51 protein-coding genes and 3 tRNA genes are annotated in these 56809 nt (G+C 36.5%); 23 read left to right on the top strand and 31 right to left on the bottom strand.

What is annotated here, in order from left to right:
- Positions 1-104: 104 nt before the first annotated feature.
- The 9 genes from polA to HMPREF2987_RS00455 form a co-directional block, all read right to left on the bottom strand.
- A complete protein-coding gene (polA, locus tag HMPREF2987_RS00415) occupies positions 105-2738 on the bottom strand; it encodes a DNA polymerase I (protein WP_075228885.1) in 2634 nt (877 codons plus the stop codon).
- Positions 2739-2802: 64 nt separating this feature from the next.
- Entirely contained in the window at positions 2803-3936 is a 1134-nt protein-coding gene (locus HMPREF2987_RS00420) for an SH3 domain-containing protein (protein ID WP_075228886.1), read from the bottom strand.
- Positions 3937-4037: 101 nt separating this feature from the next.
- The gene (locus HMPREF2987_RS00425; RefSeq protein ID WP_000128621.1) at positions 4038-4304 is read right to left on the bottom strand and encodes a Veg family protein; all 267 of its coding nucleotides are present in this window, start codon (positions 4302-4304) and stop codon (positions 4038-4040) included.
- Positions 4301-5659, bottom strand: a complete 1359-nt coding sequence (gene dnaB, locus HMPREF2987_RS00430; protein ID WP_075228887.1) for a replicative DNA helicase — start codon at positions 5657-5659, stop codon at positions 4301-4303. The genes HMPREF2987_RS00425 and dnaB overlap by 4 nt, the downstream gene beginning before the upstream one ends.
- A 42-nt stretch (positions 5660-5701) precedes the next feature.
- Positions 5702-6154: a 50S ribosomal protein L9 gene (gene rplI / locus HMPREF2987_RS00435; protein WP_075228888.1), complete on the bottom strand. Its 453-nt coding sequence runs from the start codon at positions 6152-6154 to the stop codon at positions 5702-5704.
- Positions 6151-8079, bottom strand: coding sequence for a GGDEF domain-containing protein (locus HMPREF2987_RS00440; protein ID WP_373878851.1), 1929 nt, complete (start codon positions 8077-8079; stop codon positions 6151-6153). The genes rplI and HMPREF2987_RS00440 overlap by 4 nt, the downstream gene beginning before the upstream one ends.
- Before the next feature lie 183 nt (positions 8080-8262).
- Positions 8263-8811 carry a ribosome hibernation-promoting factor, HPF/YfiA family gene (hpf, locus tag HMPREF2987_RS00445; RefSeq protein ID WP_075228890.1) on the bottom strand — a complete coding sequence of 183 codons (549 nt, stop codon included), beginning with the start codon at positions 8809-8811 and terminating at the stop codon, positions 8263-8265.
- A 79-nt stretch (positions 8812-8890) separates the two neighbouring features.
- A complete protein-coding gene (locus tag HMPREF2987_RS00450) occupies positions 8891-9553 on the bottom strand; it encodes a ComF family protein (protein WP_075228891.1) in 663 nt (220 codons plus the stop codon).
- The gene (locus HMPREF2987_RS00455; protein ID WP_075228892.1) at positions 9550-10848 is read right to left on the bottom strand and encodes an ATP-dependent helicase ComFA; all 1299 of its coding nucleotides are present in this window, start codon (positions 10846-10848) and stop codon (positions 9550-9552) included. The genes HMPREF2987_RS00450 and HMPREF2987_RS00455 overlap by 4 nt, the downstream gene beginning before the upstream one ends.
- Before the next feature lie 55 nt (positions 10849-10903).
- On the opposite strand from HMPREF2987_RS00455, the gene HMPREF2987_RS00460 reads away from it, so the two are divergent.
- From HMPREF2987_RS00460 to cysK, 3 genes are all read left to right on the top strand, one after another.
- On the top strand, positions 10904-11539 hold the full coding sequence (locus HMPREF2987_RS00460) for a YigZ family protein (RefSeq protein WP_075228893.1): 636 nt from the start codon (positions 10904-10906) through the stop codon (positions 11537-11539).
- Positions 11540-11555: 16 nt separating this feature from the next.
- Positions 11556-11999 (top strand): PH domain-containing protein, encoded by a 444-nt coding sequence (locus tag HMPREF2987_RS00465; RefSeq protein WP_045762425.1) that lies wholly within the window; start codon positions 11556-11558, stop codon positions 11997-11999.
- A gap of 96 nt (positions 12000-12095) precedes the next feature.
- Positions 12096-13022, top strand: coding sequence for a cysteine synthase A (gene cysK, locus HMPREF2987_RS00470; protein WP_075228894.1), 927 nt, complete (start codon positions 12096-12098; stop codon positions 13020-13022).
- A 115-nt stretch (positions 13023-13137) separates the two neighbouring features.
- Here the strand turns inward: cysK and tsf are convergent, their stop codons facing one another.
- The 12 genes from tsf to yfmF form a co-directional block, all read right to left on the bottom strand.
- Entirely contained in the window at positions 13138-14178 is a 1041-nt protein-coding gene (gene tsf, locus HMPREF2987_RS00475; RefSeq protein ID WP_000808093.1) for a translation elongation factor Ts, read from the bottom strand.
- A gap of 78 nt (positions 14179-14256) precedes the next feature.
- Complete coding sequence (gene rpsB, locus HMPREF2987_RS00480) at positions 14257-15039, bottom strand: 30S ribosomal protein S2 (RefSeq protein WP_000268462.1); 783 nt, start codon at positions 15037-15039, stop codon at positions 14257-14259.
- Between the two features lie 234 nt (positions 15040-15273).
- Positions 15274-16479: a peptidoglycan hydrolase PcsB gene (pcsB, locus tag HMPREF2987_RS00485; protein ID WP_075228895.1), complete on the bottom strand. Its 1206-nt coding sequence runs from the start codon at positions 16477-16479 to the stop codon at positions 15274-15276.
- 91 nt (positions 16480-16570) lie between these two features.
- Positions 16571-17065 (bottom strand): rod shape-determining protein MreD, encoded by a 495-nt coding sequence (mreD, locus tag HMPREF2987_RS00490; RefSeq protein WP_075228896.1) that lies wholly within the window; start codon positions 17063-17065, stop codon positions 16571-16573.
- Positions 17062-17883: a rod shape-determining protein MreC gene (gene mreC / locus HMPREF2987_RS00495; RefSeq protein ID WP_075228897.1), complete on the bottom strand. Its 822-nt coding sequence runs from the start codon at positions 17881-17883 to the stop codon at positions 17062-17064. Before mreC ends, mreD begins: the two co-directional genes overlap by 4 nt.
- Before the next feature lie 29 nt (positions 17884-17912).
- Complete coding sequence (locus HMPREF2987_RS00500) at positions 17913-18707, bottom strand: energy-coupling factor transporter transmembrane component T family protein (protein ID WP_075228898.1); 795 nt, start codon at positions 18705-18707, stop codon at positions 17913-17915.
- Entirely contained in the window at positions 18700-19539 is an 840-nt protein-coding gene (locus tag HMPREF2987_RS00505) for an energy-coupling factor transporter ATPase (RefSeq protein ID WP_075228899.1), read from the bottom strand. The genes HMPREF2987_RS00500 and HMPREF2987_RS00505 overlap by 8 nt, the downstream gene beginning before the upstream one ends.
- A complete protein-coding gene (locus HMPREF2987_RS00510) occupies positions 19524-20351 on the bottom strand; it encodes an energy-coupling factor ABC transporter ATP-binding protein (RefSeq protein ID WP_075228900.1) in 828 nt (275 codons plus the stop codon). Before HMPREF2987_RS00510 ends, HMPREF2987_RS00505 begins: the two co-directional genes overlap by 16 nt.
- A gap of 2 nt (positions 20352-20353) precedes the next feature.
- Complete coding sequence (gene pgsA, locus HMPREF2987_RS00515; protein WP_075228901.1) at positions 20354-20893, bottom strand: CDP-diacylglycerol--glycerol-3-phosphate 3-phosphatidyltransferase; 540 nt, start codon at positions 20891-20893, stop codon at positions 20354-20356.
- A gap of 11 nt (positions 20894-20904) precedes the next feature.
- Positions 20905-21729 (bottom strand): cytoskeleton protein RodZ, encoded by an 825-nt coding sequence (gene rodZ, locus HMPREF2987_RS00520; protein ID WP_075228902.1) that lies wholly within the window; start codon positions 21727-21729, stop codon positions 20905-20907.
- 37 nt (positions 21730-21766) lie between these two features.
- Positions 21767-23050, bottom strand: coding sequence for an EF-P 5-aminopentanol modification-associated protein YfmH (gene yfmH / locus HMPREF2987_RS00525; RefSeq protein WP_075228903.1), 1284 nt, complete (start codon positions 23048-23050; stop codon positions 21767-21769).
- On the bottom strand, positions 23047-24297 hold the full coding sequence (gene yfmF / locus HMPREF2987_RS00530) for an EF-P 5-aminopentanol modification-associated protein YfmF (RefSeq protein ID WP_075228904.1): 1251 nt from the start codon (positions 24295-24297) through the stop codon (positions 23047-23049). Before yfmF ends, yfmH begins: the two co-directional genes overlap by 4 nt.
- Before the next feature lie 161 nt (positions 24298-24458).
- Here yfmF and yaaA point away from each other — a divergent pair, with 161 nt between their 5' ends.
- Both yaaA and recF read left to right on the top strand, forming a co-directional pair.
- A complete protein-coding gene (gene yaaA / locus HMPREF2987_RS00535; protein ID WP_075228905.1) occupies positions 24459-24827 on the top strand; it encodes a S4 domain-containing protein YaaA in 369 nt (122 codons plus the stop codon).
- Between the two features lie 2 nt (positions 24828-24829).
- A complete protein-coding gene (gene recF / locus HMPREF2987_RS00540; RefSeq protein ID WP_075228906.1) occupies positions 24830-25921 on the top strand; it encodes a DNA replication/repair protein RecF in 1092 nt (363 codons plus the stop codon).
- 54 nt (positions 25922-25975) lie between these two features.
- Here the strand turns inward: recF and guaB are convergent, their stop codons facing one another.
- Together guaB and trpS are read right to left on the bottom strand one after the other, a co-directional pair.
- Complete coding sequence (gene guaB, locus HMPREF2987_RS00545; RefSeq protein WP_000073399.1) at positions 25976-27454, bottom strand: IMP dehydrogenase; 1479 nt, start codon at positions 27452-27454, stop codon at positions 25976-25978.
- A 162-nt stretch (positions 27455-27616) separates the two neighbouring features.
- Positions 27617-28642 carry a tryptophan--tRNA ligase gene (gene trpS, locus HMPREF2987_RS00550; protein ID WP_075228907.1) on the bottom strand — a complete coding sequence of 342 codons (1026 nt, stop codon included), beginning with the start codon at positions 28640-28642 and terminating at the stop codon, positions 27617-27619.
- Positions 28643-28848: 206 nt separating this feature from the next.
- Here trpS and HMPREF2987_RS00555 point away from each other — a divergent pair, with 206 nt between their 5' ends.
- Together HMPREF2987_RS00555 and HMPREF2987_RS00560 are read left to right on the top strand one after the other, a co-directional pair.
- On the top strand, positions 28849-30471 hold the full coding sequence (locus tag HMPREF2987_RS00555) for an ATP-binding cassette domain-containing protein (protein WP_075228908.1): 1623 nt from the start codon (positions 28849-28851) through the stop codon (positions 30469-30471).
- A gap of 58 nt (positions 30472-30529) precedes the next feature.
- Positions 30530-33079, top strand: coding sequence for a YfhO family protein (locus HMPREF2987_RS00560; protein ID WP_075228909.1), 2550 nt, complete (start codon positions 30530-30532; stop codon positions 33077-33079).
- Positions 33080-33110: 31 nt separating this feature from the next.
- Here the strand turns inward: HMPREF2987_RS00560 and HMPREF2987_RS00565 are convergent, their stop codons facing one another.
- Complete coding sequence (locus tag HMPREF2987_RS00565; RefSeq protein ID WP_075228910.1) at positions 33111-35765, bottom strand: YhgE/Pip domain-containing protein; 2655 nt, start codon at positions 35763-35765, stop codon at positions 33111-33113.
- Between the two features lie 129 nt (positions 35766-35894).
- On the opposite strand from HMPREF2987_RS00565, the gene HMPREF2987_RS00570 reads away from it, so the two are divergent.
- Entirely contained in the window at positions 35895-36437 is a 543-nt protein-coding gene (locus tag HMPREF2987_RS00570) for a TetR/AcrR family transcriptional regulator (RefSeq protein ID WP_075228911.1), read from the top strand.
- 211 nt (positions 36438-36648) lie between these two features.
- On the opposite strand, the gene HMPREF2987_RS00575 is transcribed toward HMPREF2987_RS00570, so the two are convergent.
- The 7 genes from HMPREF2987_RS00575 to rlmH all read right to left on the bottom strand — a co-directional run bounded on the left by HMPREF2987_RS00575 (position 36649) and on the right by rlmH (position 39837).
- Positions 36649-36722 (bottom strand) — tRNA-Asn (locus HMPREF2987_RS00575).
- 5 nt (positions 36723-36727) lie between these two features.
- A tRNA-Glu gene (locus HMPREF2987_RS00580) sits at positions 36728-36799 on the bottom strand.
- Between the two features lie 51 nt (positions 36800-36850).
- Positions 36851-37603 (bottom strand): competence system response regulator transcription factor ComE, encoded by a 753-nt coding sequence (comE, locus tag HMPREF2987_RS00585; RefSeq protein ID WP_075228912.1) that lies wholly within the window; start codon positions 37601-37603, stop codon positions 36851-36853.
- Positions 37600-38919, bottom strand: a complete 1320-nt coding sequence (gene comD, locus HMPREF2987_RS00590) for a competence system sensor histidine kinase ComD (protein WP_075228913.1) — start codon at positions 38917-38919, stop codon at positions 37600-37602. Before comD ends, comE begins: the two co-directional genes overlap by 4 nt.
- A 28-nt stretch (positions 38920-38947) precedes the next feature.
- On the bottom strand, positions 38948-39076 hold the full coding sequence (locus HMPREF2987_RS10170; RefSeq protein ID WP_083312397.1) for a ComC/BlpC family leader-containing pheromone/bacteriocin: 129 nt from the start codon (positions 39074-39076) through the stop codon (positions 38948-38950).
- Positions 39077-39240: 164 nt separating this feature from the next.
- Positions 39241-39314 (bottom strand) — tRNA-Arg (locus tag HMPREF2987_RS00595).
- 43 nt (positions 39315-39357) lie between these two features.
- Positions 39358-39837, bottom strand: a complete 480-nt coding sequence (gene rlmH / locus HMPREF2987_RS00600; RefSeq protein ID WP_075228914.1) for a 23S rRNA (pseudouridine(1915)-N(3))-methyltransferase RlmH — start codon at positions 39835-39837, stop codon at positions 39358-39360.
- 184 nt (positions 39838-40021) lie between these two features.
- On the opposite strand from rlmH, the gene HMPREF2987_RS00605 reads away from it, so the two are divergent.
- The 15 genes from HMPREF2987_RS00605 to ftsH all read left to right on the top strand — a co-directional run bounded on the left by HMPREF2987_RS00605 (position 40022) and on the right by ftsH (position 56368).
- Positions 40022-41206, top strand: a complete 1185-nt coding sequence (locus tag HMPREF2987_RS00605) for a serine protease HtrA (protein ID WP_075228915.1) — start codon at positions 40022-40024, stop codon at positions 41204-41206.
- A 56-nt stretch (positions 41207-41262) separates the two neighbouring features.
- Positions 41263-42021, top strand: coding sequence for a ParB/RepB/Spo0J family partition protein (locus HMPREF2987_RS00610; protein WP_075228916.1), 759 nt, complete (start codon positions 41263-41265; stop codon positions 42019-42021).
- Positions 42022-42242: 221 nt separating this feature from the next.
- Complete coding sequence (dnaA, locus tag HMPREF2987_RS00615; RefSeq protein WP_075228917.1) at positions 42243-43598, top strand: chromosomal replication initiator protein DnaA; 1356 nt, start codon at positions 42243-42245, stop codon at positions 43596-43598.
- Between the two features lie 157 nt (positions 43599-43755).
- Positions 43756-44892, top strand: coding sequence for a DNA polymerase III subunit beta (gene dnaN, locus HMPREF2987_RS00620; protein ID WP_075228918.1), 1137 nt, complete (start codon positions 43756-43758; stop codon positions 44890-44892).
- Positions 44893-44958: 66 nt separating this feature from the next.
- Positions 44959-45153, top strand: a complete 195-nt coding sequence (locus HMPREF2987_RS00625) for a DUF951 domain-containing protein (RefSeq protein ID WP_049503817.1) — start codon at positions 44959-44961, stop codon at positions 45151-45153.
- 84 nt (positions 45154-45237) lie between these two features.
- The gene (gene ychF, locus HMPREF2987_RS00630; protein ID WP_075228919.1) at positions 45238-46353 is read left to right on the top strand and encodes a redox-regulated ATPase YchF; all 1116 of its coding nucleotides are present in this window, start codon (positions 45238-45240) and stop codon (positions 46351-46353) included.
- Positions 46354-46425: 72 nt separating this feature from the next.
- Positions 46426-46995 (top strand): aminoacyl-tRNA hydrolase, encoded by a 570-nt coding sequence (gene pth, locus HMPREF2987_RS00635; RefSeq protein ID WP_045613244.1) that lies wholly within the window; start codon positions 46426-46428, stop codon positions 46993-46995.
- Complete coding sequence (gene mfd / locus HMPREF2987_RS00640) at positions 46988-50491, top strand: transcription-repair coupling factor (protein ID WP_083312398.1); 3504 nt, start codon at positions 46988-46990, stop codon at positions 50489-50491. Before pth ends, mfd begins: the two co-directional genes overlap by 8 nt.
- A gap of 63 nt (positions 50492-50554) precedes the next feature.
- Positions 50555-50821, top strand: coding sequence for an RNA-binding S4 domain-containing protein (locus tag HMPREF2987_RS00645; RefSeq protein ID WP_006146042.1), 267 nt, complete (start codon positions 50555-50557; stop codon positions 50819-50821).
- Positions 50814-51182 (top strand): septum formation initiator family protein, encoded by a 369-nt coding sequence (locus HMPREF2987_RS00650; RefSeq protein ID WP_075228920.1) that lies wholly within the window; start codon positions 50814-50816, stop codon positions 51180-51182. The genes HMPREF2987_RS00645 and HMPREF2987_RS00650 overlap by 8 nt, the downstream gene beginning before the upstream one ends.
- A gap of 6 nt (positions 51183-51188) precedes the next feature.
- Entirely contained in the window at positions 51189-51311 is a 123-nt protein-coding gene (locus HMPREF2987_RS11165) for an SP_0009 family protein (RefSeq protein ID WP_257374787.1), read from the top strand.
- Entirely contained in the window at positions 51304-52572 is a 1269-nt protein-coding gene (locus tag HMPREF2987_RS00655; RefSeq protein WP_075228921.1) for a serine hydrolase, read from the top strand. Before HMPREF2987_RS11165 ends, HMPREF2987_RS00655 begins: the two co-directional genes overlap by 8 nt.
- A complete protein-coding gene (gene tilS, locus HMPREF2987_RS00660) occupies positions 52569-53846 on the top strand; it encodes a tRNA lysidine(34) synthetase TilS (RefSeq protein ID WP_075228922.1) in 1278 nt (425 codons plus the stop codon). The genes HMPREF2987_RS00655 and tilS overlap by 4 nt, the downstream gene beginning before the upstream one ends.
- A gap of 4 nt (positions 53847-53850) precedes the next feature.
- Positions 53851-54393 (top strand): hypoxanthine phosphoribosyltransferase, encoded by a 543-nt coding sequence (gene hpt / locus HMPREF2987_RS00665; RefSeq protein ID WP_075228923.1) that lies wholly within the window; start codon positions 53851-53853, stop codon positions 54391-54393.
- A gap of 16 nt (positions 54394-54409) precedes the next feature.
- Positions 54410-56368, top strand: coding sequence for an ATP-dependent zinc metalloprotease FtsH (ftsH, locus tag HMPREF2987_RS00670; RefSeq protein ID WP_075228924.1), 1959 nt, complete (start codon positions 54410-54412; stop codon positions 56366-56368).
- The last annotated feature ends 441 nt before the right edge of the window (positions 56369-56809 follow it).

Consider the following 56809-nt stretch of genomic DNA (forward strand, 5'->3'; position numbering starts at 1 on the left):
ATTTTTTTCTGTCTAACTTTTGGGGTGCAGTTCAATAACTACCTGACATTATGCGTTTTTATTATTATGAAGATTCTATGCTAGCTTGATAGACTGATCAATTGCTACTTGGCCTCATACCAAGTAACGCCTTCATTTTCATCAGCAATCAGGGGCACACTGAGTTGAATGGCTTCTTCCATGGTTTGTTTGACAAGTTTTTTAATGGCAGCTAATTCTGACTTAGGCACTTCAAGAACAATTTCATCGTGTACTTGTAACAGCATCTTCGTTTGATAACCACCTGCTAGCAAGGCTTTATCTAGCTGAATCATGGCGATTTTGAGAATATCTGCAGCCGATCCTTGGATAGGTGAGTTGATAGCTGTACGCTCTGCAAAGCCACGAATGTTAAAGTTACGCGAATTGATATCTGGTAACTCACGACGACGTTTGAAGAGAGTCTCTACATAACCCTTATCACGCGCCTCACGAACGACTTCATCCATGTAATTTTTGATACCAGGGAAGCGTTCAAAGTAAGTGTCGATGTATGCTTTAGCCTCTTTACGGCTGATACCTAGGTTATTGGATAAACCAAAGTCTGAAATTCCGTAAACCACTCCAAAGTTGACAGCCTTGGCATTGCGACGGTCGTTTGGAGTCACATCCTCAGGACGCTCAATTCCAAAGACCCGCATGGCTGTCGAGGTATGGATATCAGCTCCCTCTTGGAAAGCCTTGATTAAGTGCTCATCTTTAGAGATATGCGCCAAAACTCGCAATTCAATCTGTGAATAGTCCGAGCTGAGGAGGACACTATCCTCCCACTCTGGCACGAAAGCCTTACGAATGAGGCGGCCTTGTTCCAAGCGAACAGGAATATTTTGCAAGTTTGGATCCACACTAGACAGACGACCTGTCTGAGTTAAATCTTGCACATAGCGCGTGTGAATCTTGCCATCAGCTAAAATCCAATCCTGCAAACCAATCACATAAGTCGATTGAATCTTAGCAATCTGACGATAATCTAAAATTTTCTTGACGATTGGGGCAATAGGAGCTAGGCGCTCTAACACATCCACTGCTGTTGAGTAACCTGTCTTGGTTTTCTTGGTGTATTCTATAGGGAGACCTAGCTTTTCAAAAAGTAGTTCGCCCAACTGCTTAGGCGAGTTGATGTTAAATTCCTCACCAGCCAATTCATAAATCTCTTGAGTTAGCTTTTCAATGACAAGCTCATTTTCAGCTTGCATCTCGAGTAGAGTTTCTTTTTTAACCTTAATCCCAGCGATTTCCATCTTAGCAAGAACAAAGGCCAAAGGCTGCTCCATATCATAGAGAAGGTCTAATTGTCCGTTTTCACTTAATTTCTCAAGTAAGACAGGCTCTGTCTCAACCAGCACAGCAACCTTGCGAGCCAAGTGCTCCAAGAAGGTTTCTCTCTCAGGGATAGCTTTCTTGACACCCTTACCATAGAAGGTTTCATCATCGACTAGGTAAGTTTGACCATAGAGACTAGCGATGGTTGAAATTTCATTATTCTCAACAGTAGAGAGAAGGTATTTGGCCAAGCGACTGTCAAAAGCAGGAGCCTGCAAGTCCAAACTAAAGCGATTTAAGAGAACTTTAGCTTTCTTAAAATCATATACTTTCAGAGGTGTTTTTTCTAGAAAATCCTTGAGAATCGGATCCTGCAAGAGTTCCAGCTTATCTGTAGCATAGAGCTTGTCTCCACAAGACCAAGCGAAACCAATCAAGTCATCTGTATGGTAATTCTCACCAAAAAGTTCAAAGTGGAAGATAGAGTCGGCACTCAGCATGTCTTCACTCACTTTGTCCACCATGGTGAAATTCAAAGTTTCAGCTTGATTCGCCTGAGAAGCATTCAAGGCTTGTTTGAGCTGCTTAAAACCCATCTCATCGTAGAATTTTCCGAGGTTTTCAATATCTGGACCGCTATAAACCAAATCATCTAGACCTATCTCAATTGGCGCTTTCGTGTCGATGGTAGCTAGTGTTTTAGACAGAAAGGCTTGTTCCTTGTCATTGACAAGATTTTCCTTCATCTTGGAAGCCTTCATGCCATCGATATTTTCATAAATACCTTCCAGCGATCCGTGTTCTAACAAGAGCTTGATCCCTGTCTTTTCACCAATCTTGGTTACACCAGGGATATTATCTGACTTATCCCCCATGAGTGCCTTAAGATCAATAAACTGAACTGGGGTAATTCCCATCTTTTCCATGAGATATTCTGGTGTAAAGGCCTCAAACTCAGCCACACCTTTCTTGGAAATCTCGACCACTGTATGCTCATCCGTCAACTGAATCAAGTCCTTGTCTCCACTAACGATCGTCACATCAAAGGAATCCTTTTCAGCCAAGCGACCAAGAGTTCCAATGATATCATCCGCCTCATACTGGGCTAATTCATAGTGACGAATCCCAAGATGGTCTAGCAACTCACGAATAAAAGGAAATTGTTCACGAAACTCATCTGGAGTTTTAGCACGACCACCCTTATAATCAGCATACATCTCTGTACGGAAGGTTGTCTTCCCTGCGTCAAAAGCAACCAAAATGTGGCTTGGCTGGACACGTTCCAGTAGGTGATTTAGCATCAGGTGAAAACCGTAGATTGCATTGGTATGTAATCCATTGTCATTTTTAAAACGATCCAGCTGCTGATAAAGAGCGAAAAAAGCTCGAAAAGCAACTGAAGATCCATCAATCAATAATAATTTTTTCTTGTCCATACACCCATTATAAAGGAAAGCAAGGAAAAATACCATCGGGAAGAGTTAGATTATTGGTGAAAGCTTATTGGGGTGATTCTTCCACTCGCGCACCATTGCTGTCAACTTGGAAACCATCGATAGTCGTATCTACTGCCAATTCTCCAGATGCATTCACGTAATAATATTTCCCTGAGACTTGGAACCACTGACTAGTCTTCATAGCTCCCGAGTTTTCAAGATAATACCAAATGCCTTTGTCCTTTAACCAACCTGTCTGCATTTCGCCAGATGATTTCAGGTAATACCACTTGGAGCCATCTTTTAACCAGCCCGTGGTCATTGTACCATCAGCTTGTAAATGATACCAACTTCCATTTAGCTTCTTCCAACCGACTTCTTTCTGACCATTTTCATAATAGTACCAAATTGTTCCTTCTTTTTCCCATCCATTTTTAGAACGAGAGTTTCCTTCCAGCTGGACATATCTTCGACTACCAGTTCGTGATAGATAAGAAAGCCATTTATAGCCATCTTTTTCAAGAGTCTGATCATAATGAACGCTTTCCCCCGCATAATAATAATCGATAATAGTGGCAGTCAGTGAGGGCTGATCCCTAATGGCAGCTTTTTCTGTAAAAATATGTGTCCCGCTAGAGACGGGAGAAGGATGATAATTTCCTGCGCTAGTATTCCCCACATCTTTAAAATGAATAAATCCAGTCATAGAATTGGCCTTTACCGTTCGTCGATTATACCTTTCTCTGACTCCATAATTATATTCTTCAATTTCAATCATATCACCAAACACATTGGATACCCAAGCGACATGACCATACTGTCCGCTTGCATCCCAAGCGATAGAACCAATTGCTGGACGCTGATCTACACGATAACCTTCTCGTTTAGCACGATAACCCCAATCCTTAGCATTCCCGTACGCAGCAGGTAGCTCAAAACCATTGACACTACTTAAACGAAAGGCAGCGAAAGACGTACACTGTCTGGAATACATCCGCCACTTATCAATTTCTTGACTTCCATTTTTATAATAATAGGGATAATCATCTCCTCGTGCCAGTGATCCATTGTTTGCCTGATTGGCATGAACAGCTCCTCCACCAAACAAAAAAGCCCCCGCTAACAATAGAGAAGTTGTCCCAACAACTGTTTTTCTAAGAGCAAATCTCTTTTTACTTCCTGCTTTACTGAATGTCATTCATTCTCCTTCAAATAATTAGATTTTTGAGGTTGACCTCATCTATATCATTCGAAAGAAAAAGAAAAAAGTGAGAAATCTTCTCACTTTCACGATTATCCTTAATCCAAATAATGAATCAAGTTCTTTTCCGTTAAAATATCTGAATATGTGAAAGATTCAACATAGACATTAGCTTGCTTGTCTCCTTCAACATTTCCAAACTCAACGATGAAGAGCGAAGGATAAACCTCAATTAGTTTTCCTAAACGATTTTTTTGGCGTTTACGACCATTTTCTAGGGTCATTTCCACCACTTGTCCCTCATGCGCCTTAATTTCTTCTTTGATTTTTTTCATTTTAGCCACATCTGTAAATGCGTCTGTCATCTTGGTTCCTCCATCTTCGAAATACTTGAAAACTTATTATATTCTTTTTGGAAAATCAATTCTACCGTTCCACGTGCACCGCTACGGTTTTTCTCGATAATCACTTCTACCTTATTATTTGGGATTCCTTCCTCTTCTTCACCACCACGCTCATAATAATCATCACGATAGAGGAAGGCTACAATATCTGCATCCTGCTCGATTGATCCAGATTCACGAATATCAGACAAGACTGGTCTCTTATCTTGACGTTGTTCAACTCCACGGGACAGCTGACTGAGAGCTATAACTGGAACTTTGAGTTCTTTCGCTAAGATTTTCAACTGACGGGAAATCTCAGATACTTCTTGTTGACGATTTTCCCGACCAGTTCCTGTGATAAGTTGGAGATAGTCAATTAAAATCAAACCTAAATTCCCTGTTTCTTGAGCCAGTTTACGGGAACGGGAGCGAATTTCTGTGATCCGAATTCCAGGTGTGTCATCAATATAGATACTTGCATTAGCTAAATTTCCCTGAGCAATCGTATACTTACGCCATTCTTCCTCAGTCAATTGACCCGTACGGATAGAGTGTGACTCTACCAAACCTTCCGCAGCCAGCATACGATCGACCAAGCTTTCAGCACCCATTTCCAGAGAGAAAATAGCAACTGTCTTATCAAGTTTGGTTCCAATATTTTGAGCTATATTCAAAGCAAAGGCTGTCTTACCAACCGCAGGACGAGCTGCCAAAATAATCAATTCTTCCTCATGCAGACCAGTCGTCATATGGTCTAAATCTCGATAACCTGTCGCAATACCCGTGATATCTGAAGTCTGTTGTGAACGAGCTTCTAGATTTCCGAAGTTGATATTCAGAATATCTCGAATATTTTTAAAGCCATTTCGATTGGCATTCTCACTAACGCCAATCAAGCCTTTTTCTGCACGAGCAATAATTTCGTCAGCAGGTTGAGAAGCTTCATAGGCTAGGTTTACAGACTCTGTCAACTTAGCAATTAGGCGTCGAAGCATAGCCTTTTCTGCTACAATTTTAGCATAGTATTCCGCATTGGCAGAGGTCGGCACTGAATTGACAATCTCAACCAGATAAGACAAGCCTCCGATAGTTTGTAAATCACCTTGACTATCTAGTATCGTCCGAACTGTGGTTGCGTCAATAGCATCCCCACGATCAGATAAGTCAACCATAGCCTGAAAAATCAAACGGTGGGCATACTTAAAGAAGTCTCGTGAATCAATATATTCCCGGACAAAAACGAGTTTAGTCTCATCAATAAAAATGGCTCCCAAGACAGATTGCTCTGCTAGGATATCTTGAGGCTGAACACGTAGTTCTTCAACTTCTGCCATCAGACTTTCCTTCCTTTTACAAAATTGTCAACCAATCGTAAATTATGCTTCCTTGACACGGAGATTGATTACACTTGTCACATCTTGATAAATCTTCACTGGAACATCAATCAAACCAACTGCTCGAATTGGTGATTGAACTTGAATATGGCGTTTATCAATTTTAATACCAAATTGTTTTTGCAATTCTTCTGCAATTTTCTTGTTGGTGATAGATCCAAATGTACGACCATCTGGACCAACCTTTTCGACAAACTCAACGATTGTTTCTTCTGCTTCCAGTTTTGCTTTAATTTCCTTAGCTTCTGCAAGCATCTCTACATGTGCTTTTTCTTCTGATTTTTGTTTACCACGCAACTCACCAATAGCTTGAGCTGTCGCTTCCTTAGCAAGGTTTTTCTTAATTAAAAAGTTTTGTGCATATCCAGTTGGCACTTCTTTAATTTCACCTTTTTTTCCTTTACCTTTAACATCTGCTAAAAAGATTACTTTCATTCTTCTGACTCCTTTTCTTTTGTTTCATTAAAAATAACTGTTTTTAGTTTATCTCCTGCTTCTTGCAGGCTCATATCTGTCAACCGCGCTGCAGCTAAGTTAAAGTGACCACCGCCACCTAACATTTCCATAATTCGCTGGACATTAATCTTACTTCTACTTCGCGCAGAAATAGAGATCGCTCCTTGACTATTCTTAGCAAGTACAAAGCTGGCTTCTATACCTGACATGGCAAGCATAGCATCAGCAGCTTTACTAATAACTACGGTATCGTACTCTTTATCCTCTAAAGCTTGAGCAACTAGAATTGATGGTTGTACCATCTGCCCTTGTAAAATTAACTCATTTACTAATCGATATTCTTCAAAATCCGTGGCCGAAATTTCCTGAATGACAATACTATCACTGCCTCTTGTTCTGAGATAGCTTGCTACATCAAAGGTACGACTTGTTACGCGAGAGGTGAAATTCTTTGTATCCAACATCATTCCACCCATAAGAATACTAGCCTGAATACGACTCAAACGTGTTTTCTTAGAATTTTGAAATTGAATCAACTCCGTCACCAGCTCACTGGCACTGCTAGCTCCACTTTCTATATAAGTAATGACTGCATTATCTGGAAAATCTTGGTCCCGACGGTGATGGTCAATGACGATTGTCTGTGTAAACAAGTCATAAAACTCTTTAGATAAGGTCAAAGCCGTCTTGGAATGGTCAACCATCACAAGCAAGGAACGTTTGTTAACCATTGTCATAGCCTGGACTAAAGGAAGAAGTTTTGAAACACCCTCCTCTTCCAAATAGTTGATAGCTCGAGCGATGTCTGGAGACATCTGCGTAGGATCATAAACCACATAACTATCTTCCAGTACATTACTCGAAAACAACTGCATTCCAACCGCTGAGCCAAGAGCATCCATATCCAGATTCTTATGACCAACCACAAAAACTCGATCGACACTTTTAAGTTTGTCTGAGATAGCCGTCATCATGGCACGAGTTCGTGTCCGAGTACGTTTAACTGATGCTGCTGAACCGCCTCCAAAGTAGATTGGATTTTTGGTTTCATCATTCTCTTTTACAACTACTTGGTCACCACCACGAACTTCCGCTAAGTTGAGATTGAGAAGAGCAACCTTCCCAATCTGGTCATGATTCCCATCACCATAAGAGAAGCCCATACTCATTGTCAGAGGTAAATTCCGTTGCTTAGCTTCCTCACGAAAGGTATCAATCACAGAAAATTTATCCTGCATCAAGTGATCAAGTACGGTATAGTCCGTAAATAAATAGAAACGATCCATACTCACTCTACGCGAAAACATAGCATATTTCGTACTAAATTCTGAAACAAAATTTGCAACAAAGCTATTGATATGACTAATGTCTGATTCAGACGTTTCATTTTCCAAATCATCATAGTTATCAACTGAGATAATTCCGATTACCGGTCTACTTGTCACAAGCTCAACAGTTGCTTCATACTCACCAGAAACATCAAAAAAGTATAAGACACCCGAATTTCTATCCAAATGCACCGCATACCTTTTCTCACCAATATTGGCATAAGTACCAGGTGATGAAATCGAACTCTTTAAAATCATTTGAAATTGAGGAAAATCAATTTCTCCATCCTCAGTTGTCAAAATTAATTCAGCATAGGGATTGAACCACTCAATCTCACTACTGTTCATATTTAATTTAACAACCCCAACAGGCATTTGCTCAAGAAGGGCACTCAAACTATCCGTAGCCTGATGATTGATATACTGGATTTGCTCGATATCCGTTTTTTTGTAGTATTTTTTCTGGAAATTAAAAAGCAGAACATAGAATACTAAAAATAAAAATAGGCTCGCTATAGTGACAAAATCATCCTTTACAAACACAATCAAAATAGTCATCATCGTAAAGGTTACCATAGCAATCAGGTATATAAAAAAGGGATTTATTTCATTTTTTTTCATTCCAAACCTCTTGCGCATTATTATACCACAAAAGTAGTCAAAATGCGACTTTTAAAGAGGTATCTCTAGCTGCCAACTTCAGATTTCCAAACTAAAAAGTGGTTTACACTAGTGTAAACCACTTTTACAGACTAATCATTAAGATTCTTTAACTTCCAGAAGACCGATATCTCCATCTTCACGACGATAGATTACATTTGTTGTTTCGTCTTCAACATCTACATAGATGAAGAAGTCATGTCCCAACAAGTCCATTTGAAGAATTGCTTCTTCCAAATCCATAGGTTTCAAATCAATTTGTTTTGAACGAACAACTTTTGGTTGCACTACATCCAACTCTTCAACCAAAACATCTGTAAAGAGTTGACTTGTTGATACTTTATTTCTATTTTTACGCTCAATCTTTGTTTTGTTTTTACGGATCTGACGCTCAATCTTATCTGTCACCAAATCAATAGAACCATACATATCTTGAGAAATGTCTTCTGCACGAAGAGTAATAGATCCAAGCGGAATGGTTACTTCTACTTTAGCAGTCTTTTCACGGTAAACTTTCAAGTTTACACGTGCGTCCAATTCTTGGTCTGCTTGGAAGTATTTTTCGATCTTTTCGAGTTTAGAAACTACATAATCACGAATTGCTTCTGTTACTTCTAGGTTTTCACCACGGATACTATATTTAATCATATAAGTACCTTCTTTCTAAACATATTTGTTTTTCTAATTATATTATAACGCTTTCAAAAAATTATTGCAAACTTTTTCCTCATCTTGCGAGGGAAAAAGTTTTAATATTCTGACAACCAGCTCCTAAAAGCATACTTTTAAGACGATTTAAAGTAGTTCCCGTCGTGTAAATATCATCAAAGAGTAAGATATTTTCTGGGAGCTTTACACCATCTTTCAGGAAAAATGGAAACTCTGTAAGTAAACGATCTGCTCGATTTTTTGAAGAGCTAGCTTCGACTTCGTTTTTAACCAAAATATCCAGATATGTTAGTCCAGTCTCCTTTATCAAACCCTCTACTTGATTAAAGCCTCTACTTTTATAACGCTGCTCACTCAGAGGTACGATCACAATCTGATAACCCTTATACTTTTTTAACTCTGTTTGCAAAATTTTAGAAAATACCTTTCTAAGAAGATAATCACCATCAAATTTATAGCGACTAAAATATTCTTTCATGACCTGATTATAGGAATAAAGAGCCACATGATCAACCTTTACACCTTGTTTACACCAAAATTGACAATCTTGACAATTTATTGACACATCTTTTTTGAAACACCTAGGGCAATGGTTGTCACCGATACTCTCAAAAGACGATAGACAAGATTCACAAACTAGTTCTGCCTCCTTTTTTAAACAGAGTAGACTAGTAAAGGTTAACTCAGTTTGCAAGCCTTTATCACACAATAAACATTTCACACTCCTGCCTCCCGATTCATTTGTTTAATCTCCTTTATGGCTTTCTTAATGGAATAATTGAGTCCATCATGGAAAAATATTAGTTCTCCTGTTGGTCGATCCATACTTCTACCAACTCGCCCACCAATCTGTACTAAGCTTGATTTAGTAAATAGTTGATGATTGGCTTCCACCACAAAAACATCTACACGAGGGAAGGTGACTCCACGCTCTAATATAGTTGTGCTAATTAGTATCGTCAACTCCCCATCTCTGAAAGCTTGTACCTGCTCTAATCGGTCTTCTGTGATCGAGGATACAAAGCCTATGTTCTCGTTTGGAAATTGTTTTTCCAGGATCACCTTTAACTTCTCTCCCTTCTTTATCTCAGAAGCAAAGATTAGTAAGGGATAGGCTGTTTTCCTCTGTTTCTCGATGTATTTCTTTAGTGTGGGTGGTAAACGTTTTTTATCCAAATAACCATCAAAATTTGATAACCAGATTGGCTTGGGAACAATGAGAGGATTTCCATGAAAGCGACGTGGCAAACTGAGAAGCTTTAACTCCCCTTGTTTAACTTTTCTGTCTAACTCATCTGTTGACGTTGCTGTTAAAAATATTCTCAATCCATTTTCCTTTACACAATTATTGACAGCATGGTAAAGCACAGGATTATCAACATAAGGGAATGCGTCTACTTCATCCACAATCAATAAATCAAAAGCTTGATAAAATTTTAATAGCTGGTGAGTAGTTGCTATAACCAAAGGAGTACGAAAATAAGGTTGCGAATTCCCATGTAGTAGCGCAATCTCACATGCAAAATCATTTTGTAGTCGTTTATGCAGCTCTAAACAAACATCTATCCGCGGACTTGCCAAACAAACAGCTCCACCTTGATCAATCACCTTGGCAACAACTTGGTAGATCATCTCTGTCTTACCAGCTCCTGTCACCGCATGTACCAAAGTAGCCTCCCTCTTATCTACTGCCTGAAGGAGTCCTTGTGATACCCGCTCTTGAAATGGAGTCAGTTGACCTGACCATTTGAGTACATCTTGCTCCGGAAACCTTTCTTGCGGAAAATAATAGAGTTCTTGATCACTTCTTATTCGCTTCATAATCAAGCATTCTCGACAATAAAAAGCACCAACAGGCAAATGCCAATCTTCTTGTATCTGACTACCACATCGCTGACAAGATAGTTGCCCCTTCTCTTTTTTCATGGATGAAATTGGTTTTGCTTGCTGTCTCTCATCATAACTTAATTCTTGTTCCGTAAAAAGGCGACCGAGATAATTTGGATTTACTTTCATATTTCTTTATTCGTAAAAGGTAGAACTTTACGCTATTTTTTAGTACAATAAAACTATGGAATATAGAACTATAAAAGAGGACGGTCAAGTCCAAGAAGAAATAAAAAAATCACGCTTTATCTGTCATGCAAAACGTGTCTATAGTGAGGAAGAAGCTCGTGATTTTATCACATCTATCAAGAAAGAACACTATAAAGCTACTCACAACTGCTCTGCCTTTATTGTAGGTGAACGCAGTGAAATCAAGCGAACCAGTGATGACGGAGAGCCTAGTGGAACTGCTGGTGTTCCTATGCTAGGAGTTCTGGAAAACCACAACCTTACTAATGTCTGTGTGGTAGTTACTCGTTATTTTGGTGGTATCAAACTAGGGGCTGGTGGTTTGATTCGCGCTTATGCTGGTAGTGTTGCCCTAGCAGTTAAGGAAATTGGCATTATTGAAATCAAAGAGCAAGCAGGGATACAGATTCACATGACCTATGCCCAGTATCAAGAATATGGGAATTTTCTTAAAGAGCATAATCTCATAGAATTAGAGACAAACTTTACAGATCAAGTTGACACTATGATTTTCATTGATAAAGAAAAGAAAAACGGTATCAAGGCTGATCTCATTGAATTTTTCAATGGAAAAGTTACTCTAACTGACAAAGGTTTACGTGAAGTTGAAATACCTGTAAACCTATCGTAAAGAAAGGAAATATCATATGGCTTTTGGAAGATTAATTCAGGGACTCGCTGGAAACTTCAGTGAGCAAAGTAAAGAAGCTCTTACCAAGGAGTTTGGACAATATTTATTAGAAAATGAAGAAATTCAAAGCGGATATAAACTCATTCGTGACTCAATTATCTTTACAAATATCCGAATCATCTTTACAGATAAACAAGGGGCAACGGGACGGAAGATGTCTATCAAATCAATTTTCCTCATGAACATTGTCAATGTTGAAATGGAAACTGCTGGACTTGGGATTGATGATAGTGAGATTACGATTACTTATTTAGAAAATGCCTTTTTAAAATCTCACAATGAGCATTTTAATTCTCACAAATTTGAATTTCCAAAGAAAACTGATATTGTACCTCTTTACACCTATCTATTTGACTTAGCTTATCATAATCGTTTGAATATGAATGGTTTGAATCACTGATATAAAAAAATCCTATCACTCCGATAGGATTTCTATATTTTACAAAAGTTTAAGATAGCGTTATACTAGAAGCATCTTATATAAAGAGGTGCTAACATGGCTATTTATAACAACATCACAGAACTCATCGGTAGAACACCGATTGTTAAATTAAACAACATTGTACCCGAAGGTGCAGCAGATGTTTATGTAAAACTTGAAGCTTTTAACCCAGGATCATCCGTTAAAGACCGCATCGCCCTAAGTATGATTGAAAAAGCAGAACAAGAAGGTAATCTTAAACCAGGTTCTACCATTGTGGAGGCAACAAGTGGAAACACTGGTATTGGCCTATCATGGGTGGGTGCTGCTAAGGGATACAAAGTTGTGATTGTTATGCCTGAAACAATGAGTGTTGAACGTCGTAAAATTATCCAAGCTTATGGAGCTGAACTAGTCCTCACTCCTGGTAGCGAAGGAATGAAAGGTGCGATTGCAAAAGCGCAGGAAATTGCTGCTGAGCGTGATGGTTTCCTACCATTACAGTTTATTAACCAAGCTAACCCAGAAGTTCACGAAAGAACAACAGGAGCTGAAATTCTAGCTGATTTCGGAGCTGATGGTTTAGATGCCTTTGTTGCTGGTGTTGGTACTGGAGGAACTATTTCTGGTGTTTCTCATGCTCTTAAAACTGCTAACTCAAACATTAAAGTTTTTGCAGTTGAGGCAGACGAGTCAGCAATCTTATCAGGTGAAAAACCAGGACCTCACAAAATTCAAGGTATCTCTGCAGGATTCATCCCAGAAACACTTGATACCGAAGCTTACGATGGTATCGTTCGTGTGACATCAGATAATGCTCTTGCACTCGGCCGTGAAATCGGTGGAAAAGAAGGCTTCTTGGTAGGTATTTCTTCTGCAGCAGCTATCTATGCAGCAATTGAAGTTGCTAAAAAACTTGGAGCAGGAAAAAAAGTCCTTGCTCTCGCACCAGATAACGGTGAGCGTTATCTATCTACAGCGCTCTATGAGTTTGAAGTATAGTCTCCTAAATACACTAAGCCCTGAGTATGGGGCTTTTTGTTTACCTTCAAAGGGATTCCTCTGAGTTCCCCTCCAACAAAAGAAAAGGAAGCTGATTTGCTTCCTTACTTTTTTATTAGTTATTCAAGGCTGCTGCCATTGTAGCTGCAACTTCAGCTTCAAAGTCATTAGCTGCTTTCTCGATACCTTCACCAACTTCAAAGCGAGCGAACTCAACTACTGAAGCGTTAACTGATTCGAGGTAAGCTTCAACTGTCTTGCTGTCATCCATGATGTAAACTTGTGCAAGAAGTGTGTAAGCTTGGTCAACTTTAGTGTTGTCAAGCATGAAGCGATCCATTTTACCTGGGATGATTTTATCCCAGATTTTTTCTGGTTTACCTTCTGCAGCCAATTCAGCTTTGATAGCTTCTTCAGCTTGAGCGATTACTTCATCAGTCAATTGAGCTTTAGATCCGTATGCCAAGTGTGGAAGAGCTGGTTTACCAACCATAGCACGGCTTTCATTATCTTGGTCGATAACGTGGTTCAATTGTGCCAACTCATCTTTAACGAATTGCTCATCCAATTCTTTGTATGAAAGAACTGTTGGTTTCATCGCAGCGATGTGCATTGAAATTTGTTTAGCAAGTGCTTCGTCTCCACCTTCGATTACAGAGATAACACCGATACGTCCACCGTTGTGTTGGTATGCTCCGAAGTGTTGTGCATCTGTTTTTTCAATCAAAGCAAAGCGACGGAATGAGATTTTTTCTCCGATAGTCGCTGTTGCAGACACATAAGCTGCTTCAAGAGTTTCACCTGAAGGCATTGTCAAAGCAAGAGCTTCTTCGTTATTAGCTGGTTTTCCTTCAGCGATTGCTTTAGCTGTTGCGTTTACCAGCTCAACAAATTGAGCGTTTTTCGCAACGAAGTCAGTTTCAGCATTTACTTCAACAACTGCTGCAACGTTACCGTCAACATAAACACCAGTCAAACCTTCTGCAGCAACACGGTCAGCTTTTTTAGCTGCCTTAGCCATACCTTTTTCGCGAAGCAATTCAATCGCTTTTTCGATATCACCTTCAACTTCGACCAATGCTTTCTTAGCGTCCATGACACCAGCACCAGATTTTTCACGCAACTCTTTAACAAGTTTAGCTGTAATTTCTGCCATTTTGATTCTCCTATATTTTTTAAAAATAGGAGAGCCGGGCTAAGCCCCGCCCTCCTAGGTAATGATTACTTATTTGAATTAAGCGTTGTCGCCTTCTACAACTTCAACGATTTCTTCGATTGAGTCTGCTTGAGCTTCTGAAGCTGCAAATTCTGCTTCAACTGCTGCAACAGCATCTTCACCTTGGCGACCTTCAATGATAGCGTCTGCCAATTTAGCTGTAATCAACTTAACTGCGCGGATAGCGTCATCGTTAGCTGGGATGATTACATCGATATCATCTGGATCAGTGTTTGTGTCAACCATCGCTACAACTGGGATTCCCAATTTTTTAGCTTCTTTAACAGCGATTTGCTCTTTATGTGGGTCAACTACGTACATTACATCTGGGATACGAGGCATATCTTCGATACCACCCAAGAATTTTTCAAGACGTGCACGTTGTTTGTTAAGAAGTGCAACTTCTTTCTTAGGAAGAACTTCAAAAGTTCCATCTTCTTCCATACGTTTGATTTCTTTCAAACGAGCGATACGTTTTTGGATTGTTCCCCAGTTAGTAAGAGTTCCACCCAACCAACGGTGGTTGATGAAGTATTGACCTGAACGTACTGCTTCTTCAGCAACTGCGTCAGCTGCTTGTTTCTTAGTACCAACAAACAATACAACTGCATCGTTAGCTGCAGCATCACGCATGAAATCGTATGCTTGGTCAGCGTATTTCACAGTTTGTTGCAAGTCGATAACGTGGATTCCGTTACGCTCAGTGAAGATGTACTTAGCCATCTTAGGGTTCCAGCGACGAGTTTGGTGACCAAAGTGTACACCAGCCTCAAGAAGTTGTTTCATTGAAATTACTGCCATGAGTATTTCTCCTTTTTGTTTTTTTCCTCTTCTTGATTTCAACTTGCAAAACGACCCGAAGGCAACAGTTTCACAATTCATCAAGAATGAGTATTATCGTTCACACGACAAGTTTCATTCTACCATAGTTGAATCTTTTTTTCAAGTAATTTTGTTAGTTTTTCGATGAAAACTTGTCGTTTTAGCTTCTTACAAACAAGAAAAGAGACTCGAATTGAGTCTCGTTTTTTTTCATTAGTTTGGATAGATGTAAGTAACATAACCTTCAGAAGTTGTTGTTGGGTTGAACCAACCACGTTTGTTACTAATGGTACGATCTCCACCATAGTTAGATTCTGATACTTGGATGCTTGATGATGATGAAACAGCTGTAACAACCGCTACGTGTCCATAGCCACCATCATTCCAACATGCAATAGCACCAACTTGTGGTTGAGAACCAGTACGGAATCCTGCTGCTGCTGCACTTGTAGCCCACTGCGCTCCGTTACCCCAGTAATCTCCAGCCCAAGGTGCTAACGTTTTAGCTCCCCAAGTACATTCACCAGTTGGATAACTTGAAGCGTTTGTACTATATGTTGGACGTGATGTTGTACGAGTAGCTACAGGAGTGTAGCTTGGTTCTTCATCGTATGATGATGAAGTAGAAGTTGCTTGTACTTGCGCAGCAAAGCTTGTGTTAGCTGAAGCTGCAACCGATTGACGTTGGCTAGTTTGTTGAGCTCGGTATGCTGCTTCAGCTTCCGCTGCCGCTTTTGCTTCAGCTTCTGCTGCTGCTTTTTGCTCTAACAAACTCGCTTTTTCACCTTCTGCAGTAGCTTTCTCAGCCGCAAGGTTCAATTCTGCTACTTTCAATTCTGCTTGTTTTGTTGTCAAAACTTGAGCATCATCAGCAAGCGTTTGTTGATTTGCAATGACTGTATTGATTGCTTCATTGTTTGCTACTTGTTTTTCAGCAATAGCTTTTTTATCTTCTTTTTGTTGTTCCAACATTTTATTGTTGGCTGATACGATTTCGCTCATAGCTGCTACGCGTGAGATAGCTTCTGTGATTGATTTTGAGTTGATAATCGTATTGATGTAGCTTGTAGCAGCTCCATTAGTTTGTGCGCTACGAGCTTGGTTTTCAAGAGATGCATTACGAGCTACGATATTTTTTGAAAGCTCAGTAATTTCTCCTTCAAGCTTTTTAGATTCTGCTTGAAGTTTTTCATTCTCAGCTTGCAATTTTTCTTGTTCTGTTTGGATTGCTGAAACCTGAGTTTGAATTTCATCTACTTGTTTTTGAGCTTCTTTTTGTTGAGCTGTTAAGCTGCTAATTTTACTATCTTGAGCAGCAATTTTTTCATCTGTTGTATTTGCCTGAACACTTGAAAGAACAGCTCCTTGGGAAACCAATACTGTGCTTAACAAAAGTGATGCTAGGATTTTTTTCTTCATAAGTGTAAATACTCCTTCTTTTAAGACAATACTAGTATATCAAAAAAAGGCCTAATAAATATTACGCCTTTATTACAGTTTTGTTTCTTTCTTATAGATATATTTTTTCAAAAATAAACTGGAAAACTATCATCCATAAACCATTTAAAATCATCGATGGAACTAGACTATAAACGATAAAGACTGGTATACTTGCAGCAGTTAATCCAACAGCCTGAGCTAATATAAAACTACCAAATTCAAATAAGAAAGTCATCATTAAAATTGCTAATAGTCTAGTCCATCTATTTGATAGAATGATAGAATTATTTTTATAAATAATTGCACCAATAATAACAAAAAGAAGACTGGCAATCCCTATCAAATGAAAGAAATAAATATCGTAGATAAGCCCTATGATTAAGCAATAAGACAAAAACAAATATTCAGATACTTCTATCGTCTCAAATAATAAAAAGATGAAGATAGAGTGACTTACAAGTTGAAAATAAGGGAAAAAACTATTGACAAATTGTCCTAAATGACTATCTATTAAGATTATTAAGGGCAAGAGCAAAAACATTCCTATCTGCTTAAAAAGTCTCATGATGGGTTCCCCACTAACTCTACGACTTTGGTATTCATTGAATCAGACTGAAGTTTGACTAACACCTCTCTTGTCAGATAGTCATTGCTATGCGTCACAGATTCGACTTCACCTACTGGAATATCAGTAGCATTAAAATTACCAAGACCACCAGTTACGACCTTATCGCCTTTACTAATGTCGCTACTGCTGTTTAACTGACTAATTTTCAGTAGATCTTTTTCCTTATCGTAGCCAATGATAATTCCATAAACACTGGTAGAACCATGCTGGATTTTAACAGAAATTTTCTCTGTATTTTCAGCGTTGGTTAATAAGTTGACCACACTAGAGTTGCCTTCAACCTTTTCTACGCTTCCGATCAAACCACCACCAGCTACAACAAGCATATTACTAGTCACGCCTTGTGAAGATCCTGCATCGACTGTCAACTCTTGTTTCCAAGTCGATGGTGTTCTCATGATAACGTCAGACGCAATTACCTTGGTCCCGTTTAATTTTGATTTCATCTCCAACAATTGTCGTAATTGCTCGTTTTCTTCTTTTAGGCGGTCTGCTTCATTCGTTTCCTTCTTCATCTGATAGAGTTCTTTTTTTAGACTTTCATTTTCATTATAAGCTCTAGTTAAATGCCCTAAATCAGATTTTGCTGAAGACAACCATTGAAATGGTTTTTGAACAATTCTGTCTACAAGAGAAATTCCATCTCCCGCCTTTGTCACAATTGCACTGGATTGCGTCGTTACCAAAAAGACTGACACTACTAATACAAGGACAAAAAGAACGATAATATACTTAGATTTTTTAAAACGGTTCATATCTTACCTTTTTTATTCTCTGTTTTACTTTAGGATTTTAATAAAAATAGGATTGCGCCCAATAGACATACAAAGAAAAGGGCTAGACTATCTTTATTCATCCAATTCAACTGTCGATACTGACTACGTCCATGACCACCCTGATAACCTCTAGCCTCCATAGCAGTAGCCAAAGAGTCCGCTCTTTTCAAACTCGTAGCAAATAAAGGAATCAAAATAGGAATCATGGCCTTTACCTTCTGGACAATATTCCCTTCTCCAAAATCAACTCCACGCGCCTTTTGGGCATTCATAATTCGAATGGTATCATCCATCAAGGTTGGTACAAAACGTAAACTCATTGAGAGCATAAGCCCAATCTCATGAACTGGAACCTTAAATCTTTTTAACGGCCCTAACAAGGATTCAACTGCCGTCGCTAAACTAAGAGGCATGGTTGTCAAGGTTAGTAAGGTTGAGAAAAAAATAATCAACACAAAGCGACAACAAATAATTCCCGCCTGCTCTAAACCATGACTAGTAACTTTCAGAAAGCCCACTTCATACAAAACATCCCCACCCGAAATGAAGAACAATTGGAAAAGAGTTGTAAAAGCAATCAGAAAAAACATAGACTGCAAGCCTTTTATAAAAAAAGACAAGGGAACTTCTGATAAAAATACAAATATGCCTGTTACAATGAAAAGTATGAGATTAGTTATCGGATTATTGGCCCAAAAAATGATGATAATCAATAAGATCATAGCTATTAGCTTACTACGAGGATCCAGACGATGAATAATCGAATCTCCTGGTATGTAACGACCTAAAATCATGTTATCCATTAATGAACTCCTTAAACTCTTCTATCGTTATCGGCATTTGTTTAAAAGAAACTCCTCGTTCAGCTAGCCTATGAGCAAATCTTGTGATTTTCGGAACACCCAATTGGATATTTTCCATAAACTCCAGATTTTGAAAGATAAGACTAGGCGCTCCACTCTTAACCAATCTTCCTTTTTCCATCACATAAACTTGGTCAGCAAATTCTGCTACATCATCCATAAGGTGAGTCACCAAAACAATCGTGATGCCATCTTGATGAAGCTTTTCAAACAAAGTCATCAACTCTTTCCGACCAATTGGATCTAGTCCTGCTGTAGGCTCGTCTAAAACCAAGATGCTTGGCTCCATTGCTAAAATCCCAGCAATAGCAACCCTTCTCATCTGACCACCTGAAAGTTCAAATGGGCTACGTTCAAAGAGTGACTCATCAATCCCTACTAAATCTAATTTTTCACGCGCAATAGCCTCGGCCTCTTCCACAGAAACTCCAAAATTCTGAGGACCAAAAGCTACATCTTTTAAGACTGTTTCTTCAAATATTTGATTTTCTGCAAACTGAAAGACCAAGCCCACTTGTTTGCGAATTTGACGAATTTGCTTATTGACGGATGTTGGTGTAATTAATGTATCAAAGACACGAACACTTCCCTTTGTGGGAACCAACAAACCATTCAAAAGTTGTAAAATAGTAGATTTTCCACTACCTGTATGCCCAATAATGGCCGTATAGGAACCATCTTCTATGGTCAGACTCACATCTGACAAGGCTGCTGAGGCAAAGGGTGTTCCTTCCTGATACGTATAACTAACATTGTCTAGAATAATTCCCATAAAGCCTCCTCAAGCTCCTCTTCGGTCAGGTAGTGCTCTGGTAATTTAAAGCCACTATCACGCAGTGATTGTTTTAATTGGTTGACAAAGGGTTGATCTAATCCAATTTGATCTAAATCTGACCTAGAAAACAACTCTCTAGGAGTGCTAGTGGACTCAATTTCTCCTTTTTTCATCACCAAAACTCGGTCACTCATAGCCACCTCGTCCAAATCATGTGTTATGGAAATCACAGTTATCTGATGATTTCGACGAATTTCCTGCACAATTTTAATTAACTCTAGCCGTCCCTCAGGATCCAACATGCTTGTAGCCTCATCCAAGATTAAAATATCTGGTCGCAAGGCAACAACACCTGCGATAGCTACTCTCTGTTTTTGACCTCCTGACAAACGAGCAGGTTCTTTTTTAGAAAATCCAGCCATCCCAACTAAGGATAGAGCTTCTGTAACTCTACGCTTCATCTCCTCAAGCGGGATTCCTTGATTTTCCAGTCCAAAAGCAACATCATCTTCCACAGTTGCTCCTACAAATTGGTTGTCAGGATTTTGAAAGACCATGCCAATTTTTCGGCGTTTGTCCCAGACGTTTTCTTCCGTCAAAAGATCTCCGTCTATCCAAATTTCCCCTGATTCGGCCTCAAGTAAACCGTCAATCAAGCGAACAGTCGTTGACTTGCCACTACCATTATGACCAACGATAGACAACCACTCTCCACGTTTCACGTGAAACGTAATATTATGAACATCATAGTGTTCTTGATCTGCCTGATATCGAAAAGACAGATTTTTTATCTCAATAATCGATTCCATATCTAGCGAAAGGTTCCTTTAAACAAATACGCACTTCCCTTGAAATAATCATAACCAGAATAAACTGTGAAAAACAAGGCAATATAAAGAGTTATCTGACCAAGCACATTCCAGTGAAGTAGCAAGAATATTATCGCAAACATCTGACTAAATGTCTTGATTTTTCCAGGCATAGCAGCAGCTAGAACAGTCCCGCCTGTTTCGACTAAGAGCAGGCGCAAACCAGTGACTGCAAGTTCTCGGCAGATAATAACTGCTACCACCCAAGCAGGAGCCATATTTAGACCTACTAGCATGATAAAGGCTGACATAACCAACAATTTATCAGCCATTGGATCTGCAAACTTTCCGAAATTACTAACCACTTGCCATTTTCTAGCTAAATAGCCATCCAAATAGTCAGTGATACTGGCAATGGCAAAAATAATTGCTGCTGTTGTATGTAATACCGGAGACGGTCCAAATGATAGAAGAAGAACAAAAATCGGAATAAATAAAATTCTACCAATCGTTAGTATGTTAGGAATATTCTCTTTTTTCATATTATCCTTCCTTAATTTGAACTCATTGTCAGTTTAATCCAGCCAGTTTCCCCAGCCAATTTTGAAGTATCGATTTCCTGGTTATCGATTTTCACTGTTACTCCTTTAACAACTCCCAATGTAATTGTTACAGGATTGTCTTTCGAAATCGTTGTTTTAGCTGTTTTATTATTAGGTTCGAGAGTCACTCCTCCTGCCAAGTCAGTATTCGAAACACTGATCCAGCTCGTTACATCGCTAACAGAGAATTGAAGCTCAACTGAATCTTTAGAAGTTTTGTATTCTGCTGCTATCGTATCTCCCTGACCAGAAATGATTACAGAAGAGGCTTCACTCGAACTTGATGAACTAGCAGATTGGTTACTACTTGATATCTCACTACTAGAAGTACTTGTTGAACTCACCACACTATAACTCGCTGTAGCTGGCGCAGTTGGTTGTGTTTGAATGTAATTCCACACATAGTAGGTTACAAAAATTAAAATTGATAAAGACAAGAGAACAAAGTAAAATAGCGGGAGAAATGAATTCTTCTTGCGAATAGAACGTCTACGTCCTGAAAGCTGAATCTCATCAACATCTACTTCCTCATAGGTAATCATACTACCTGAATCATAGGCATCTAGAACAATATGTTCATCTAATTCAACTGCCCAAGCATATTTTCTCAAAAAAGATCGAGCATAAAAAGTACTCGGTAGTTTGTCAAAATCATCTGTTTCCAGTGCCTCCAACAAATCCAGTTGAATATCCGTCTTTCTGTGTAATTCCTCCAAGCTCAGTCCTTGGTTAATTCTCGCAAGGCGTAAGACCTCGCCAATTGTTTTTTTTCTCATACTTAACATTCCTTCTTTCTAGTGTATTTTTTAGCGATTATATCGGAAAAATTGTACAATCAACCATGTCGCTATTATCTATCAAATCATGTCCTGCTTCTAGAACATCCTCTAGAGTAATTTCCTGCAAAAGTTTAGGAAGGTCAAACAGGGTCGAACCTGTCTTAGTTGGATGATACTGAGTGGCAATATATTCTAGGGAATCCATGCTATGAAGAAATTCTCCATACATCTCAGTTTTTACAATATCCAAGTGATCCTCAGTTACATCCTCATCTTTCATAAAATTACGAATAGCTTTACGAAATTGATGAGAAAGTGCCACAGGTTCCCTTGTATCCATTGTCAACATCGTAAAGTGGAAACGAGGATCCACTTCTATTTCTAGAGATAAAGAAGCATCCAGTTTACCAGACTCATATAATCTTTGAAATCTTTGTGAAGTCCAACCAAACATCATTGTAAACAACAATTTCAATAAAAGATGATAACGATATTGATCTCGATTTCCGATATCTTCATTTCCTCTAATACCAATCGCTAATTTTGGAGAAGCCACGTCCATCCGTAAACTTTCAGTAGTCTTTACAGGATGTAAAGGTATTTGTTCTCTTTTAAACTCATGCTTTTTCTCTTGAAGATAAGATTTCTTAGTAAAATAATCTTCAAGAAGTTCAAGTTTAAAATTACCGACCAAAAAGATATTACTATTGACAGGTCTGTAAAACTCTTTAAAGTTCTCTTTCAAATCCTCCAGACAAATAGCATCAATGGAGTTTTCACTACCGACAATATCTGAAGCTAAAGGACTTTCTGGATAGAGATTTGCCAGAGTATTGAAAAATAGACAAGAATCTGGATCATCCTGATACATCTCTCTTTCCTGCTGAATGATATCTTTTTCGCGCTCCACTGATTCTTCAGTTATATTGAAGGTAGTGACAAGTTCTTCAAGTAAATCTAAGCACTCTAGAACATTTTCGGAAGTCGAGAAAAGATAGCTAGTATTTGTAAAGCTCGTAAAGGCATTACTTTCAGCCCCTAGCTCTGTAAAAGCTGCCATAACATCTCCAGAATCTTCTCTTTCAAAAAGCTTATGCTCTAAGAAATGAGCAATCCCTTGTGGATATTGTTGCAAGCCCTTATCATCTACTGTAAACCTTGTGTCAACAGAACCGACTTGAACACTCACAACTCCATAAACCTCGTTAAAGTCCTTTTTAGGTAGTAAAGTAACTGTCAAACCATTTTCTAAGCTAGTTTGATACAAAGTTTCTTTTACAGCAGGATAATATTTCTTTTGAAAAGTAGGTCTGGTCATTCTGCTCCTTCCATAAAATAAATAGCCTGCAACTTAAAACTGTTTGCTGCTTCACAAATTGCTTCTCTATCAACTTGTTCGAGTTTATCGATTAAAGTTTTTGTATCAAGATTTGCTTTCCCAAAAAAGGTTGACAGATAATATTTATCGACAATAGAATCTTGATTATCCTGAGCTAGTAGTAAGGATCGACGAATCATTTGTTTAGTCTGATCAATTTCCTTATCTGTAAACTTGCCATTTTTTATGTCAAGCAACTGATGATTCATCAATTTTCTTACTTTATTTCGATTTTGCCGATCAATTCCAGCAAACAATCGTAAAAATCCACTAAAGAGATCCAAGTGACTCGATACCGTATAGGCCAACCCTTCTTTTTCTCGTACTTGGGTAAATAGTTTCGAATGAGGAAAGGCTCCTAAAAGACCATTGACAAGAAGCACTGCCATCTGCTCTTCATCACCATACCCCACTGGACTATGGTACCCCATCTCTAAAACAGACTGTCCCAATCTCTTTCTAACAATACCTTCTTTAAGAATATTAGAATAGGGTTGCTGGTATTGAATATTTACAGATGAATTACGACCTGTTAACGATAATTTTTTCAAATACTCTAAAACTTCAATTTCATTAAAATCTCCTAAGAAGAAAATATCTATTTGATCTTCTTTCATCATTTTTTGAAAACTTGAAAAACAAGTTTTAGAAGTCTCTTCTGAAATTCTAGAAATCAAATCTTTAGGAACTAACTGCATTGATTCTTCTTGGAAAAAAAATTGATCTAATTCTTTATGAGCAAAAAAGAAGGGATCTTCTAGCTCTGACTCTAGTCTTGATAAGACCTGTTTTTTCTCAATTTCAAAGGTTTTCTTTTCAAATCCAACATCATCAATCAACGGAAAGAATAGGACCTGATTTAACAATTCTAAAATTTTAGAAGTTAATACGTTTTTCTTACTTAAAAATTCATCACGCACATAGGAAATACTCAAATCCACAAGATAACTTTGTCCTCTTCGATAGGCGTGCGCTGACAAATCAGTTCCATACAAGGTTGCTAAACGTTTTCGAAACAGTTGAGCAGTTGGATAACTTTGGTTGGCAGTTTCAAGCATACTGGCACTTAACATGCGACTTGAAATTGAATCCAAAGACAATGGAGCTGTGAAACGCACAGTAATTTTATTAGTTTTAAATTTTTTTGATTGGATAAAATGCACTGCAATTCCAGGTACTAACTCCATCGCTTACCTCCTTCTACATAGAGTTCTATTATACCATGAAAAGAGAAATTTTTCTTGTTCTCTTTACCCCTTTTAGAATTAAAATCGCTTTCATTTATAACGAATTTACCTCTGCCATTTCAAGGTAAAATATGGTATAATACCAAAGATTGAGGTGAACTATGGAATACAAATTATTTGAAGAATTTATCACTCTCCAAGCTCTCTTGAAAGAACTTGGTATTATACACAGTGGCGGAGCTATTAAATCCTTTTTGGCTGACCATCTTGTCTACTTTAATGGTGAATTGGAAAATCGTCGTGGGAAAAAAGTAAGAATCGGAGACTCCATCGACATTCCTGATTTGAAAATTCACATCATTTTGACTCAACCTAGTCAAGAAGAACAGGAAGAATATCTTCAAGACAAACTTGAGAGAGAGCGTGTGGCTAAACTTGTCAAAGAAATGAATAAAAAGGTACAAAAAAAGCCAGCGAAAAAGAACCCGTCAACAAAAGCAAAACCTGCACCACGTTTCCCAGGTAGATAAGTATGTGGCTAAAAAATTTATCCATCAAGCAATTTAGAAACTATCAGGATACTGAAATTGAATTTAATCCTAAATTGAATGTATTTGTTGGTCGAAATGCACAAGGCAAAACCAATCTTCTGGAAAGTATTTACTTTTTAGCTTTAACTAGAAGTCATCGGACAAAGACAGATAAGAATTTAATTCAATTTGAAGAAGAACAACTTCAAGTTTCTGGAATTCTTCAAAAACGAACGACTACTGTTCCACTTGAGATTGACTTAACCCCAAAAGGTCGGATTACTAAAGTCAATCACTTAAAGCAAGCTCGGCTATCTGACTATATTGGACACATGAATGTTGTTCTATTTGCACCCGAAGATTTACAACTTGTCAAAGGAGCTCCAGCTATCCGACGTAAGTTTATAGATATGGAGCTAGGGCAAATCAAACCCATATACTTGTCAGACTTGTCAAGCTACAACCATGTGCTCAAACAAAGAAATACCTACTTAAAGTCAGCGAATCAGATTGATGAAACCTTTTTATCTGTTCTGGATGACCAGCTAGTAGACTATGGTTGTCGAGTGATGGTCCACAGAGAAGAATTTATCAAAAAAATGGAGTCTTTTGGTCGTGAAAAGCACTTTGATATTTCAGACCAATTAGAAGAACTGTCAATACTCTATCAACCATCTGTAAACTTCACTGACAAGGAACACCTAGCAGAATCTTTCTATGCAGCTCTTCAAAAAAGTAGAGCAAGAGATTTATTTAAGAAGAACACTGGAGTTGGTCCTCATAGAGATGATATGATTTTCTTAATCAACGGTATAGAAGCAAGTTTTGGCAGTCAAGGACAGCATCGTAGCCTTGTCCTCTCTATCAAACTAGCTGAAATCGAGTTGATGGAAAACATCACCAAGGAAGCGCCTATTCTTTTACTTGACGATGTTATGAGTGAACTTGACAATAATCGTCAACTTAAATTATTAGAGACTATCTCTCATAACATTCAAACCTTTATTACTACCACTAGTTTAGAGCATCTTCAAAACTTGCCTGATAATCTCAGTGTATTTACAGTAAAAGATGGTCAATTATCTGTAAACTAATATTTACAACATTGTAAACAATAAAAAATCTCCTGTTCAACAGGAGATTTTTTATTACATTGAGTAGTTTGGTGCTTCATTTGTGATTTGCACGTCGTGTGGATGGCTTTCTTTTAGACCAGCACCTGACATTTCGATAAATTGAGCATTGTCATGCAATTCTTTAAGGTTAGCAGCACCACAGTAACCCATACCGGAACGGATACCACCAATCATTTGGAAGACAATATCAGCTGCTGCACCTTTATAAGCAACACGACCTTCAATTCCTTCTGGAACAAGTTTGTTTGCTTCATTGACAGAACCTTGGAAGTAACGGTCGCTTGAACCCTTCTTCATAGCAGCGATTGAACCCATACCGCGGTATGTCTTGAACTTACGTCCTTGGAAAATTTCAGTTTCACCTGGAGCTTCATCTGTTCCCGCAAACATTGATCCAAGCATTACTGCATTTCCACCAGCAGCAAGAGCTTTAACAATATCTCCAGAATACTTGATTCCACCGTCGGCAATAATTGTTTTGCCATATTCACGCGCAACTGCTGCTGCATCATAGATAGCTGTAACTTGTGGAACTCCGACACCTGCGATAACACGAGTTGTACAGATTGAACCTGGTCCAATACCAACTTTAACAACGTCAACTCCTGCGTCATAAAGGGCACGCGCACCTTCAGCAGTAGCGATATTTCCAGCAATCAGTGTACGGTCTGGGAAATGCGCACGGATTTCAGCGATTTTACGAAGAACACCCGCTGAGTGACCATGAGCAGTATCGATAACAATGGCATCAGCCCCTGCTTCAAAGAGTGCTTCTGCACGTTCAAATGTATCAGAAGTAACACCTACCGCACCAGCAACAAGAAGGCGACCAAATTCATCTTTTGCAGCATTTGGAAATTCAATTACTTTTTCAATATCTTTGATTGTGATTAAGCCAGAAAGACGACCTTCTTCATCAACCAAAGGTAGTTTTTCAATACGGTGTTCTTGTAGAATACTCTCCGCTGTTTTTAAATCTGTACCAACTGGAGCAGTAACCAAGTTTTCACTGGTCATGTGTTTTGAAATTGGTTGGTTGTAGTCAGAAATAAAGCGAAGATCGCGATTTGTTAGGATACCAACTAATTTACGGTTTTCGAGAGTTTCTACTACTGGAACACCACTGATACGGTAACGTCCCATGAGTTCATCTGCTTCTGCAATTGTATGCTCTGGAGTCAAGAAGAATGGATCAATGATAACACCATTTTCAGAACGTTTTACCTTACGAACTTCATCTGCTTGTTGAGCAATTGACATATTTTTATGGATAACTCCAAGACCACCTGCACGAGCAATAGCAATAGCCATTTGGCTTTCTGTTACAGTATCCATGGCTGCTGTAATAATTGGGATATTTAAAGTCAAATTATCTGCCAATTTTGTTGTTAAATCCGCATCATTAGGCAATACATGACTCTCTGCTGGAATAAGCAATACATCATCAAAGGTAAAACCTTTTTTCAAAAATTTAGTGTCCCAATTAGACATTGAAGTTTCCTCTTTTCTTTCTTTTTGAGCTTGACGCTTTTTGTATTGTATCTATCATACCATTCTATGAAAATTTGTCAATTATATTGATAATAGATAATATAAAAAAACTATCCCTTTAATTTTAAAGAAGAGATAGTTTTAGAGTTCATATTTTATCTATTAATGAAAGTAATTTAGCCCCATTGCTGCTTTTACCTCTGAGAGTGTTTGTCCTGCAACTTCTCGAGCTTGTTCACTACCTTTTTGCAACATATTATAAACTTCACCCATATCTTTAGCAAACTCAAGACGGCGTTCACGGATTGGACCAAGTTCACGTTCTAGGATTTCAAGTAGATAACGTTTAGTCTTGACATCACCTAGACCACCACGTTGATAATGCTCTTTCATTTCAGCAATTTCTTGAGCATCTTCTGGACGTCCGAAAACATCTAAGTAGTGGAAAACCATATTGCCCTCAATCTTACCTGGATCTTCCACACGAATATGATCTGGATCTGTATACATACTCATTACTTTCTTACGCAAGGTATCTGCATCATCTGACAAGTAGATACCATTATTAAGCGATTTAGACATTTTAGCATTACCATCAAGACCAGGTAAGCGACCTGCTCCTTCATTTTCAGGATAAATTCCTTCTGGCTCTACTAAAACATCACAGTTGTAGGCATGATTGAAAGAACGCACAATCTCACGCGTTTGTTCAATCATCGGTTTTTGATCTGTACCTACAGGAACATAATTAGCCTTGAAAGCTGTGATATCTGCTGCTTGAGCAACCGGATAAACTAAAAATCCAGTTGGAATGCTTTCTCCAAAGCCTTTCTGAGCAATTTCTGTCTTGACTGTTGGGTTTCGTTCCAAACGAGCCAAAGACACTAAATTCATGTAATACATGGATAACTCTGCTAACTCTGGAATCTGACTTTGGATGAAAATCGTTGATTTCTTCGGATCCAATCCCACTGCAAGATAGTCCAAGGCAACATTCCCGATAGACTCTACAATTGTTTGTGGATCTTTTGCATGGTCAGTTAAGGCCTGCTGATCAGCTAAAAAAACGAACATGTCATATTTATTTTCTTCTTGAAGGATAACACGATTTTTTAAGCTACCTACATAGTGTCCGATATGTAATTTCCCAGTTGGACGATCTCCTGTTAAAATAATGGGTTTATTCATCTTTTTCTCCTTTGATATGGTCCTTTCAATTATAGCATTTTTTTGATAAAAAGACAGATAATTTTTAAAATCAAACTATGTCTAGGATATCTATCCAAAAGTAAAGAAACTGTCAACTTCATTTACAAAAAATTGACAAATAAAAATTTGAATATTTGGGGATTTTCTAGTAGAATTAAAGTATTATACATAATAGGAGAAAAACATTGCTAACAGTATCTGATGTTTCACTACGTTTTAGTGACCGCAAACTTTTTGATGATGTCAACATCAAATTTACAGAAGGAAATACATATGGTTTGATTGGTGCTAACGGTGCAGGTAAATCAACATTTTTAAAAATCTTGGCTGGTGATATTGAGCCGACAACTGGTCATATTTCTCTGGGACCAGACGAACGTCTCTCTGTTCTTCGTCAAAATCACTTTGACTACGAAGATGAGCGTGCGATCGATGTCGTTATCATGGGTAATGAAAAGCTATATAGCATCATGAAAGAAAAAGATGCTATCTATATGAAGGCAGATTTTACTGATGAAGACGGGGTTCGTGCAGCTGAGCTTGAAGGAGAGTTTGCTGAACTAGGAGGCTGGGAAGCTGAAAGTGAAGCCTCTCAACTCTTGCAAAACCTCAATATCCCCGAAGATCTTCATTATCAAAATATGAGTGAACTTGCAAACGGAGACAAAGTGAAGGTGCTCCTTGCTAAAGCCTTGTTTGGTAAACCTGATGTTCTTCTTTTAGACGAACCAACTAACGGTCTTGATATCCAGTCTATTACTTGGCTAGAGGATTTCCTAATTGACTTTGATAATACTGTCATTGTCGTATCCCACGACCGTCACTTCTTGAACAAAGTTTGTACTCACATGGCCGACCTTGATTTTGGGAAAATCAAGCTCTATGTCGGAAACTATGACTTCTGGAAAGAGTCTTCTGAGCTTGCTGCTAAATTGTTAGCAGATCGTAATGCTAAGGCGGAAGAAAAAATTAAGCAACTCCAAGAATTCGTTGCTCGATTCTCTGCTAACGCATCTAAATCTAAACAAGCAACTTCACGTAAAAAGATGCTTGACAAGATTGTCTTAGAAGAAATCATTCCATCTAGCCGTAAATATCCATTTATCAACTTTAAAGCTGAACGTGAAATTGGTAATGATCTCTTGACAGTAGAAAATCTATCTGTCAAGATTGACGGTGAAACTATTCTTGACAACATCAGCTTCATCTTGCGTCCAGGTGACAAGACAGCTCTTATCGGACAAAATGATATCCAAACAACTGCCTTGATTCGTGCAATTATGGGGGAAATTGACTATGAAGGAACTGTCAAGTGGGGAGTTACAACTAGTCGTTCTTACCTACCAAAAGACAATTCGGCTGATTTTGCTGGCAGCGAGTCAATCCTTGACTGGTTGCGTCAATTTGCAAGTAAAGAAGAAGATGACAATACCTTCCTACGTGGATTCCTTGGTCGTATGCTTTTCTCTGGAGACGAAGTTAACAAACCTGTCAACGTCTTGTCAGGGGGTGAAAAAGTGCGCGTGATGCTTTCGAAACTCATGCTTTTGAAATCAAATGTTCTTGTACTTGACGACCCTACTAATCACTTAGATTTGGAATCTATTTCAAGCTTGAACGATGGATTGAAAAACTTTAAAGAATCGATCATCTTCGCCAGTCATGACCATGAATTCATCCAAACTTTGGCTAACCATATCATTGTCTTATCTAAAAATGGCGTCATCGATCGTATCGATGAAACCTATGATGAATTCCTAGAAAATGCTGAAGTACAAGCAAAAGTCAAAGAACTTTGGAAAGACTAAATACTTTAAAACTCAGTTGGATTAACCAACTGAGTTTTCTATCATTCTATGAGGTAACATGAAAACATTTTTCAGAAACTATTGGACCTATTTTATTTCTTTCATCATTCCCCTAGTGATTATGTCCGGAATCTATCTTTCTCAAGGTATCTACTGGAATAGTGATACTTCACCTTTATTAGGGGATGGATTTCATCAATATGTTATTTTTGATCTTAATCTTCGTAATATTTTACATGGGAGTGATAGTCTATTTTATACTTTTACCAGCGGTCTAGGTCTCAATTTTTATGCCTTGTCCAGTTATTACCTCGGTAGTTTTCTATCTCCTCTTGTTTATTTTTTTGATGTATCAAGCATGCCAGATGCAGTTTATCTTTCAACCTTGTTGAAATTTGGCTTGATAGGTCTGTCAACCTTTTTTAGCTTGAGTAAAATTTTCAAAAATATACCAGCGCCACTTCGATTAGCTCTATCTACTTCTTATGCTTTAATGAGCTTTACAGTTAGTCAACTTGAAATAAAAACTTGGTTAGATGTTTTTATTTTAATTCCCTTGATTTTAAAAGGTTTACATCTACTCATAACGGATAAAAAACGTATTTTATACTTTACAAGTTTGTCAATATTATTTATCCAAAACTACTATTTTGGTTATATGACTGCTCTGTTTTTGGTTGGTTGGTATTTTTGCCAACTTTCCTGGGATTTTAAAAGACGTAAGTTTTCTTTTCTTGATTTCATTACAACTTCCTTACTCGCTGGTTTAACAAGTTTCATCATGACACTCCCAACCTTGTTTGATTTAAGAACTCATGGTGAAAAACTAACTGCTATTACAAAAATAAAAACAGACGCTAGTTGGTACCTAGACATATTTGCTAAACAATTCATTGGTGCTTTCGATACTACTAAATATGGTTCCATCCCTATGATTTTTGTTGGCCTCCTTCCTTTCATCTTAACAATTGTATTCTTTACATTAAAATCAATTAAGTTTCACGTGAAACTATGCTACGCAACTTTATTTATCATCATCATAGCTAGTTTTTATCTTGAAGTCCTAGATCTATTTTGGCAAGGAATGCACGCGCCGAATATGTTTCTTCATCGCTATGCGTGGATTTTCTCTACTCTTTTAATTTATATATCAGCAGAAGTTTTTAATAGAGTTAAAGATATAAAATTGTGGAACGTGTTATTCTCAATAACTTTACTTTTATCTGGCTATCTGGCAACCATTTATTTTAAAAATCATTATTCGTTTTTAACTAAATTAAATATTCTCTTAACGCTTGAATTCTTAGTGGTATACTTACTGTTATTATTGGCACTTATTAAAAAACTGATTTCTCCAAAAATCTTTTCAATCCTTATTTTAATCTTTATGATAAGTGAAGTCAGTTTGAACGCAACATCACAATTCAATGGAATTACGAAAGAATGGGGATTTGCTTCTCGTAGCACCTATGACAAAGATATTCCAAGTATGGAAGCTATTTTGGAGTATATCAAACAGCAACCAGATACATTTACACGAACTGAAAAATTACAGACACAAACTGGAAATGATAGCATGAAATTTAACTACAATGGTATTTCCCAGTTTTCATCTGTTCGTAATCGCTCTGCAAGTACAACTTTAGATAAGTTGGGGTTTAAATCTTCAGGAACTAACCTTAATCTCCGTTATGCAAATAACAGTATCATTGCAGATAGTTTATTTGGAATCACCTACAATATTTCTGAAACCTATCCAAATAAATTTGGTTTTCATCCTAGCTATCAAAAAGATAATCTAACCCTTTATAAAAATCAATTCGCTCTCCCAATTGCTTTTGCTACACAGTCTCTTTATAAAGATGTCACTTTTAATGACCATACTCTTGATAACCAAACGCAATTTTTAAATCAAATTGCTGGCTTAAATGAAGAGTACTTTTATCCGATAAATCATCATACAGATTCTGGTGACAGCGTAGTCAATCTAAACGGAACTGATACTGAAGATGCAACAATCAACTACAGTATCGAAGTTCCTGAGAATAGTCAGGTTTATCTTTCAATGACAAAGCTAAATTTCTCTAATGATAAGAAAAAGCAAGTTGACATCATTGTCAATGGTGAAAAAAAATCCTTTACCACAGATAATGCTTTTACATTTTTTAATCTTGGGTATACAGACCATAAACAAACTTTTGATATCCAAGTTAAGTTCCCAGGAAATGCTCAAGTATCATTTGAATCTCCAACTTTCTATCGATTAGATACTAAAAAGTATACGGAAGCAATTGCTAAAATAAAAGAAAATCCAGTAGAAGTGAGCTCTTATAAAAATAAAGTCATTGTTAATTATAAGGTAAAGAATGAGACATCAATTTTTTTCACAATTCCTTATGACCAAGGATGGTCTGCTTATCAAAATGGTAAAAAATTACAAATTCAACAGGCACAAACTGGATTTATGAAAATTGATATTCCTGAAGGTGAAGGAACTATTACCCTTTCATTTATTCCAAAAGGATTTATTGCTGGTGCAAGTTGTTCTCTTATAGCCATTATTGTCTTTATCTTTTACGATTTTCAAAGAAAAAAATATTCTAGATAAAAAAACTATCGACCGAATTGGTCGATAGTTTTTAATCTTCTTCAACTTTTTTAGGTTGGTAGGAAAGCATTCCTAAAGCAACAAAAATCATTATTGTAAAGATAAGGAAAATAATCTGACTATGAATATTACCTGTCATAGAAATGGTTTGTCGTAGACCTGAAACTGAATAACTCATAGGTAGCCATGGATTAATAGTTTTAAAGAATTGATTCGTCAAAGCTAAAGGATAAGTTCCTGCACTTGATGCTAATTGAAGGAGTAATAAAATTAAGGAGAAGAAGGCGCCTAGGCGAGAATTCCAGGTTGTCAATGCTGTTACCATCGCCATGAAAGCAAGACTGGTTAAAATAATTAAAGCAAAGGTTTTGAATTCGTGAACTGCAGTCAGTCCGATTAAATGTACTCCACCATAAACTAATACTCCTGCCAAACCAGCAATGATACCGTTAATTTCAAAGCGAGACTTAAACCAAGCCCAGCGACTTTCTGGATGGCGGCCAGAAGGCAATTTAGCAAAAATCATATTAGTTGAAATAGCAGCAACAAAAAGAGCAACTGATATCATATATGGAGCCATGGCAATTCCATTAACTGCTACTTGATCCTTATCAGTTTTTGAAAGACTTAGAGGATCAGCTAGTAAATCTGCATTTGTTGGTTCAGTTGAAGCCTGTTTCAATTGCCCCTCAGCATCTGTCAAACCTTGATTTAATTGACTTGAACCATCACTTAATTTTCCAAGTCCTGATTGTAGAATTTCTGATCCTTGAGCAAGTTGATTTGCTCCACTAGCTATTTTTTCAGAACCATTAGATAGTTGATTTGCACCAGAAACTAGCTGGTCTGATTTATCAGCTAATTGTTGAGAGCCCGCTTGTAATTGATTAAATCCAGCGGTTAAATCTAATGTTTTATTATTTACTTGGTTGACACCTGATGCAAGTTTATCAATTCCTGTTGCTAATTCTGGTGCATTCTCTGCTAACTTAGCAGTAGCATCTGTCAATGTTGAAGATTTTTCTGTCAACTGATTAGAACCTTGTAACAACTTATTGAAACTTCCTGTCAAGTTCGAATTTTTCGAACTCAACTGACTTGCTCCGAAAGCTACTTGGTCTACAGATTTTGTATAGTTGTCAATACCAGATGCAAGAGTTTGACTAGCTGGCAATAATTGACCATCAATTGCTGTCTGTACTTGTGTTAATCCACTTGACAAACTTGTCAAGGTGGCAGTAGTAGTTGGCAACAATTGCGCTGAACTTGTTTTTAAGCGACTAAGGCTATTTGCTTGATTATTTACATTCTCTAAAGAATATTGTAACGTTTGAACTGTGGTTAAAATTGTTCGTGCTGACTCACTAGTAGAAGATGATGAATTAGAAACAACAGAAGTTATCTCTGCTTGTTGGTCAGGAGTTAGGCTTTGATAAGCACTAGTAGATTGAACAGCTGACAAAGTAGTTTCTTTTTCAGCTTGATTTGAAGTAATGATGTTTTGTGCTGAATTGGCAATGGTTGATAGACTGCTAGAAAACTGAGTTGTTAACTCTGTTATGTCTCCTGTGTCTGACGTTTGAATAGCTTGATTCAATTGCTCTAAACCAGAAACTAATTGATGAATCTGATCTCTTTGTTGGGTTGTCCCATCTAATTGAGTAGAAAGTTCTTGAATACCTTGATTAAGTTGTGTTAATTCTGTACGCAAGGTCTCTGATTGTTTAGAAATCTGATTTGCACCTGATGATAGACTTTGAACTCCATTTGTATAAGTATCAATACCAAGTGAAAATTGATTTAATCCTGAATTTAATTGAGAAACACCACCTGTATAGGCTTGTGTGCCTGAATCAAGTTGAGTCAAACCTGATACCAGTGCCGGTGTCTGTGAATTCAGTTGGTTTAATCCATTGTCGATTTGTGAAATAGCACTGGTATATTGATTTAAACCAGTATTAAAATTACCAAGACCAAGATTTAACTGATTTACACCAGCTATATAGTTTCCTAAACCTGTAGATAATTGATCAGCACCATTAGAAAATGTGAGACTCGATTGAGCTAAGGTTTGAAGATTGGTTGTTAAGGTTTGACTCCCATCAGAAAGCTTATTCGAACCATCAGCCAACTGTAAACTTGCATTTGCAGCTTGAGATAAACCAAGTTTTAAATCACCCATCTTCTCAAATAAAGCTTTGGTATAAGATTGAGTAACATTAGTAGCCACAGTCTGTTTAATTTGTGTCATGGCAGAATCACTCATCTTGCTTGCAATAAAACTATGACCACTTGATGTCTGATAGTCAATCGTCATCTGTTCAGGATGATTTGTAAGGATAGAAGAAGCTTTCTCAGAAAGATTACTTGGCAACGTTACAACCATGTAATAATCTCCATCCCGCAGTCCTCTTTCTCCCTCACCTTCATCTACAAAATGAAAATCCAGGCTATTACTATTTTTTAAATTAGACACCATGTCTTCACCAATAGTGAGTTTTTCATCATTATAAGTAGCAGCTTGATCCTTATTAACAATTGCTACAGCTAACTCCGAAAGTTTACCATATGGATCCCACATTGATGATAAGAAAATGATATTGTAAAGAGCTGGAATTAAGGAAATTCCTATCATGACAATGATAAATGTCGGTTTTTTAAAGATTGCTTTCCATTCTTTAAACATATTGTCTCCTTTTTTAAAATAATTTTCTAAATTTTTGATATAATAGATTATACATAAAAAAAATAAAAAGACAATATAAAACAATCTAATTTTAAACACATTGTCTAAAAATGTTCATATGGAGGGAACATGCAAGAAAGTAATAAACGATTAAAAACCAAGCGCATTATCGAAAATGCCATGGTCGAATTATTGATGGAACAACCTTTCGACCAGATTACGACTGTTAAATTAGCTCAAAAAGCTGGGATTAGCCGCTCAAGTTTCTATACTCATTACAAAGATAAATATGATATGATTGAACATTACCAGAGTAAACTATTTCATACCTTCGAATATATCTTTCAAAAACATGCTAATCAGAAACGAGATGCTATTCTAGAAGTATTTGAATACTTAGAATCAGAACCACTTCTAGCAGCTCTTTTATCTGAAAATGGAACCAAGGAAATTCAAAATTTCTTGAGAAATAAACTTCACATCCTACTGAGCACAGACCTTCAAAAACGTTTTATGCAACTCAAACTAAATGAAATAGAATTAGAATACAGTAGCATCTACCTGACAAATGCTCTCTTTGGAGTCTGTCAAACCTGGATTGCCCACGGAAAAAAAGAAAGTCCACAAGAAATCACGGACTTTTTGATGAAAATGTTAGGTGATACAAATTAATAAAAAAGCTCTATAATATTTATAGGAAATCACCCCCCTATGAATATTATGGAGCCTATTTTGTTATTCTTATTAGTCTAAAGCAATACAATTTCCTTAGTTTTATTTTCGGACACAAATCATTATCTATCCGTATGTTAGGTATGCCTCCCCTCATTACATCGGACAAAGAATCAAAAAGGAACACCAAATTAGTGTTCCTTTCATCTGACTCCGCCAGTAGGACTCGAACCTACGACATCATGATTAACAGTCATGCGCTACTACCAACTGAGCTATGGCGGATTAAATAGTCCGTACGGGATTCGAACCCGTGTTACCGCCGTGAAAAGGCGGTGTCTTAACCCCTTGACCAACGGACCGTCTATCTGTAGCAGATATAACCATTATATCAATTTATCAAAAATTGTCAATTACTTTTTTTGTTTTTTAGCCATTAGCTCTCTCAATTTTTTAGTTTTTAGGCGTGAAATAGGACAACGATGATCTTCATAAAATACAACTTCCATTTTTTTACGATCAATCTCTCTCACATTTCCGATATTAACTAAGAATGATTTATGAGACAGATAAAAACGTTGGGTTTCCTTATCTTTTTCTTGAATATCTGTCATTGTTCCATAGAATTCTTTGGCAAAATTCTTACCAACAATTCGTAATTTGTGAGAAGTTCCCGTTGTTTCAATGTATAGAATATCATGATAAGGAATACAAAGATCATTTCCTTTGTAACTATAATCAAAATAATCAACGACTGATTGGTTTTCAAGTAGGGTACTTTTAGTATAAATCACACAGTCAGCAACTCTATTTTTAAAAACTTGATCACTGGTTTCTTTATCAATGAAATCCAATGCTGAAACTTTGTATTTATAAGTCAAGGTAGCAAATTCAGATCGACTTGTAATAAAAACAATAATGGCATAAGGATTGCGATGACGAATAAATTGAGCAACTTCAAATCCCTTTCTCTCAATCCCATTGATATCAATATCTAGAAAATAAAGCTGATTGACTTCATCATGCTCTACATATTCCATAAATTCTCTTACTTTTCCTGTTGTTTTATAGGAAATCGGAATATTCGTTTCCTTAGAAATTTCATTTAGAGTTGTTTCCAACCTTACTTGGTGTTCTATAATATCTTCTAAAATTAATACTTTCATATCAGTTCCCTCTTAAATCTAATCACTTGTTTAAATACATCATTATCAATTTCTGTTTCTAAAATAACATTGTCATATTTTCCTAAAATTTCTTTAACATTATTGAGTCCAAGTCCTCTATGTCTTCCTTTGGTTGAAAATCCTAATTCAAATAGATCTTCGGATTTTACCTTTCTTTTTTTACAAGAGTTTTGGATGACAACTAGGGTTTCAAGATCCAACTTGATGATAGCTACCTCTAGTTGTTTTTGATAGCTTTCAACTGCCCCCTCAACGGCATTATTGAGCAGAACGCTCATCACGCGCACCAAATCTAACAATTCCATAGACAAAGGTGTGATAATATCTTTTACCTCTAATGTGTACTCTACATCATTGGTTTTCGCATTGACAATAGATTGAGCAATCAAACTACGAAGAGCTGAATCCTCAATATTGTTCAAATCGAAATAGGTATACTTGTCTGAACGTAATTTTTGATTCGCCTTTACAAGAACTTCACTGTAAACTCTGTCAATTTCTTGTAAATCTTTACTTTCAATCGCCATTCTTAAACTGACAAGCATGCCTGTATAGTCATGCCGAAAACCACGAATTTCATTATATAAGGCAACAATCTCATCCGTGTAAGTTTGTAAATGTTTTTGTTCAAACTTCTTTTGTTCCAATTCAATTTCTTTTTCTATCTGAACTTTGTAAGAATTCATGGAAAAGAAGGTCAAAAGTAGACCAACAAAAACTACGGATGATAAAATACTACCAAAACTATTTAAGTGACGAACCGTACTCACAATATCTGAAAGAAAAGAAACTATGTGTAGGAAGATAAATGCAAAGAGCACTTTCTTCAGAAATGGATAAAGATAGTCTTTATCAAAATATTTAAATTCCAGGTGGAAATAAGAAACAACAACTTTAATAACCAAATAAGTTAAGAACAAGATAAACAGATAAAAATAATTGTTATACTCTAATGCAAACTCATCTCCTGTAATAGATGATAAGGTTACCGATAAAAAGTTATTAGTAGAATGATATAAGAGAGAAAATAATAGACTGATAAAAATTCCCTTAGACTTCTCATACTTCTTAAATCCAATAAAGTAAACAAATAGGAGTAAAGGAAATAAAAATTTAGACAATCCAAAACTACTAGCAGATACCAAATAAGTACCTTCTTCCAATGTCAATTGTAGTAGAAAGACATAAATACTAAAAATACATTGTTCTTTTCTAGTTACATTACAAATCCATTTATAAATTTTACTAATAATAAAAACATAAAAAATAGCTATTACTACACCAAATAAATCCATTATGTTCTCCCTATCTTGCTTCAATAAACTACTTCTTCGGAAATATTTTATCTAAAAACTTAAAACTCCTAATATCCCCACCTCTGATTTCCTGCAGTTCTTTTTCGTTCAATTCTTGGAAATCTTTCATTTGAGCAAAATCTGTATTCTTTTTCATAATATAAACTCCTATAATGTTTTTCTTGTAAATTAACTTACAAAAATATTATATAAAATCTACGATACCTATAGAAAATTATCTCTCAAATGCTCAAATTTTATTCTGAAATGTCAACTTTTTACAAAAAAAGCTGGGATTTTTCCCAGCTTACGATTTAACACTGATCCCAGCAGGATTCGAACCTGCGACCGTTCGCTTAGAAGGCGAATGCTCTATCCAGCTGAGCTATGAGACCTTACTAATCTATCTTATCAAAAAAAGCTAGCTTAGTCAATCATCTATTTGTGATAAGGTGAGCCTTGTTGAATCGAAAATGCTCTATAGATTTGTTCTACTAAGACTAGTCTCATCAGTTGATGAGGAAGCGTTAATCTCCCAAAACTAACAGAGAGATTGGCTCTCTTTTTCACCTCTGGAGAGAGTCCTAAACTCCCACCAATGATAAAAGTGATTGTAGAAAATCCATTAATAGAAGCTCTTTCAAGCTGCTTGCTGAATTCTTCAGAAGAAAAAGTTGTTCCTTCAATAGCTAAAACAACTACAAAATCACGATCTCCTACTTTAGAAAGAATGCGGTTCCCTTCCAACTCCAAAATCTTTTGATTTTCAGATTCGCTAGCCCGATCTGGTGTCTTTTCATCTGACAACTCAATCATTTCTAAATTAGCAAAGCGTGAAATCCTTTTGGAATATTCTGCTATGCCATCTTTGAGATATTTTTCTTTCAGTTTTCCAACTGTTACCACTTTAATTTTCATTCTTCTATTCTAACATATTCACACTCAATTTCACATCTTATTCACAGAGAAGATTTTGAAAAAATTCAATAAATTCACAGGTTCTTGAAAGTTATCCACAAGTTGTGAAAAACTTTCTTTCTTTAAGCTTGGATTAAGCTAGCTATTTTATACTTTCATTGATTAAAAAAACATGGAGGCTTCTATGAAAAACTTACAAACTAGTTCCAAAAAATGGGGACAACTTTTATTAGTCATTCTCATTAGCTTTTTTAGTGGTGTTTTAGGTAGTTTTACGACATTGCAACTAAGTCAAAAACAAAACACTAGTCCAACAAATACCACCACTGTCAGCAAAACAGCTGTAAAAAATGAAAACTCAACTACACAGGCAGTCGATAAAGTTAAAGATGCTGTGGTATCTGTCATTACTTACTCTGCAAACTCCCAAAATAGTTTATTTGGATCTGCAGAAACTGATACAGATACAAATACTGAGCAAGTATCGAGTGAAGGTTCTGGAGTTATTTATAAAAAAGAAGGTAACTTTGCTTACCTCGTAACCAATACTCACGTTATCAGTGGAGCTAAAAAAGTGGATATTCGTTTAGCTGACGGAACCAAAGTTCCAGGTGAAATTGTTGGTTCTGATACTTATTCTGACATTGCAGTTGTAAAAATTGCTGCAGATAAGGTGACTACCGTAGCTGAATTTGGAGATTCTGATCAACTAACAGTCGGAGAGACTGCCATTGCAATCGGAAGTCCTCTAGGCTCTGAGTACGCCAATACCGTTACACAAGGTATCGTGTCAAGTTTGAATAGAAATGTTTCTTTAAAATCTGAAGATGGACAAGCTATCTCTACAAAGGCTATCCAAACAGATACAGCTATCAACCCTGGAAACTCTGGCGGTCCCCTTATCAATATTCAGGGACAAGTAATCGGAATTACATCTAGTAAAATAGCCACAAACGGTGGAACTTCTGTGGAAGGACTTGGATTTGCGATTCCTTCAAACGATGCCATCAATATTATCAATCAATTAGAAAAGAATGGAAAAGTCACTCGACCAGCCTTGGGCATTCAAATGGTCAACCTTTCAAATCTTAGTAGCACTGATTTACAAAGATTGAATGTACCATCAAGTGTCACTGCAGGAGTAGTTGTTCGTTCTGTTATAACTAGTATGCCTGCCAATGGACATCTACAACAATATGACGTCATTACAAAAGTAGATGATAAAGCTATTTCTTCAACTACTGAATTACAAAGTGCTCTATATAGTCATTCTATCGGAGATAGCATGACCATTACATACTACCGTAATGGTAAAGAAGAAACAACTACCATTAAATTAGATAAGAGTACTAGTGATTTGGAACAATAGTTTACAGATATGTAAAGTTGCTTTACAGAATATCTAAGTTATGATAATGTAGAATTATGGAAGAATTTAAAATTGTTCAAATAAAGGATATTCAAAAAAATCCCTATCAACCTCGTAAAGAATTTTCAGAAGAAAAAATACAAGAATTGGCACAATCCATTAAGGAAAACGGCTTGATTCAGCCAATCATCGTTAGAAAATCTCCAGTACTTGGATATGAAATTCTAGCTGGAGAAAGACGGTATCGCGCTTCAATAGCTGCCGGACTTTCAGAAATTCCAGTAATTATTAAGCAACTTTCTGATCAAGATATGATGCTTCATTCCATCATTGAAAATCTCCAACGCGAAAATTTAAATCCTATCGAAGAAGCTAAAGCATACCAGTCCTTAATCGATAAAGGTTTTACCCACACAGAAATTGCTGAAAAAATGGGGAAATCTCGACCTTATATTACAAACCTAGTTCGATTGTTAGGGCTACCTAAACATATCCTGACAGAAGTCGAAAGTGGGAAGCTTTCCCAGGCTCATGCTAGACTCCTTATTCAATTATCAAGTGACAGACAAGATACACTCTTGAATCGTATTCAAACAGAAAATCTTTCAGTTAGACAAGTTGAACAAATACTACAAAAAAATAAGAAGATCAGCAAAAAAGAAAAAAATCACTTTGTCAAAGAGGAAGAGCAAAAATTGAAAAAAATACTCGGATTAGATGTTCAGATTAGCCTTCAGAAAAAAGATAGCGGTAAAATCTCAATTTCCTTCCATAACCAAGAAGAATACCAACAATTTATTAACAGCCTGAAATAAGGCTGTTATTTTATTATTCTTAACTAACATGGTTATCCACCGATTTATCTTTTTAAAAAGCCTTCTATTTCAGATTTCTCCTTAGTTATCCACATATTGTGGATAAAAACTAAAAACATTGTTAATTGTTTTCCACAAGTTGTGGAAAAATAATCTTATCTATGGTAAAATGATTCTATCAATAAACCTTTAAAATTTTATAGTAAAGGAGGAGAAAATCATTGAAAGAAAAACAATTTTGGAATCGTATTTTAGAACTTGCGCATGATCGGTTGACTCAATCAGTTTATGATTTTTACATCTTAGATGCAACCCTGATTAAAGTAGAAGATGCCACTGCAACGATTTTCTTACCCCGAGATGAGATGCAGATATTTTGGGAAAGAAATATCAATGGAATCCTTTTAACAGCAGGTTTTGAAATCTATGATACTGAAATAAAGGCGCATTATATCTTTACGAAAGTTGAAGAAGCTGCTTCTCAAGTGGCTATCGAACCTGATTCTATTAGCGATTATCAGACAAGTCCGTCCACTATTCCATATTCTGAAACTGGACTCAAGGAAAAGTATACTTTCGATAATTTTGTCCAAGGAAATGGTAATGTTTGGGCTAAGTCCGCAGCTTTAGCAGTTTCTGAAGATCCTGGACTAACTTATAATCCTCTATTTATCTATGGAGGGCCTGGTCTTGGAAAAACCCACCTACTAAATGCCCTTGGTAATGAAATTCTAAAAAAAAGCCCTAATGCGCGTGTTAAATATATACCTGCTGAAAGCTTCATTAATGAATTCCTAGAGCATTTAAGACTCAATGATATGGAAAAATTCAAAAAAACTTATCGTAGTTTGGATCTCCTACTCATTGATGATATTCAATCTCTTAGTGGAAAGAAAGTTCAGACTCAGGAAGAGTTTTTCAATACATTTAACGCCCTTCACAATAATAATAAGCAGATTGTTTTGACAAGCGACCGTAGACCTGAACATTTAGAGAGTCTTCCTGAACGTCTGGTCACGCGCTTCTCGTGGGGATTAACAACAGATATCACACCACCTGATTTTGAAACACGTATTGCGATTTTACGGAGTAAGACTGAACATCTCAATTATCATTTTCAGAATGATACACTCGAATATTTGGCTGGACAATTTGACTCGAATGTGAGAGAGCTAGAGGGTGCACTCAACGACATCAGCTTGATGGCCAAAGTCAAAAAGATTAACAACATCACAGTTGACATCGCTGCTGAGGCTATTCGTGCTCGCAAACAAGACGTTAGCAAAATGATTGTGATTCCAATTGATAAAATACAAACAGAAGTGGGAAACTTTTATGGTGTTAGTGTCAAGGAAATGAAGGGAACTAGACGTGTTCAAAATATCGTTTTAGCCCGTCAAGTTGCCATGTACCTAACCAGAGAAATGACAGATAATAGCCTTCCTAAAATTGGAAAAGAGTTTGGTGGCAAAGACCACACAACGGTCATTCATGCCCATGGAAAAATCAAATCCATGCTTGAAACAGATGATAATTTACGTTTAGAAATCGAAGCAATCAAAAAGAAAATTAAATAACTTGTGGATAACTTTTGATAAAATTCTTTATTTATCCACACTTTTTAAACAATGCTCTTTCCTTGAGTTTTCTTGATTAGCATCTGTTTTCCACATATTTCACACGCTCTATTATTACTATTATCCTTCTAATAATAAAAAGAATAAAGGAGAATCCATGATTCATTTTTCAATTAATAAAAATTTATTTTTACAAGCTTTAAATACAACCAAAAGAGCTATTAGCTCAAAAAATGCTATTCCTATTTTATCAACTGTAAAAATTGATGTTACCAATGAAGGAATTACCTTGATTGGATCAAATGGTCAAATCTCAATTGAAAATTTCATTTCGCAAAAAAATGAAAATGCAGGTCTCTTGATTAATTCTTTAGGATCAGTTCTACTGGAAGCCTCTTTCTTTATCAATGTTGTTTCAAGCCTTCCAGATGTGACACTTGATTTTAAAGAAATTGAACAAAAGCAGATTGTCTTAACAAGTGGTAAATCAGAAATTACCCTAAAAGGAAAGGATAGCGAGCAGTATCCACGTATCCAAGAAATTTCCGCAAATAATCCTTTAGTTCTTGAAACAAAACTTCTTAAAAAGATTATCAACGAAACTGCTTTCGCAGCTAGCACTCAAGAAAGTCGTCCTATTTTGACGGGTGTCCACTTTGTTTTAAGCAACCACAAAGAATTAAAAACAGTTGCAACAGACTCGCACCGTCTCAGTCAGAAGAAATTGACTCTTGAAAAAAATAGTGATGATTTTGATGTTGTCATCCCAAGTCGTTCGCTACGTGAATTTTCAGCTGTTTTTACGGATGATATTGAAACAGTAGAGATTTTCTTCGCCAATAATCAAATTCTCTTTAGAAGTGAAAATATTAGCTTCTACACACGTCTCTTAGAAGGAAATTATCCAGATACCGATCGATTGATTCCAACAGATTTCAATACAACAGTTACTTTTGACGTTGCTAAACTACGTCAATCTATGGAACGTGCTCGTCTCTTATCAAGTGCGACACAAAATGGTACTGTTAAATTAGAAATCAAAGAAGGAATTGTAAGTGCCCATGTTCACTCTCCAGAAGTAGGGAAAGTACATGAAGAAATTGATACTGAAAATGTAAGTGGTGCTGATTTGACAATAAGTTTCAACCCAACTTATTTGATTGAAGCACTGAAAGCTTTGAATAGCGAAAAAGTTACAATCAGTTTTATCTCTGCAGTTCGTCCTTTCACCCTTGTTCCAGCAGACATTGATGAAGATTTCATGCAGCTCATCACGCCAGTTCGTACAAATTAATGGAAAGAGGTTGAGCCTAGCTCACCTCTTTTATGATATAATCAGAAATATGAAAAGGAGAGTAGTATGTATCAAGTTGGAAATTTTGTTGAAATGAAAAAACCACATGCTTGTACAATCAAATCTACAGGCAAAAAAGCTAATCGTTGGGAAATTACCCGTGTTGGAGCAGACATCAAGATAAAATGCAGTAATTGTGATCATGTTGTCATGATGAGTCGCTATGATTTTGAAAGAAAAATGAGTAAAATTATTGACTAAGCCCCCTTAGTTAGAGGGTTAGCAAGTTTTCCCTTTTTGTGTTATAATATTAGGGATTGAAATGTGAACGGAGAATGAGAAACTATGGCTTTAACAGCAGGTATCGTGGGTTTGCCAAACGTCGGTAAATCAACCCTATTTAATGCAATTACAAAAGCAGGAGCAGAGGCTGCAAACTATCCATTTGCAACTATTGATCCAAACGTTGGAATGGTAGAAGTTCCAGATGAACGCCTACAAAAATTGACTGAAATGATCACTCCTAAAAAGACAGTTCCAACAACCTTTGAATTTACAGATATTGCAGGGATTGTAAAGGGTGCATCAAAAGGAGAAGGTCTGGGGAATAAATTCTTAGCCAATATCCGTGAAGTTGATGCCATTGTCCATGTAGTTCGTGCCTTTGATGATGAAAATGTCATGCGTGAGCAAGGTCGTGAGGATGCTTTTGTGGATCCACTAGCAGATATTGATACTATTAACCTAGAGTTGATTCTTGCTGACTTAGAATCAGTCAATAAACGCTATGTGCGTGTAGAAAAAATGGCGCGTACGCAAAAAGATAAGGAATCAGTTGCAGAATTTAACGTTCTTCAAAAGATTAAACCTGTCCTTGAAGATGGGAAATCAGCTCGTACCATTGAATTTACAGATGAAGAGCAAAAAGTAGTTAAAGGTCTTTTCCTTTTGACAACAAAACCTGTTCTTTATGTAGCTAACGTTGATGAGGATGTGGTTGGAGACCCAGATTCTATCGATTATGTGAAGCAAATTCGTGAATTCGCAGCAACAGAAAATGCAGAGGTAGTGGTTATTTCTGCGCGTGCTGAAGAAGAAATTTCTGAGTTAGACGATGAAGATAAAAAAGAGTTTCTTGAAGCCATTGGTTTGACAGAATCAGGAGTTGACAAATTGACTCGAGCTGCTTATCACCTACTAGGACTTGGAACTTACTTCACAGCTGGTGAAAAAGAGGTTCGTGCATGGACCTTTAAACGTGGCATGAAAGCTCCTCAAGCAGCTGGTATCATCCACTCTGACTTTGAAAAAGGATTTATTCGTGCAGTGACCATGTCTTATGATGATTTGGTAAAATACGGCTCTGAAAAGGCTGTAAAAGAAGCTGGACGCTTGCGTGAAGAAGGAAAAGAATATGTCGTGCAAGATGGCGATATTATGGAATTCCGCTTTAACGTTTAATCAATATTTAAAATAATGTCAATTAGGTTGGAAAAAAATTCCAACCCTTTTGACTTTTGAAAGGAAATATAAATGACAAAATTACTTGTAGGATTGGGAAATCCAGGGGATAAATATTTTGAAACTAAACATAATGTTGGATTTATGCTGATTGACCAACTAGCAAAAAAACAGAATGTTACCTTTACACACGATAAGATATTCCAAGCTGAGTTAGCCTCATTTTTTCTTAACGGTGAAAAAATTTATCTGGTAAAACCCACTACTTTTATGAATGAAAGTGGGAAAGCAGTTCATGCTTTATTAACCTACTATGGTTTAGATATCGAAGATTTACTGATTATTTACGATGATCTTGACATGGAAGTAGGAAAAATTCGACTTCGCGCTAAAGGATCAGCTGGCGGTCATAATGGTATCAAGTCAATTATCCAACATATTGGTACACAGGTTTTCAATCGTGTAAAAATTGGTATCGGTAGACCTAAAAAAGGAATGTCTGTTGTTCACCACGTTTTGAGTAAGTTTGATCAAGAAGATTATATCGGTATTTTACAGTCTATTGACAAGGTTGACGATGCTGTAAATTATTATTTACAAGAAAAAAACTTTGAAAAGACGATGCAGAAATATAATGGGTAAGGAAATGGCATTAATCGATTTCTTTTTAGAGAATAAACAAATTCTATCTTGGCATGAGAACCTACCACAGAAACAAAGACAATTATTGCTAGGTCTTTCTGGCTCAGCAAAATCTTTAGCGATTGCTAGTAGTCTGAAGAGTCAGGATAAGGTTTTAGTGATGACTTCCACATATGGAGAAGCTGAGCGTCTGGTCAATGATCTAATCTCTATACTAGGTTCGGATCTGGTTTATCCATTTCTAGTAGATGATTCACCAATGGTCGAATTTTTGGTATCATCTCAGGAAAAGATTTTTTCTAGGGTTGAAGCTTTGCGTTTTCTAAGAGATAAGTCTCAAAGAGGGATTTTAGTTTGTAATGTCGCAGCTAGTCGGGTATTCTTACCAAATCCTCAAGTTTTTGATGATAGTATCTTAGAACTTCAAGTTGGCCAAGAATGCGAACAAAGAGAATTAAAAAATCACTTGATTTCCCTTGGTTATAAGAAGGTTACACAAGTTCAAAGTCAGGGAGAATTTAGCCTTCGTGGAGATATCCTGGATATCTTTGAAACTTCTCAACTATCTCCTTACCGGATAGAATTTTTTGGTGATGAAATTGATGGTATAAGAGAATTTGATACTGAAACTCAGCTTTCTAAAGACAGTCAGTCTAAAGTACTGATATATCCAGCAAGTGATATTTTACTAACTTTTGAAGATTATCATCGTGGTCAGAAATTTTTAGAACATGAGATTGATAAGGCACTTTCTCCAACTTTAAAGTCTTACTTAGAAGAAGTTTTTAGTTGCACTAAAGAGCAAGTTCTTCATGCTGATATTCGTAAGTTTTTATCTAATTTTTATAAAAAACAGTGGACACTGATAGATTATTTGAATCAAGTGCCCATTATCTTTGATGATTTTCAAAAAATCATGAATCAGTACGATGCTTTTGATAAGGAAGCTGCTAGTTACTTTACAGAAGATTTACACAATAGTAAAACGGTGTCAAGTTTACAATATTTTGCTGATGTAGAAAGTCAATTCAAAAAATATTTACCAGCTAGTTTCTTTTCAAATTTCCAAAAAGGGCTTGGAAATCTAAAATTTGATTATCTGTATCAATTTAATCAGTATCCTATGCAGGAGTTCTTTAATCAGTTTTCTTTTCTGAAAGAAGAAATTGAACGTTATAAAAAATTGAAGTATACGATTGTTCTTCAATCAAGTAGCAAAACTGAACTAAAGAAACTGTCAACGATTCTTGATGAATATGATATTAAAGTTGATAATAGTAATGAAAGTGAAATCTGTAAAGGAACTGTCAATCTTGTTGAAGGAAATCTTCGTCATGGATTTCATTTTGTAGATGAGAATCTTGTATTTATCACTGAATATGAAATTTTTAAAAAGAAGATTAAACGCAAGTATCGCAGACAAAATATTAGCAATGCTGAACGATTAAAGGATTATAGTGAACTCCAAAAAGGAGATTATGTTGTTCATCAAATTCATGGTATTGGTCAATATTTAGGGATTGAAACGATTGAAATCAAAGGAATTCATCGAGACTACGTAAGTGTCCTATATCAAAATGGAGACCGTATTTCCATCCCTGTAGAGCAGATACAGACTCTTTCTAAGTATGTCTCTAGTGATGGTAAGGCTCCAAAGTTAAACAAACTTAACGATGGACGTTTTAAAAAAGCCAAGCAAAAAGTAAAGAGTCAAGTTGAAGATATTGCAGATGACTTGATTAAGTTATATGCCGAGAGAAGTCAACTTAAAGGATATGCATTTTCAAAAGATGATGAAGATCAGGTTGCTTTTGACGAAGCATTCCCATATGTAGAGACTGAGGACCAACTTCGAAGTATCGAAGAGATCAAGAAAGATATGCAGGCTTCTCAACCGATGGACCGACTTTTAGTTGGAGATGTTGGATTTGGTAAGACAGAAGTAGCTATGCGAGCTGCATTTAAGGCTGTCAATGATCATAAACAGGTTGTTGTTTTAGTACCAACTACCGTTCTTGCTCAGCAACATTACAGTAATTTTAAGGAAAGATTTGAACAATTTGCTGTCAATGTAGATGTTTTGAGTCGTTTTAGAAGTAAGAAAGAGCAGACTGAGACACTTGAAAAATTGAAAAAAGGTCAAGTAGATATTTTGATAGGGACCCATAGAGTTTTATCTAAAGATGTTGAGTTTGCAGATTTGGGGTTGATGATTATTGATGAAGAACAACGTTTTGGTGTTAAGCATAAGGAAGCTCTCAAGGAATTAAAAAAGAAGGTTGATGTCTTAACCTTGACAGCGACACCAATTCCTCGAACTCTTCATATGTCTATGCTAGGTATCCGAGATTTATCTGTCATCGAAACCCCTCCAACTAATCGATATCCTGTTCAAACCTATGTTCTTGAACAGAATGATCGTGTTATTCGTGATGCTGTATTGAGAGAAATGGATCGTGGTGGTCAAGTTTACTATCTTTACAACAAAGTTGACACGATTGAAAAGAAGGTTTCAGAGTTACAAGAGTTGATTCCAGAAGCTTCAATTGGTTTTGTTCATGGACAAATGAGTGAAATTCGCTTAGAAAATACACTTCTTGATTTCATTGAAGGTGAATATGATATTTTAGTAACTACAACAATCATCGAGACAGGAGTAGATATTCCAAATGCTAATACCTTGTTTATAGAAAATTCAGATCATATGGGATTGTCAACCTTGTATCAATTAAGAGGTCGGGTTGGTCGTAGTAATCGAATTGCCTATGCTTATCTCATGTATCGTCCAGATAAAACCTTGACAGAAGTTTCTGAGAAAAGATTAGAGGCCATCAAAGGTTTTACTGAACTAGGTTCTGGTTTCAAAATCGCTATGCGTGATTTATCCATTCGTGGAGCTGGGAATCTTTTAGGAAGTTCACAGTCTGGTTTTATTGATTCTGTTGGGTTTGAGTTGTATTCTCAGTTACTAGAAGAAGCAATTGCTAAGAAAAATGGAACTGACAAGAAACGTGAAAAAGGAAATGCTGAGTTAATTTTACAAATTGATGCTTATCTTCCGGATGAGTACATTTCAGATGAACGGCATAAAATTGAAATTTACAAGAGAATTCGTCAAATTGACAATCGTGTCAACTACGAAGAATTACAAGATGAGTTGATCGATCGTTTTGGAGAATATCCTGATGTAGTTGCTTATCTTTTAGAAATTGGATTAGTAAAAGCTTACCTTGATAAAGTGTTTGTCAATCGTGTTGAAAGAAAAAATAATAAACTTGTCATTCAATTTGAAAAAATTTCGCAGCAACTATTTTTAACACAAGATTATTTCCAGGCTCTATCTCAGACAAGTTTGAAGGCCAATATTTCAGAAAATCAAGGTTTGATAGAAGTTGTATTTGATATTCGAAATAAAAAAGATTATGAGATTTTAGAAGGATTGTTGACTTTTGCTGAATCCCTAGTGGCCATAAAAAATGCAAAAGAGTCAAATTAGGTATGACATTTTTCTTCTATAAAAGGGAGAAAAATGGTACAATAATAATTTGAGGTAATAAAGATGAGATTAGATAAATATTTAAAAGTATCAAGAATTATTAAGCGCCGTACAGTGGCTAAAGAAGTTGCAGATAAGGGACGTATCAAGGTAAATGGTATTCTTGCTAAGAGCTCTACAGATTTAAAAATCAATGACCAAGTCGAAATTCGTTTTGGAAATAAGTTGTTGCTTGTAAAAGTATTAGAGATGAAAGATAGCACTAAAAAAGAAGATGCCGCAGGTATGTATGAAATTATCAGCGAAACAAGGGTAGAAGGCGATGTATAAAAAAATAGTCCAAATGAATAATTCCTTTATTCAAAATGAACATCAGCGTCGTAAATACTTGATGGAAGAACGACAAAGACGAAATCGTTTTATGGGTTGGGTGTTGATTTTGATTATGTTGTTGTTCATCCTACCAACATATAATTTGACTCAAAGTTATCAGCAACTACTCGAACGTCGCCAACAGTTATCTGACTTGAAAAAGCAGTATCAAGAATTGAGCGATGAAAAAGATAAAGAATCAAATCTTGCAACAAAACTAAAGGACGAAACTTACGCAGCTAAATATTTGCGTGCTAAATATTATTATTCAAAATCATGGGAGGAAGTATACACCATTCCGGACTTGCTTCCTAGGTAATAGAATATGGAAAATTTATTAGATATTGTTGAACAATTTTTAAGTTTATCAGATGAAAAATTAGAAGAGTTATCTCAGAAGAATCATCTGCTACGACTTCAGGAAGAAGAGGAAAAAAAGAATGCGTAAATTTTTAGTGATATTACTACTTCCTATTTTCTTTAAAAGTGTCCAGGTAGTAAGCACTGAGAATCCAGTTATCATTCCAAATCAAGAAGTTTATTTCTTAACTCATGCTCCGTATCATTTTTATTATCAAGATACTATAGAATCTCCAAAATTTTATGGTGAAACGTCCATTTATGCTTCAGATGATTTGATAAAAGAGTCAGGGAAAGTCAATGCAGAGACAACATTATCCGTGATAGAATGGCGGTTAAATGGACAAGGTCAGCCTGTCTTTAAATTATCTAATAATCAGTTTGTTGCTGCAGATAAAAGACTTCTATATGATGCATCAAAAATAAATTCTCTATCCCAAAAAGTATGGTTAGAACCTGGATTTTTCATTTACAATAGTCCCTATGATCAAATAGAAAAAACAACTACTTTAGCTCCTTATCAAGATGTTGAAGTGGATATGTCAGTGTTTGCTGAGGGACGGGAATTCTTACATATCAATCAAATTGGTTGGGTTGCTAGTGATTATATTTCTCAAGATGATAATCGTATCCAGAAAGTACAAGAGTTACTGACTGAAAATTATCAAAATGAACAGTTTTCTATTTATGTTAAACAATTGAGCACAGGTAAGGAAGCTGGGATTAATGAAAATCAGAAAATGTATGCTGCAAGTGTTATGAAGCTGCCCTATCTTTATTATGTTCAGGAAAAAATCAATCAAGGTGATTACCAACTTGACACGAAACTGAAGTATGTTTCCGAAGTGAATGATTTCCCTGGTTCTTATAAACCTGAAGGTAGTGGAAGTCTTCCTAAAACAGCAGACAACAAAGAATACACCATCAAAGATTTGATATCAAAAACAGCGAAAGAATCTGATAATGTAGCCCACAACATTCTTGGATATTATATTACCAACAAGTCAGATGAGACCTTTAAAAAGGAGATGGCTAGAATTTCAGGTGAAGAGTGGAACGTAACAGATAAGTTAGCATCAGCTAAAATGGCTGGTCAAGTTATGGAGGCTATTTATAATCAGAATGCTTTTGTTTTAGAATCTCTATCACAAACGTCCTTTGACAATCAGAGGATTGCGAAAGATATTTCTGCTAAGGTAGCCCATAAAATTGGGGATGCAGATGAATACAAGCATGACACTGCTATTGTTTATTCAGAGTCTCCTTTCATCATTTCAATTTTTACCAAAAATTCAGATTATGATACCATTTCTAAAATTGCCAAGGATGTCTATGAGGTCCTGAAATGAGAGACCGCGATTTTTTAAATCATTTTCTAGAAAAAGGTTATTTTAAACATCATTCAAAAGTAGTTGTAGCTTTATCTGGTGGACTTGATTCGATGTTTCTGTTTCGCCTTTTATCAACTTATAAAAAGGAACTTGGTATTGAGCTTCTTTTAGCTCATGTCAATCATAAACAACGACTAGAGTCAGATAATGAAGAACATGAATTAAGAAAACTAGCTGAACAAGCTGGAGTTCCAATTTATGTAGCTAACTTCTCTGGAGTTTTTACAGAATCTAGAGCTCGTCAATTTCGCTATGAATTTTTCAGAGAAGTGATGGAGAAAACTTCATCTACAGCTCTTGTAACGGCTCATCATGCAGATGACCAGGTCGAGACGATTTTCATGCGATTGATAAGAGGGGGTAGATTACACCATTTATCAGCTATTAAAGAAAGACAAGAGTTTGATAAAGGAGAATTGATTCGTCCCTTGCTCTCCTTTTATAAGAAGGAATTTCCTGAAATTGAACATTTTGAGGATGAGACAAATCAGGAAAATCACTATTTTCGCAACCGTGTTCGCAATCTCTATTTACCGCAGATTGAAACAGAGAATCTTCAAGTTAGAAAAGCTTTGCTAGAATTTGGAAAAGAAGTATCTGACTATCAGACAGCTATCGGTGAATTAACTCAAACAGTAGATATTGAAGATTTAACTCAGTTTTTATCTTTTTCAGAAGAAACACAACGAGTTTTATTGCAACACTATCTTGGTCGATTCGCAAACTTAAATGTAACAAGAGAACAATTTCAACAGATCCATCATATATTGAAAACCAAGAGTCAATATCGCCATAGTTTAAAAAATGGTTATGAGCTTGTAAAGGAATACGATCACTTTCAGATTTGTAAAATCAGACCAAAGTCTGATGAAAAAAACAATGAGTGTGTGTTAGACTATCTAAACCAAGTTCACTATGAAGGATATCTATTTTCATTTGGACTTCCTTTAGAAGGAGATAGAGTTCAAAAAATATATGTTTCACGGGAAACATCCTTAATTTTACGGCACCGTCATTCAGGTGACTATCTGATAAAAAATGGACATCGAAAAAAACTAAGACGACTTTTTATTGATTTAAAAATCCCTAAAGAAAAACGGGAAAAAGTGATAATCATTGAGCAATCAGGTCAAATTTGTTCAGTTTTAGGAATTGAAACTAGTGATTTGAGTAAAAAAATGAAAAATGATATAATGAACACTGTACTTTATATAGAAAAAATAGATAGGTAAAATCATGTTAGAACAAGACATCAAGAAAATTATGATTTCACAAGATGAAATTACAGAAGCAGCTAAGAAATTAGGTGCTCAGTTGACAAAGGATTACGAAGGAAAGAATCCAATCCTAGTTGGAATTTTAAAAGGATCTATTCCTTTTATGGCTGAATTAATCAAATATATTGATACACATCTTGAAATGGACTTTATGATGGTCTCTAGTTATCATGGTGGGACTGTCAGCAGTGGTGTCATTAATATCAAACAAGACGTAACTCAAGATATTAAAGGTCGACATGTTGTCTTTGTAGAAGATATTATCGATACTGGTCAAACTTTGAAGAGCTTGAGAGATATGTTTACTGCAAGAGAAGCGGCCTCTGTTAAGATTGTTACTATGTTGGATAAACCAGAGGGACGCACTGTCGAAATTGAAGCAGATTATACATGTTTTACAATTCCAAACGAGTTTGTTGTAGGCTATGGTTTAGACTATAATGAAAATTATCGTAACCTTCCTTATGTAGGCGTATTGAAAGAGGAAGTTTACTCAAAATAGAAGGGTAAGTTGTTGAATGCAAAAACAAAATAATGGTTTCATAAAAAATCCATTTCTTTATTTGTTGATGATTTTCTTGCTGGTGACAGGATTTCAGTACTTTTTTGCTGGAAGAGCCGCTGGTCATAGTCAACAAATCAAGTACTCAGAATTGGTGCAGGAAATTACCAATGATAACGTAAAAGAAATGACCTATCAACCAAACGGTAGTGTTATTGAGGTATCAGGTGAATACAAAACTGCAAAAACAGAAAAGAAGGAAACTGGGATTCAATTTTTCACTCCTTCTGCTACAAAGGTAGAAAAATTTACTAGCATTATCCTACCATCAGATACCACTATTGCTGATTTACAAAAGTTAGCAGGTGAACATCAAACACAAATTGAAGTGAAACATGAGAGTTCAAGTGGTATGTGGATTAACATCCTAGTGTCTATCGTACCATTTGGCATCTTATTCTTCTTCCTATTCTCAATGATGGGCAATATGGGAGGAAATAATGGACGAAATCCAATGAGCTTTGGTCGAAGTAAAGCTAAAGCTGCTAACAAAGAAGATATCAAAGTTCGCTTCTCAGATGTTGCAGGCGCAGAGGAAGAAAAACAAGAACTTGTTGAAGTTGTTGAATTTTTAAAAGATCCAAAACGTTTTACAAAATTAGGTGCTCGTATCCCAGCTGGTGTTCTCTTAGAAGGACCTCCGGGAACTGGTAAAACATTACTTGCTAAAGCAGTTGCCGGAGAAGCTGGTGTACCATTCTTTAGTATTTCAGGTTCTGACTTTGTAGAAATGTTCGTCGGTGTTGGTGCAAGCCGTGTCCGTTCTCTATTTGAGGACGCTAAAAAAGCAGCACCAGCCATTATCTTTATTGATGAAATCGACGCTGTTGGTCGCCAACGTGGTGTCGGTTTAGGTGGAGGTAATGACGAACGTGAACAAACCCTAAACCAACTCTTGATTGAAATGGATGGTTTTGAAGGAAATGAAGGAATCATTGTTATTGCGGCAACCAACCGTTCAGATGTTCTAGATCCAGCTCTTCTTCGTCCAGGTCGTTTTGATAGAAAAGTATTGGTTGGTCGTCCAGATGTTAAGGGACGCGAAGCAATTCTGAAAGTCCATGCTAAAAATAAACCGTTAGCAGAAGATGTAGATTTGAAATTGGTGGCACAACAAACTCCTGGTTTTGTTGGTGCAGATTTGGAAAATGTATTGAACGAAGCAGCTTTGGTTGCAGCTCGTCGTAATAAGTCAGTGATTGATGCTTCAGATATTGATGAAGCTGAAGATCGTGTTATCGCTGGCCCTTCTAAGAAGGATAAAACTGTTTCTCAAAAAGAACGTGAAATGGTTGCTTACCATGAGGCAGGACATACAATTGTTGGCCTCGTATTGTCCAATGCACGTGTCGTTCATAAGGTAACAATCGTTCCTCGTGGTCGTGCAGGTGGTTACATGATTGCTCTTCCAAAAGAAGATCAAATGTTACTATCTAAAGAAGATATGAAAGAACAATTAGCAGGTTTGATGGGTGGACGTGTTGCTGAAGAAATTATCTTTAATGTCCAAACAACAGGTGCATCCAACGACTTTGAGCAGGCTACACAAATGGCGCGTGCAATGGTTACGGAGTATGGTATGAGTGAAAAACTTGGACCGGTTCAGTATGAAGGTAATCATGCTATGTTTGGTGCTCAATCCCCACAAAAAACAATTTCAGAGCGTACAGCTTACGAAATTGATGAAGAAATTCGTTCATTGTTGAATGAAGCGCGTAATAAAGCGACTGAGATTATTCAATCAAATCGTGAAACTCATAAGTTAATTGCAGAAGCATTATTGAAATACGAAACATTAGATAGTACACAAATTAAATCTCTTTACGAAACAGGTAAGATGCCTGAAGCAACAGAAGAAGAATCACATGCACTTTCTTATGATGAAGTAAAATCTAAAATGACTGAAGAAAAGTAAACATAATGAACGCTAACAGAGAAAACTGATGTTTTCTCTGTTTTCTTGTATAAAAATATCAGTAGCTGTTAAATATAAATACAAGAATTCTCTAATATAGAGATAAAAATGATAGATCCCTGTGTTAGATAGTTACTCGGATAGGAAGAATTAAATTATATATAAGAATAAAATAAGAAAGTGTAAAGTTCTTAGGTAACATCAAGAAATACTCCAAAAATAAAAGATGAAGTTTAATTGAATAGAAACCTAATCTTAAAACTGAAATGATACTTTAAAAGAATAACAATAAATACAATGAAAAATCCAAAAATGTAAAATCATGAAAAGAAAAAGTTCTCAGTAGAACGCTTCAAAGGCCGCAAGTCTCTTCTTAAGGAGTTAGAGCTAGTCTTCAAAGATTGGTGAAAAAAGTTTTAAAAAGGTGTTGACAAGTAAGAA

Origin of the sequence: Streptococcus sp. HMSC067H01 (genome assembly GCF_001814775.1) — a bacterium.
In the GTDB taxonomy this organism is placed as follows: domain Bacteria; phylum Bacillota; class Bacilli; order Lactobacillales; family Streptococcaceae; genus Streptococcus.

Coding starts and splice junctions, on each gene's coding strand:
- polA (WP_075228885.1), bottom strand. CDS start 2,738: ATGGACAAGAAAAAATTATTATTGATTGATGGATCTTCAGTTGCTTTT.
- dnaN (WP_075228918.1), top strand. CDS start 43,756: ATGATTCATTTTTCAATTAATAAAAATTTATTTTTACAAGCTTTAAAT.
- HMPREF2987_RS11165 (WP_257374787.1), top strand. CDS start 51,189: ATGGAAAATTTATTAGATATTGTTGAACAATTTTTAAGTTTATCAGAT.
- HMPREF2987_RS00605 (WP_075228915.1), top strand. CDS start 40,022: ATGAAAAACTTACAAACTAGTTCCAAAAAATGGGGACAACTTTTATTA.
- rlmH (WP_075228914.1), bottom strand. CDS start 39,837: ATGAAAATTAAAGTGGTAACAGTTGGAAAACTGAAAGAAAAATATCTC.
- HMPREF2987_RS00560 (WP_075228909.1), top strand. CDS start 30,530: ATGAAAACATTTTTCAGAAACTATTGGACCTATTTTATTTCTTTCATC.
- HMPREF2987_RS00510 (WP_075228900.1), bottom strand. CDS start 20,351: ATGGAATCGATTATTGAGATAAAAAATCTGTCTTTTCGATATCAGGCA.
- HMPREF2987_RS00625 (WP_049503817.1), top strand. CDS start 44,959: ATGTATCAAGTTGGAAATTTTGTTGAAATGAAAAAACCACATGCTTGT.
- hpt (WP_075228923.1), top strand. CDS start 53,851: ATGTTAGAACAAGACATCAAGAAAATTATGATTTCACAAGATGAAATT.
- HMPREF2987_RS00460 (WP_075228893.1), top strand. CDS start 10,904: ATGGAATATAGAACTATAAAAGAGGACGGTCAAGTCCAAGAAGAAATA.
- rpsB (WP_000268462.1), bottom strand. CDS start 15,039: ATGGCAGTAATTTCAATGAAACAACTTCTTGAGGCTGGTGTACACTTT.
- mreC (WP_075228897.1), bottom strand. CDS start 17,883: ATGAACCGTTTTAAAAAATCTAAGTATATTATCGTTCTTTTTGTCCTT.
- tsf (WP_000808093.1), bottom strand. CDS start 14,178: ATGGCAGAAATTACAGCTAAACTTGTTAAAGAGTTGCGTGAAAAATCT.
- pth (WP_045613244.1), top strand. CDS start 46,426: ATGACAAAATTACTTGTAGGATTGGGAAATCCAGGGGATAAATATTTT.
- recF (WP_075228906.1), top strand. CDS start 24,830: ATGTGGCTAAAAAATTTATCCATCAAGCAATTTAGAAACTATCAGGAT.
- pcsB (WP_075228895.1), bottom strand. CDS start 16,479: ATGAAGAAAAAAATCCTAGCATCACTTTTGTTAAGCACAGTATTGGTT.
- HMPREF2987_RS00420 (WP_075228886.1), bottom strand. CDS start 3,936: ATGACATTCAGTAAAGCAGGAAGTAAAAAGAGATTTGCTCTTAGAAAA.
- trpS (WP_075228907.1), bottom strand. CDS start 28,642: ATGAATAAACCCATTATTTTAACAGGAGATCGTCCAACTGGGAAATTA.
- ychF (WP_075228919.1), top strand. CDS start 45,238: ATGGCTTTAACAGCAGGTATCGTGGGTTTGCCAAACGTCGGTAAATCA.
- HMPREF2987_RS00455 (WP_075228892.1), bottom strand. CDS start 10,848: ATGAAAGTAAATCCAAATTATCTCGGTCGCCTTTTTACGGAACAAGAA.
- mreD (WP_075228896.1), bottom strand. CDS start 17,065: ATGAGACTTTTTAAGCAGATAGGAATGTTTTTGCTCTTGCCCTTAATA.
- HMPREF2987_RS00565 (WP_075228910.1), bottom strand. CDS start 35,765: ATGTTTAAAGAATGGAAAGCAATCTTTAAAAAACCGACATTTATCATT.
- pgsA (WP_075228901.1), bottom strand. CDS start 20,893: ATGAAAAAAGAGAATATTCCTAACATACTAACGATTGGTAGAATTTTA.
- HMPREF2987_RS00610 (WP_075228916.1), top strand. CDS start 41,263: ATGGAAGAATTTAAAATTGTTCAAATAAAGGATATTCAAAAAAATCCC.
- HMPREF2987_RS00650 (WP_075228920.1), top strand. CDS start 50,814: ATGTATAAAAAAATAGTCCAAATGAATAATTCCTTTATTCAAAATGAA.
- yfmF (WP_075228904.1), bottom strand. CDS start 24,297: ATGGAGTTAGTACCTGGAATTGCAGTGCATTTTATCCAATCAAAAAAA.
- ftsH (WP_075228924.1), top strand. CDS start 54,410: ATGCAAAAACAAAATAATGGTTTCATAAAAAATCCATTTCTTTATTTG.
- dnaB (WP_075228887.1), bottom strand. CDS start 5,659: ATGGCAGAAGTTGAAGAACTACGTGTTCAGCCTCAAGATATCCTAGCA.
- HMPREF2987_RS00440 (WP_373878851.1), bottom strand. CDS start 8,079: ATGGTAACCTTTACGATGATGACTATTTTGATTGTGTTTGTAAAGGAT.
- comE (WP_075228912.1), bottom strand. CDS start 37,603: ATGAAAGTATTAATTTTAGAAGATATTATAGAACACCAAGTAAGGTTG.
- comD (WP_075228913.1), bottom strand. CDS start 38,919: ATGGATTTATTTGGTGTAGTAATAGCTATTTTTTATGTTTTTATTATT.
- hpf (WP_075228890.1), bottom strand. CDS start 8,811: ATGATTAAATATAGTATCCGTGGTGAAAACCTAGAAGTAACAGAAGCA.
- HMPREF2987_RS00500 (WP_075228898.1), bottom strand. CDS start 18,707: ATGGATAACATGATTTTAGGTCGTTACATACCAGGAGATTCGATTATT.
- rodZ (WP_075228902.1), bottom strand. CDS start 21,729: ATGAGAAAAAAAACAATTGGCGAGGTCTTACGCCTTGCGAGAATTAAC.
- HMPREF2987_RS00570 (WP_075228911.1), top strand. CDS start 35,895: ATGCAAGAAAGTAATAAACGATTAAAAACCAAGCGCATTATCGAAAAT.
- yfmH (WP_075228903.1), bottom strand. CDS start 23,050: ATGACCAGACCTACTTTTCAAAAGAAATATTATCCTGCTGTAAAAGAA.
- tilS (WP_075228922.1), top strand. CDS start 52,569: ATGAGAGACCGCGATTTTTTAAATCATTTTCTAGAAAAAGGTTATTTT.
- yaaA (WP_075228905.1), top strand. CDS start 24,459: ATGGAATACAAATTATTTGAAGAATTTATCACTCTCCAAGCTCTCTTG.
- HMPREF2987_RS00645 (WP_006146042.1), top strand. CDS start 50,555: ATGAGATTAGATAAATATTTAAAAGTATCAAGAATTATTAAGCGCCGT.
- HMPREF2987_RS00465 (WP_045762425.1), top strand. CDS start 11,556: ATGGCTTTTGGAAGATTAATTCAGGGACTCGCTGGAAACTTCAGTGAG.
- guaB (WP_000073399.1), bottom strand. CDS start 27,454: ATGTCTAATTGGGACACTAAATTTTTGAAAAAAGGTTTTACCTTTGAT.
- HMPREF2987_RS00425 (WP_000128621.1), bottom strand. CDS start 4,304: ATGACAGACGCATTTACAGATGTGGCTAAAATGAAAAAAATCAAAGAA.
- HMPREF2987_RS10170 (WP_083312397.1), bottom strand. CDS start 39,076: ATGAAAAAGAATACAGATTTTGCTCAAATGAAAGATTTCCAAGAATTG.
- HMPREF2987_RS00505 (WP_075228899.1), bottom strand. CDS start 19,539: ATGGGAATTATTCTAGACAATGTTAGTTATACGTATCAGGAAGGAACA.
- HMPREF2987_RS00655 (WP_075228921.1), top strand. CDS start 51,304: ATGCGTAAATTTTTAGTGATATTACTACTTCCTATTTTCTTTAAAAGT.
- mfd (WP_083312398.1), top strand. CDS start 46,988: ATGGGTAAGGAAATGGCATTAATCGATTTCTTTTTAGAGAATAAACAA.
- rplI (WP_075228888.1), bottom strand. CDS start 6,154: ATGAAAGTAATCTTTTTAGCAGATGTTAAAGGTAAAGGAAAAAAAGGT.
- cysK (WP_075228894.1), top strand. CDS start 12,096: ATGGCTATTTATAACAACATCACAGAACTCATCGGTAGAACACCGATT.